We start from the raw sequence: 57671 nt of genomic DNA, 5'->3' as shown, positions 1-57671 counted from the left end.
TGCGAGATGAACGAACTGCCGAAGGGACGTGGATTGGCGTCACCCTCCCGCAGTGCGGGCACGAATTCCATCGACCAGTTGCTCCCACCCCACGGCGCGACGTGACCCGCGGTGAGCACCAGGTTCGGACCGACGAGCACACCGCTACCGACCCACGTGCCGAGCGAACTGCTCGTGATGATCCTGCCGACGCAGCACCACGGATAGGCCAGCCGCTCCGCCTCCGCCGCTCTCGGCTCCAGGAACAAGCGAGCCGCCCGCGACCCCGTCTCGCGCGCGGAGAGGCGGAAGGGTGCCAGCCTGGGGAGGAACTGCTGTTCCATCCAGGCTGGGCGGTGACTGTCCGTGCCGGCTTCCTCGGCACGCGCCGACTCGGCGGTCTCGAGCTGGAGCTCGGTCTGCTCCAGCCCGGGGATCGTCGTCCGGAGCTCCCCGCTGGTCGCATCGACGTGCCACACGTCGGCCGCCGCACGAACACGCGCGGACCCGAAGTCCAGCGAGGGCTTGTCGTCGGAGAGCACGTACACGCCCGAATGCGGCTCGAGCAGTTCCGCGATGTCCGCGGGCATGCTCTCGGTGGCCGGGATCGGCGCTGCGTTCGCCAGCTCGTCGAGACCCAGGGAGGGCGGCACCGCGCCTGTAGACCCGCCGGTTCCCGCAGCTCTCCGGTCCTTCCCCGGATTTCCCTCGGGAAGATTCACATCGGACATGGGTCCACTCCATTCCGGCATACACAGTGAGAAGTGCCGCCCCGTCATCCGGGAGCTCTCGCACTATGCAATCGAGAACGTCACCGGAACGTCACCGGCCGCGTGACCACGCCATCGGGCGGAACCCACGTGGACACCACCGTGCTCTGCATCCCCCGGCCCTCCGCGGGCCGACCCTGGGGGTCGATGCCGGCGATCAAGGGCGTCGCCGTGGTCATCCCGGGAAACCTGGGTGGGTCAGTACTCCGGCAGCCCGGGTTCGTCGGCGGCCCGGTAGGCCGCGGCGGATCGACGGGAAGTCCGTGCGCTGGCGCGGTCACCGGCCGCTGCCGACCGGTCGGCAGCGGCCGCGGCCCGGTCCGCGGACGCTGCTCTGCGGTCATCGGCTGCGCTGGCCAGGTACTGGTCGGCGTGCTGCAGGTCGACGCGGAGACGGGAACGCTGGATGCCGGCGGCGATCACGTCGGCGAACTGCACGTCCAGCAGCTTGAGGACCTCGCGCAGCAGGCGCACCAGCGGCTCGTCGGCACCGGAGTCGATCGCCGCCTGGATCGCCTCGGCCGCCCATTCCAGATGGACGCGCTGGTGAGCCTCGCCGGCGTCCAGGGCGTTGAGCCGCCGTGTCACCTCCCGGATCCGCCGGTACGCCAGATCCTCGCGTGCTTGCGCGTCCTGCAACCGACGATCGGCGGCGTCGTCGCGGGCACGGGCGGCGCCGTCCCGGTCCTGCGCGTGCCGGTCGGCGGCGTCGGCGCGGGTGTCACGCTCGTGCGGGTCCACCCACCACGACCTGACCTGGCGCTCGCTCTCCCACGGGCCGGCCTGCGCTGCCCCGTCGGCGGGCGGCCGGCCATCCTCGTCTGCGGGGTCGTGCACGGTTTCCTCCGCTGGTCGGTTGCGGATGGCGGTGTCAGGTCCAGCGCTGCTGGATGTCGCCGGTGTTGACGAGCTGCTCGGCCACCTCGCGCAGCTTGATGTTGCTGCGCTGGCTCAGGTCGCGTAGTCGGTCGAAGGCCTGTTCCTCGGTGAGCCGGTACCGCTCCATGAGGATCCCCATCGCCATGCCGATCCGCCGGTTGGAGACCAGAGCGCGCTGCAGTCCCTCGGCGCGGGCGGTGGCGGCAGCCAGGTCGCTGCGGGCATCCGCCAGCTGCTCCGCGAGATCCCCACCCGCCACGCACGGCACCCTACGACGGGGAGCCGTCCTGCACCCGCCGTCGACCCCGCGGACGGGGACAGCGCCCGAGCGCCCCGGCGTTGCGGATCGTCACACGGCGGCGCGCCTTCGGCGCCGCGCGGGAGTGCGCGCCGACGACCGCGCCCCTGGGGCTCAGCCCTGCCCTCACCGGCCTGGGCGAGGAGTTGCACGGATCAGATTCGTCGTTCCCCCCAACGGACCTCGATGGTGGTCACGCAGTGCCGTCTTCGGCCTCGGGCACCGTCGGGCGCATGAGCGCCCAGCGGACGGTGTGGCCAGCCCCCTGGTGGCGGGGAGCCCTGGCCAGCGGGCTGCTGACTCTGGCGCTGTGCGCCTTCGGTGTGACGCAGGCGTTCACCGGACTGGAAGTGGGAGAGACCTGCACGCTCGTCGTAGAGCAGGACTTCGACCCGGAGTACTCGGCTGCCCATGGGCGAGACTCGCCGTTGCCGCCGTACTCCTCGCCCTGCAACGCCGAGTACGACATGGTGCCGGGCTGGGTGACCCCGGCCATTGCCGTCACCGCGGCGTTGTGCGCGGTGTCCCTCGCCGGTCTGGTGGTCGTTCGGGGTGCACGGGGGGCTCGGACGCGACGATGATCGCCGCGCTGTCCGGTCGCGCCGGAAGGAGGCCGACCGGACGGGAGGTGTCGCTCGGAGGACCGGGGAGCCGGAGCGTCGCTCACCGGCAGCCCGAGACTTCGCTCGGATCCCACGCCGCAACGGCAGTCGGGCCCCGCGCGGGGGCTCTCGACCTCGGGTCGGAAGGTCGCCGCCCAGCCGATGCCGACGTCGGGGCGACACGCCAGGTCGACAACGGCACCAGGTCCGACCGGACCACCACGGCGAACCACCGCCTGGACTGCTCGTGGCTCCGGATGTCGCGAGGCGCCGGGAGCCGGGACACCTCACCACGCACGCAGCGTCTCCATGTCCCGTAGCACCTGCGCTGCCTCCTCGCGATCGGCCTCGTCGGCCGCCAGCTCGGCCGCCTGCGCCCGCCGTCGCTCCCCCGCCACAACGCGGGCCGCCCGGATGAGCGCGCTGCGCACGGCCGCCGAGACCGGGTTGCCGTCCTGGGTCAGCAGCGCCAGGGCGCACGAGGCGTCCTCGTCGGGGCGGAAGCTGGTGGTGTCCGGCCGAGCGGGGACCGGACCGGCGTCCGTCGCCGTGGCCGAGGACCGGGGTGGCGACCGGTGGCGGACCCGTACGGTGACGCGGGACACATCACATCGAGGAGGGAGACGTCATGGGCAGGCTCGAGGGCAAGGTCGCCTTCGTCACCGGCGCGGCCCAGGGACAGGGGCGCAGCCACGCGGTCGAGCTCGCCCGGGAGGGCGCCGACATCATCGCGGTCGACATCTGCGAGCAGATCCCGGGAATGCCCTACCCGACAGGCACCTGGGAGAAGCTGCAGGAGACCGTCCGCGAGGTCGAGGCGCTGGACCGCCGGATCGTGGCGGCCAAGGCCGACGTCCGGGACTACGACGCCCTCGCCGGCGCGGTCGACGACGGGGTGACCCAACTGGGCCGGCTGGACATCGTGGCCGCCAACGCCGGGATCGGGTCGCTGCCGCACGCCTCCCACGAGCTGCCGCTCGACGTCTGGCAGCAGATGATCGACATCAACCTCACCGGCGTGTGGCAGACCTGCAAGGCCGCGATCCCGCACATCCTCGCCGGCGGCCAGGGCGGCGCCATCGTGCTGACCAGCTCCGCGGCCGGGCTGCAGGCCTACTCGCACATCTCGCACTACGTGTCCGCCAAGCACGGCGTGGTCGGCCTGATGCGGACCCTCGCGGTGGAGTACGGGCCGGAGCGGATCCGGGTGAACAGCATCCACCCGACTCAGGTCGAGACCGACATGATCATGAACGACGAGACGATGAAGATCTTCGTCCCCGACATCCCGAACCCCGCCCGGGCGGACTTCGAGCCGAGGTCCCAGGCCATGCACACCCTGCCGATCCCGTGGGTCCAGCCGATCGACATCAGCCGCGCGCTGGTGTTCCTGGTGTCCGACGACGCCCGCTACATCACGGGCGTGCCGCTGCCGGTCGACGCCGGAGCCCTGGTCAAGTGACGTCTCGCCGGCCGGCCCTGCACCCGGGGCCGGCCCGCGGGAGATGAGGTGTCGCAGCGTGGCGCGGGCGGAAGGGCCGACCCGCCGGAGCCCCGCGCTGACCAGCCGTCACCGCGTTTGACCGTCAAACGCATGTGCTGCCTGTCGCCCCAGATCGTGATCAGCGAGAGTCGAGAAGCGGCCCATGACGGCCGGCCTCGGTCTGACGTGGTTCACCGGGCCGGCTGAGTGCCCTGGGAGGACTGGACTGTCGGCGCCGACGCGGTCACCCCGGCCCTGGGAGCAGGACCGGGTGGACTGCCGGCCGGACGCCTGCACGCGGTCAGCGGCGACGGGCTCGTCGCCGGCCGCGCGGTCTGCCCCGCGCCGGTGCCGCTGCTCGACCCTGCCGACCACTCATCCGCAGCGAGCCGCACTCGTTCCCGCCGGGCGCGCCCGGCCTTCTACCTGGGGTCACCGCGATGCCGTCGGGATCGCGCGGAGTGCGCCACCTGTCATCAGTGCCCGACCCGACTGCCGACAGAACTCGCGGCTCCGGCCGTTGATGCTCTTGCCGGGCTGAGAGCGCAGAGGCCGATGGCCGTCCAATGCTGTCGGCGGGCTTCCGTGACGGCGAGGTGACGACGCCGTGACGCCTGGCGCGAAGGCTGGTGGGGCCCGCTTGCATCTCACAGCAAGGAAGGCGTCATGACCGACCTCGACCGGACAGGGCAAATCCGGAACCAGCTGGTCGCCGCAACCGCGGACAACAAATTGTGGGTGCGCGACCCCAAGGAGTCGAACATCAACTGGGAGGAGATCGGCCACGCCAACTTCGTGACAGGGCTGGCATTCCTGTCACGCAAGCTGTGGGCGGCGACGAGTGAGAACAAGCTCTGGATCCGCGACCCGGTCGAATCCAACATCAACTGGCGCGAGATCGGCCACGCCAACAACGTGACGGCCATGACAGCGATCAACCGCAAACTCTGGGCCACGACGAGGGACAACAAGCTCTGGGTCCGCGACCCGGTCGAATCCAACATCAACTGGCGCGAGATCGGCCACGCCAACAACGTGACCGCGATGACCGCGCTCAACCGCAAACTCTGGGCCACGACGAGGGACAACAAGCTCTGGGTCCGCGACCCGGTCGAATCCAACATCAACTGGCGCGAGATCGGCCACGCCAACAACGTGACCGCGATGACCGCGCTCAACCGCAAACTCTGGGCCACGACGAGGGACAACAAGCTCTGGGTCCGCGACCCGGTCGAATCCAACATCAACTGGCGCGAGATCGGCCACGCCAACAACGTGACCGCGATGACGGCAATCCCGTAAAGACCTCCCACACAAGTGGGCAACACCTGGGGTACCCGCAGAAAGGGGCCAGCGGGACGCGGCGAGGGCGCTCCGCCGCCCCGGGCCCCTTTCGCAGCCAGGGGAACCGACTGATCGCGCCACTTGCCCGAGAAGGGGCGAGTCGATGATCGACGTCGTCGGCTCTGTCGTCGCTGCTGCTGGCGCCGCGCAGGTCGCGGGATCACTGGTGCCGCATTGTGGTGGACTCTGCGGGAGGGAGGTCGGCATGACACCGGAACAGCAGGAGGGCAGTGAAGCCGCATACGACCGTGTCTGCGAGAGCTACCAGGCAATCGATGACTTCCGCATGAAGCTGCTGGGTCTACTGCCGATCGCCACGGGCACCGGCGTCTTCTTCTTGCTGAACGACCACGTTCCCGATCTCGGCGCCGAGGCGCCATCGGATGGGTCGGAGCCGCTTGCCCAAGTCCTCCCGGTCATTGGCGCGATCGGGGCCGTTTTCACCCTCGGCCTGTTCTCGTACGAGCTCTTCGGGATCAAGAAGTGTCATTACCTGATACGAGCGGGACAGCGCCTCGAGGTCCACCTCGGAGTCCGAGGACAATTCCGTAATCGACCGCGCAGCTTGATGGGCTTTGTCAACGAGCCATTCGCCTCGGCCTTGATCTATCCGGCGAGCATGGCGGCGTGGGTCTTCCTCGTAGTGGCCTTTCAACCTCCGCCCTGGAGGTGGGGCTTCCCGGTCGCGGTGTTCGTGGTCGGCTTCGTCCTCACAATCCTTCTGGCTGAGGGAATCAAACGCCGGGATCTGCGCGACTTCCTGGCGGAGTTGATCCACCATGTCGACGGCCATCCCACGGCGACGGTCGAAGGCATGTCGGGCGACTTGGACGCTGAGGACGAGATGATCCGTCGAGCCCTGGCGAAGATCAGCACGGCGGCAAGCGGGAGTGACCCGCCGAAGAACCTCTTCCGCAGGATCCAGGCCTTCTACTGTCGAACCTGCCTCCGAGTGCTGGAGCACCTCGACCCCCAGGAAAGGCCAGCGACCGTACGCGTCGACGACACTGCGGAGGTGGCCTTCGCAAACGTGCCCCACGCGGACGAGCCCCACGCGGACGAGGCTCACGCGGACGAGCCCCACGAAAACGAGCCCAAGAAGACACTCGAGTGGGTGACGGTGATCGACGCCGACCGGTCTCGTCCTGGTTCGAACTCCAGGTGGCGGTGCAGGGATCATCCCGATTGGCAGGAGGTCGCCGGAACCTTGGAGAAAGCGGTTCTCGCCGAGGAAGCCCAGCGGCGTCGCCCGAGAGAAGTTCGCGATCTGATGGCGTCAGCCGCCCCGCATCACGCACTCAATCCGCGAGTGGGCTGATACCGCAACAACCAGATGGACCCAGCGCTCCCATGAGTCAGGCACATCCGATGAAGCCACCACCCTCGGATAGCGAGACGGTGTCTACAGCGGACAACGCACCCTCGCCTTCACCACCCAGCACGCCACCATCGCGGCATGATCAACATTCCCAGGGTCAACTAATCCTGCAGCAGTCCCGAACGAGGGCGGGACCCGCCGTCGGCGCCGCCGCGGATAGGCACCCAGCCGGGCATGCTCGAACACCTGGCACCGGCGCCCGACGCTTGGCTGGCCACACGGACATCACCCTGCGCGCACCAGTGATCCATGGGCGACTGACAATGCCCGGCCTTACCGGCTCCCATCAGTTGGTCACTGTCGACGTGGCAGAGGCCACGGCCATCGCTCAACCTGCCGTGCCGCCTGTGCGACCGTTCGCGCATCCGGCCCCATCGTGGTGGGCCGAGGCGGCGCTGCCCGGCCGCCAGCATCGGCACCGTCCACGACGCCGCCGGGGTCCCGCCGAACAAGGCCTCCACTGCCCGCTGTCACCGCGGACCGGCAGCTGCTGGCTGCCGGCCTGGCAATGCCGCCCTCCGAGGCGGCGGGCTTTCCGTAGCGCTGCCCGTTCTTCCGGCGACGGCTCACGGCCCTTGCCCGGCTCGGTACCGATAGCGTCGGGGCGTTGCACGGCCGGTGGGTGCCTGTGCGGGGGAACGGGAGGACGGCGGCCCGGTGGACGAAGACATCGAACTCTCGGAGTACATCGAGGCCCTGCGCTCGGAACTCCGCGCGGCCGAGCTCGCCGGCAAGAACCGAACACCGCGCTTCGCCGTGGGGCCGGTCGAGCTGGAACTCGAGGTCGCCGGCACCCGCGAGGCCGGAGCCAAGGGCGACATCAAGTTCTGGGTGGTCTCGCTCGGCGGCTCGGCCAAGGCGTCGGTGCAGCGGACGCAGCGCCTGAAGGTCACCCTGACCCCACTGGACGACCACGGCCAGCCTCTGGTGGTGAACGCCCGGCCCGACGCGCGGCCCGACTGAGATGCCGCCGCGGCCGGAAGGACTCCGTGCCGAGCAGGTGACCGAGATCCTGGTCGGCCGGCACGACGGAACGCTGAGTTACGGCACCGGCTACCAGCTCTCCCCGCACCTCGTCCTGACCGCGCGGCACGTGCTCGACGACGCCGCCACCGTCGACGTCCGCTTCTTCCCCGGGGCCACCCGCGGCGAGGAGATCCGCGGCGAGGTCGCCTGGGCAGGCGCGACCGCCGACCTGGCGCTGGTGCGGCTCACCCGCCCCTTCGGCACCGAGGATCTGAGCTCGCCCGAGCTGGGCGACCTCCCCGCCCTCGTGGCGCGGGCCGTGCCCTTTCAGGCCCTGGGCTTTCCGACCTTCTCGACCAAGCCCGGCGCCACCACGACCGTGCGCGACACCGCGTCGGTCACCGGCGAGATCCCGCCGCTGGCCAACGCGAAGACCGGGCGGCTCCAGCTCCGCGCCGACGTGCCCGAGGGCATCCGCGGTGAGGACTGGACCGGCTTCTCCGGCGCCGCGATCTTCGCCCACGACCGGCTGGTCGGCCTGGTCGCCGAGGTCGAGCCCGGTGGCTTCCTCACCGCGGTGCGGCTCGCCGCGGTCTTCGAGGAGCACGACACCGCGTTCGCACGCGACCGCGAGGCCGGCGAGAACGTCGCCGTGCTCCGGCAGTTGCTGGCCGACGACGGTCTCGCCGTCCGCTTCGTTCCCGCCCGCCGGCCCACCACGCAGACCGACTTCGTCCGCTGGCTCGACGCCCGCAGCCCCCGGCTGGAGGGGCGCGACACGGAGATCGAGGAGCTGCGCGCCTTCACCCTGTCCGATCGCCCGTTCGCCTGGTGGACGGCCGATCCGTGGTCCGGCAAGACCACGCTCGCGGCCCACACCGCCGCGCATCCGGTCGACGGCGTCGACGTCGTCTCCTTCTTCTTCTCCCGCGCCCGGGCGACGACCGAGATCCGCCGCTTCCTCGAGTCGGTCTGCGAGCAACTGGCCGCGCTGCTCGACCGGGAGGCGCCGCGCGAGCAGGGGCACGAGGCGTTCGTCAGCCTCTGGCAGCAGGCGCAGGCCCATCAGCAACGCCTCGGCCGGCACCTCGTCCTGCTCGTCGACGGCGCCGACGAGGCAGAGGATCCCGGGCGGCTGCTCGGGCTGCTCCCGCCCGACCGCCTGCCGTCTACGCACGTGCTCGTCTTCAGCCGGCGCAACGTCCACCTCCCCGCCCGTCGCTCCGAGCACCCCCTCCTCGACGAGCGCCGCACGCCGCGGCGCCCACTGCGCGCGAGCCCGTTCGCGACCGGGCGGCAACAGGCGGCCGAGGACGACCTCGAGGAATACCTCGACGACCCGGCGGCGCGCACAATGCTGTGCCTGCTGGCGGCGGCCGGCCCGCTCACCGTGAACGAGGCCGCCGCCCTCGCCAAGGAGGACTCGCCCGCGACCGGCGAGTACGAGGTCCGGCGGGTGTTCGAGCGCGTGGCGGCGCGGATCGTGGAGCCGATCCCGCTTGGCGGCGAGACGCGCTTCGCCTTCCAGCACAGCACCCTGCGGGAGGCCACCGCCGGCGCACTCGCCGACCGCATCCCCGCGCTGCGCACCCGCATCCACGAGTGGGCGGCCGGCTACGCCGCCGCGGGCTGGCCCGACAACACGCCCGACTACCTCGCCGACGGCTACCCCCAGTTGCTGCAGGAACTGCGCGAGGCGGAGCTCCTCACCCGGCTCGTGTCGGTGCCACGCATCCGCTTCCTCACCGCCCGGCAGGGCAGCACCCACGGCGCCCTTCGCGAGATCGATGCGGCGCTGGCCACCTGGTGCGCCGCTCCACGCGTTCGGCTCGACGCCGTGGCGGTCCTGGCCGTGGCCCGCGAGAAGCTGCGCACCCCCATCGGCCGGTGCCCCGTCGACGTCGCCCTCGGCTGGGTCCGCGCCGGGGACTGGCGGCGGGCGCACGAGCTCGCCGAGTGGCTGGAGGGGACGGCGAAGGCGCGGGCCCTCGCGGCGGTGGCGGTCGCCGCCTGGCGCGCGGGCAGCACCGACGAGGCCGTCGCCCTCGCCCGTGGCGTTCCCGATCCCGAGATCCGCTGCGACTGCTTCGCCGACCTGCTGGCCGCGGCGACCGGGGCGGAGCAGACCCGGCTAGCTCTGCTGCAGGACGCCGTGGTCGTGGCGAACGAGCTCTCCCATCCGCACGAGCGCGCGGTCCGCCTCGCGCGGATCGCGCTCACCGTGCGGACGTGGGCACCGGCGCCGGAGCTGGCGATGCTGCTGCGCGACTGCGCGTCCCTGGCGCGCAGCGGCGGGTCCCCGTGGCGGCAGGGCACCGCTCTCTCCGCCGCCGCCGAGGCGGCCGCCGCTCTGGGCGAGATCGGCCTGGCCGGCGACCTGGTCTCCGCCGTCCTCGACAAGCACCAGCAGGGCCAGGCAGCGCTGGCCGTGGCCGCGCAACTGGCTCCCGCCGGGCACGACGTGTCGCTCCTGCTGACCGTCGTCGAGCGGGCGGCCGACGACCAGCCCCCGGCAAAGGCCGCGACGCTGCTGGCCCGTGCAGCCGCCCTGCCCGGGACGCCGCAGGACCGGGCAACCGCCCTCCGCCGTCGGGCCGAGGAGTTGGCCTTCGGCGTTCCCGATCCACAGAGCCGGAACCTGCTCATCGCCACACTCGTCGAGTACGGCGCTGCCGATGTGCCGGCACTGGTCCGCGCGGTCACGGCGGCCGCGCGGGCGGAACAGCACGGCTCCTCGCGGGTCCGCGCGCTCAGCGCACTGGCCCTGGCCGTCGGTCGGCGCGACTCCGCCGTCCTCGCCGCCGACCTGCTCGAGTCGGCCGTCGAGGAACTGGACGGCGAAGGCGACCCCGCCCGGCGGGAGAAGGCCGCAGTGCTCGTCGGCGAGGCCGCCGCGAGCCTGGGCCGCGTCGAGGCGGTCACCGCGGCGCTCGGCCGCATCGCATCCGCGGCGCATCGGGCGCGGGTGCTCGCTCGACTGGCCGCCGTCCTGGCGGCTCGGAGCGACCGCGCCGCGGCCGAGACGGCGGCGCGGGCCCGCGCCGAGGCGCTGGCCGTGCCCCCCGGTGTCGATCGGCCCGTCACGCTGGCCCAGGTGGCCGTGGACGTGCCGGCCCACCGGCAGGAGCTGCTCGCCGCCGCGGAGGAGAGCGTCTCGCCCGAGGACGACGGGGTGTGGCGGTCGGCCGCCTTGGCGGCCGTCGCCCAGCACCGTGCCGCGGCAGGCGACCTCGGTTCGGCCGGGCTGGCCATCGCCGCCGTTCCCCTCGAAGAACACCGCCGGAACGCGCTGTCCGCCGTCCTCCTGACGTCCGCAGCCGAAGCGGACGTCGAGTGGTCCCTGGCGGTCGTCAGGTCCGAGAACTCATCGCCGGCGGCGCTGGCCGCGGTGGCGCGCGCCGCGCTGGCGTCCGGCCGCCGCGCTCCGGCTGCCGAGCTGGCCCGCCGGCTGCCGGACCGCGACGAGCGCCGGCGCTTGCTGGAGGCGGTGGTGCGCGCCATGCTCGAGGCCGGGGAGTGGGACGGCGCGATCGGGACCGTGGCGGCGGAGGAGGATCGGGCGTCGGGCGACCACCTGCGCCGGGTCGTCGCCATGCACGCCGCCTCGACCGGCCACGAGGACGAGGCCGTCGCGCTGGTTGGCCAGATCGACGACCTCGAGACCCGCGATGACGTGCTGGCCACCGTGGTCGCGGCCTACGCCGGGCGCGGGGACCTGGAGCGAGCCCTGCGGACGGCGGCCGGGTTGCAGACCCGGTCGACGTCAGCCCGGGCCCTGACCGAGCTCGCATGCCGCAGCGTCGAACTGGGCCGGGCAGAGGAGGCGACCGAGATCCTCCGCCGCGCCATGGAGACCCTCAAGGGCACACCGGACGCCGTTGCGCAGGAGACGGCCGCCCTGCTCCGGTTCTACGCCGCCGCCGGCCTCGAGCGGGCGCTGCCGATCGCCGACAGCTTCGGCCAGCCGGTCCGGGGCATTCTCGTCACCGCCCTCGCCGGCGCCGCGGTGGACCGGTCGGCCCTCGGCGACTGCGTCGCGATCATCCCCCGCCTGGACCGCGACGAGCAGCAGCGCCACCTGGCCCGCACGGCGCGGCTCGCGCTTCAGCTGGGCGACTACGTCCAGGCCGCGACGCTGACCGCGCGCTCGCTGCCGACCGTGCGCCGCCGGAACTTCCTCGACGTCCTCCAGGCCGCCGTCCATGCCGGTGACGACGCAGCCGCGCTGCGGGTCGCGAGATCGATCGAAGAGCACGAGGGGCCGGAGGCGGTCACGGAGGCCGCCCGCATCGTGCAGCGGGACCTGGACCGCTTCGACCTGGCCGAGCGCATCGCCCGGGCCATCGAGGAGCCCGGATGGCGGCAGCGAGCCCTGGCCGCCGTTGCCGTCGAGGCCTGCGGAGTGGGCAGGGTGGACGACGCCCTGGCCCTGCTCGCCGCCACGGGGATCGCCACGAGCCGGCCGGAGGTCCTGGTCGAGTGCGCCCGGCGGGTCGGGGATCGCGGATCGGCGCCGCTGGTGGCGGACCTCCGGCGGACCACGGCGTCGCCGGCGACGCGCGCCGCGATCAGCGAGGCGGCCGCGGAGGCGGCGCTGGATCGCGGGCACGACGTCGCCGCGCGCGAGATCGTCGAGGCCGCCCTTGCTGAACCCGCCGAGGAGCGGGACGTCGAACGCCTCGAGACGGTGCTGGTGCGCGTGTTGTTCGAGGCGAACTTCGCGAACGAGACGACGTCGGCGCCGCGCGCCGTCTCACCGGCCACGCCGGAGCCGCGCGCCGGCCTGCCGGCCGCAGCGCCGGAGCCGGAGGCGGAGGAGACGGGCGGCGCGCTACCGGCCGTCCTGGGGGCGCGGAGCGAGACGAGCGCCACCGTGCCGGCGCCTTCTCGCGGCAGCACACGGCTGTCGACCGAGGCTGACTTCTACGCCGCGGTGGTCGACCAGGCCCTATCCGACGACCGGGTGGGGCTGGCGCGGGCCGCGGCCCAGGCGCCCCGGGACCTCCAGGAGCGAAGCGCGCTGTACCGGGTGATCGTGGCCTGGCTGTGCGCCCACCACGACTACTCGGAGGCGGCGCGGACGGCGCGGCGGATCGAGCACGTGCAGGTGCAGGCCGACACCCTGGCCTCGGTGGCGGAGCAGGCCGCGCAGGCGGGGCTCTTCGCGGAGGCGGCCGAAGTGGCGCGCACCATCTCCGTCCGGAGCGTGCGCCGGCGCTCCCTCGACGTGGTCGCTCGCGCGGCCACGGCGCTCGGCGACTACGGCCTGGCGCTGCGCTGCGTGGGCAGCCCGACCGAGGCGTCGGACCACGTCGACCTTCTCGGCACCCTGCTGGCCGACACGATGGAGAAGCGCGACGACTGGCTGGCCGCCGAGACGGCGCGACGGGCGGCCGAACTGCTCGTGATCGGTACCGCGACGGCGGGCGCAGGCGGGATCGCCGGCGTCGTCGGCGACCTGCGAGTGCGCCGGCCCGGCGCCGAGGGCCGATTCGTGGCGCACCTGCTGCGGGCGCGCGTCACCCCCGAACTCTGCGCCGTCGCAACGGATGTGGATCCGGACGCCGCCCGGCCGCTGATCGCAGAGCTGACCGTCGGCGACCTCCGGCTGGCAAGCGTCGAGACATGAGTTGGGGCGGGCAGGTCGTTCGCCCTGGATCAGCGCGGTGAGCATCGCCCCGGCCGAGACGCTGGTCAGGTTGACCGCGACCGACGGCAGCTTGATCGAGGCATCTCCGAGAATCAGCTCCGGCCGCGTGACCTCGCGCGTTCGGTCGGCCATCAGCTGCACCCGGTAGCGGGTCAGCATCCGCGACCGGCCGATATCCGGCGGCGGAACCAGCGACGAACGCAGCAGCCCCCACTCCAGGGTCGAGAACGTCCGCGTCTCCGCGCGCCGGCCACTCCGGGGGCCGGGTGTGCGCTCGCAGACCGTCAGCGTCGCCTTGCCGATGTCGAGTCAGGCGACCCGCTCGTACAGAACTTCCATGAGGTTCCCCTGCTCCGGTCGATCGCCGATCAAGATCCCGAGGCATCAGACCTTCGTGCCGGCGGGCCGGGCGACGCCCACACGCGGGGGCTCGAGGTCGCGGCACCCTCGCCCACGGCTACGGGCCCTCACCCACCACCACGACCGGGGGCTGACCAGATGACGAGAAGTGGGGAAAACGGGGTGAGTCAGCCGCGCTAACGCCAGGACCGGCCGCTGACCTGCGGCTTTGCTCCCCCGATTGGACTCGAACCAATAACCCTGCGATTAACAGTCGCATGCTCTGCCAATTGAGCTACGGGGGACCGGCGGGACGGACCCGCACGCCTCGTCGAGGGTACCTCACACGCCCGAGGGCCCTGCGCAGGGTCCCTCGCGTCGCGCGTCACACCCGGTCACGGCTACCGTGATCACTCAATCTTCGAGTCCAGGAGGTCTCCCGTGGCGAAGCTGTCCTTCCTCGCCGGCTTCGGTGCCGGGTACGTGCTCGGCGCGAAGGCCGGGCGTGAGCGTTACGAGCAGATCCGCAGGTCGTGGGAGAACGCCAAGGACAACCCGCAGCTGCAGGGTGTGGCCGGCATGGCCCAGGCCCGGGCGGACGCGGTGGTGAACTCGGTCAAGGCGCGCATGGGCCGCGACACCTCCGACACCCGACCCACGCCGAGCCCGTCCCCCACGACCGGCGCCTCGGCGACCGGACCATCGACGACCGGCCCCGCGGGGACCCCGCCGATGCCCTGACCCTCCCCGGGGTCAGATCACCTGGTCGGCGGCGACCGCCTCGGCGAGCTTCTGCCGGGCGGCGTCCCGCGCCACCGGGTCGCTGCGGTCGGCGTCGTCGTCGAACACGACGGTCCACTCCCGCTCCGCCTGACCGGGCACCCGCCGGGCGACGAGCACGACCTCGCCGCGGCCGGGCAGCGGCGTACGCCGGCTGGCCACCACCGTCTGGTCCACCCGCCGGCGGACGACGGCCGGCAGGTCGCCCGCGTCGCTGAGCGCATGCCGCTCCACGGGCAGCCGGGCCTGCACGCCGGGCTCCACCTCGGTCAGCGGGGTCACCTCGAAGCGGCCGCCGCCGTCGCCGGTCGCCGTCCACCGGGCCGAGGCGACCTCGTGCCACGGCAGGACGCCGACGTCGCCCGCCTCGGTCAGCGACAGGTCGGCCGGCACCCGGCGCAGGCCGCGCGAGGTCGCGGCCAGCCAGCCCTGGTCACGGACGAGCGTCCCCCAGGCGAGGACCCGCTCGTCGGGGTCGGCCGACGCGACGACGACCGCGCGCACCAGCTCGGGCGGCCGGGCGAACCGCCGTCGCACCGCGTCGAGGAGGTTCACTGGGCCAGCCCGCCCATCGCCCGCTGCCGCAGCGAGATGGCCTGCTGCTCGAGCGCCATGAGCTGCCCGAACGCCTTCATGTACTCGTCAGCGGCCTCGACCGGGTTCATCCGCTGCAGCCGGCCCTTGAGCGCGGCCACCCGGCGGACGGTGTGCATCTCCTCCAGCCGCGCCAGCACCGCGCTGACGTACACCGCGTCCGCCTCGTGCGCCGAACGCAGCGGTTCCACGGCGAGCGCGGTGAGCTGGGCGCGGGCGGTGTCGCTCGGGCAGTGCGCGGCGACCTCGTCCAGCCACGCCGGACCGGTGACCCGGGCCGCCGCCGCTCCCCCGGTGCCGGCGACCGCCGCCGCCACCGCCGCGTAGTCCGGGTCGGTGTAGGCCTCGACCGGGATCGCGTCGAACGACGGACCGGCCAGCTCGGGCACCTGCAACGCCGTCTTCACCGCCTCCCGCTCCACCGCCACCGCGATGTCGTCCGGCGACCGCCGGGGCGTGCGGGCGCGGGACCGTTGCGGCGCGGCCCCCTCCCCCGTCAGCCGGCGCATCCGCTCGAGCACCTCGGCCTCGTCGATGTTCCCGATCATCCCGGCCAGCTGGCGGGCGTAGGCCGGCCGCAGCGCGTGGTCCTTGATCTGGGCGACCAGCGGAACGGTCTTCTCCAGCGCGGCGACCCGGCCCTCGACGGTGTCCAGGTCGTAGCCGGCGAGCGTCGTCTTCAGCACGAAGGCGATCAGCGGCGTCCGCCGGGCCACGAGGTCGCGGACCGCGGCGTCGCCGTGCGCCTGGCGCAGCTCGCAGGGGTCGCGGCCGTCCTGCTCGACGGCGACGAAGGTCTGGCCGACGAAGCGCTGGTCCTCGGCGAAGGTCTTCATCGCCGCGGCCTGTCCCGCGGCGTCGCCGTCGAAGGTGTAGATGACCTCGCCGCGGAACTCGTCCTGGTCCATGAGCAGCCGGCGCAGCACGCCGATGTGCTCGGCGCCGAATGCGGTGCCGCAGGACGCGACCGCCGTCGTCACCCCGGCCAGGTGGCAGGCCATGACGTCGGTGTAGCCCTCGACCACCACGGCCTGGTGCCGGCGGGCGATGTCCCGCTTGGCGCGGTCGACGCCGTACAGCACGGTGCTCTTCTTGTAGAGCGGCGTCTCGGGGGTGTTGAGGTACTTCGGGCCCTGGTCGTCGTCCATCAGCTTGCGGGCGCCGAAGCCGATGACGTCGCCGGTGATGTCGCGGATCGGCCACACCAGCCGGCGGTGGAACCGGTCGATGAGCGAGCCGCGGGAGGACTCCTTGGCCAGCCCGGCCGTGACCAGCTCCGGCTGGGTGAAGCCCTTGGCGCGCAGGTGGCGGGTCAGCGCGTCCCAGCCGCCGGGCGCGAAGCCGCAGCCGAAGTCGAGCGCCACTTGCCGGTCGAAACCACGGTCGGCGAGGAACTGCCGGGCCGGTGCCGCCTCCGGCGAACCGAGCTGCTCGGCGTAGAAGGCCGCGGCCGCGGTGTTGGCCGCGACCAGCCGGGCGCGCTGGCCGACCTGCGTCCGGTCGGGGCCACCCGTCGGACGGCCGCCGTCGTCCTCGTAGTGCAGTTCGAGATTGGCCCGCCCGGCCAGCAGTTCGACCGCTTCAGAGAAGGACAAGTGGTCGATCTGCTGGATGAAGGAAATGACGTCGCCACCGACTCCGCAACCGAAACAGTTCCCGGTGAGGATGTTGTCCTCGAGGGTGAAGGCGTGCGTGCCGGGCACCTCCGCGCAGTAGACCTCCTCGACGCGATCGGACCACTCGACCGATCGGACGACCCACCGCTTTCGCTCGTACGCCTTTCGGTTGGCGAGGATGCGCTCGCGATGGTGGGTCAACAGGAAGAACGAGTCGGGCAGCCCCTTGGTCATGAAGCGCACGTTGTGGATGTCGCTCATGACGCCGTCGATGCCCAGCCGGGTCTGTTTGGCCACCCCGTAGGTGCCGATGCCGAGCCGGGTGCACAGGGTGCGGACGTACTCCAGGTCGTCGACCCGCGCCGAGTTGAGGATCGCGTCCCCGTCTTCAGCCACGCAGCCGTCGGCTGCGAAGTAGCCGGCGAGCCAACCGAGGAGATACGCGGCGTCCTCATCGAGTGCCGGACGCTCGTCCTTGAAGTGAGCAGGAAGCCCGTAGTACTTGGTGACACCCTCTCCTACCCAGCTCCTGCAACCGGCGAAGTACTGCGCGAGCTCTGCGTCCTTGTCACCGAAGAGGTTCGCAATGGACCCGGCACCGTTTCGTGTGCCGTCGCCGTAGACCAGTCCGCGGGCGATCCCGAAGGGCGAAGGGCGCGTCGCCGGGTTGAGGACCCGGCTCATCGGGAAGGACGGCGACAGTTGGTCGCCGGGCCGCAGGTCCTTGGTGAGTTTCTCTCGGCGGTCCTGCCGGAGTCGGCCGGAGGGCACGAACCAGCGGTGCTCGTCGGTGGCGTGGACGACCTTGGTCCGTCCGTTGCGGGTCAGCGTGAGCTTCATGAGCCGGTGCACGCCGTACGACCTGAACGGCGCTTCGACCCAGCCCCCATCTCCGTTGAGAACGCGGACGGTCTTCCCGGCGAGCTCCCGGATCGGGACTGTGCCGTCCTCGGTGAGCACCCCTGTCTCGCCGGCGAGGCAGTGGTAGAGATTTCGTGCCGGTGTGACGTGGAAGGAAGGCGATTTCTCGTCGTGGAAAGGGCAGAGTCCCTTCAGGCTCCCGCCACCCGCGCGCTTGAGCTGCAGGTGCTCGCCCACGATCTCGTCGATCTTGCTCCGCTCGCGGACCAGCGCGATGTCCGCGGCCCGGATGCGTCCCCGCCCGGCCATCAGCTGCCTCCTGCCGCGGCGACCCCGCCGGCGATCGCGACCGTCGCCGCCGCCTGGTCGCGGCGGGTCATCACCAGCCCCAGCCACAGCAGGAACACCTGCTGGTCGAGCGGCAGCGACTCGTCGGCGGTCAGGGTCTGACGGGGCGACCACCCGCCCGTCGTCCCGGTCTCGGCGATCACCCGGCCGTCGACGAGGTAGCGGTGCCCGCCCTTCCAGCGCGACACCACCTCCGACCGCACCGGCGTCCCCGCCAGGTCGGCCTCCCAGGTGCCCTTCCAGAACGACGCCTGCCAGGCCCGCAGCCGGGCGGCGTCCTCCGGGTCGACCGACCAGCGGCCGACGAGCTCGCGCTTGCGCTTGGTGAGCACCCACTCGCGGTCGCCGACGACGGCCGTGGCCGCCTCCTTCCAGTTCGAGGCCCGCAGCGTGGCGACGACGGCGCCGTCGCGCAGCACGGGCAGCACGCCCTTCCCGGTGCCGGACGAGCCGGCCTTGCCCAGTTCCAGCACAGGTCCTCCTCGCTCAGCCGATCCCGGGTGCGCCGGCGACGCTCTCCCCGGTCACCCGGTAGAGCAGGTAGGCCGCCGTCTCGCGGAGGATGTACCGGAACTGCGTGGTGCGGGTCTGCACCGCCGGGCCCTGCCGGGTCGGCGAGCTGTCGGCGGCGATGCCGGCGTCCTCGGCCATCCGCTCCGCGCGCATGGCGTGCCACGGGTCGGTCACCAGCACCGCGGAGGCCCAGCCGCGCTCGTCGAACGCCGTGGCCACGGCGCGCATGCTCTCCAGCGTGTCCACGCCCTGCTCGACGGCCAGCAGCGACTCGGCCGGGACGCCGGACTCCTGCAGGTAGTCCCGCCCCGCCTCGGCCTCGGTGAACTGGTCGCCGGCGGCCTTGCCACCGACGGTCACGATCACCGGCGCGACGCCGTTCTCGTACAGCCGCAGCGCGTGCTCCAACCGGGCCTCGAAGATCGACGAGGGGACGCCGTTGTACTGCGCCGACCCGAGCACCACGATCGCGTCCGACGCCGGTCGGGAGTCATGCCGCGCCGTCCACCAGATCGCCGTCGCGGTCGAGACCACCAGCAGGAAGAACGCGAGCACGAGAGCTCCGACGACCCGGCCGACCAGGCTCCCTGCGCGCACCCCCACGCGTCATGGGTACCACGCCGCCCTGTCGGAACGGGGGCCCTGGGGACGGTGTGCCGGACCACGTCCTCCCGGTGCCCGCTGGCCCCCGCCGATCATCGGCGAGTGGCTGCCCGACACGCGGACGGGCACCGCCACCCGCCGATGATCACGCGGCCGGGGCGGCCGTGCTCAGGACCCGGCGCGATCGGCTCCCAGCGCGGCGCGGCCGGCCTCCAGCCGGGCCACCGGCACCCGGAACGGCGAGCAGGAGACGTAGTCCAGCCCGACCTCGTGGAAGAAGTGCACCGAGTCCGGGTCGCCGCCGTGCTCGCCGCAGACGCCCAGCTTGAGGTCGGGACGGACGCGCCGCCCGCCCTCGACGCCGATCTCGACCAGCCGGCCGACCCCCTCGCGGTCCAGCGACTCGAACGGCGAGACGCCGAAGATCCCCTTGTCCAGGTAGGCGTGGAAGAACGCCGCCTCGACGTCGTCCCGGGAGAAGCCCCACGTCATCTGGGTGAGGTCGTTGGTGCCGAAGGAGAAGAAGTCCGCCGACTGGGCGATCTCCTCCGCGGTCAGCGCGGCCCGCGGCACCTCGATCATCGTGCCGACCAGCGCGTGCAGGTCGACCCCGTGCCGGTCGCAGACGTCGGCGAGCACCCGGTCGGCCTCCTCGCGGATCGCCTCCAGCTCCTGCACGGCGCCGACCAGCGGGATCATCACCTCCGGCCGCGGATCGCCGCCGGCCTTCTTCCGCTCGCAGGCCGCCTCGGCGATCGCCTTCACCTGCATGGCGAACAGCCCGGGCACGACCAGCCCCAGCCGGACGCCGCGCAGCCCCAGCATCGGGTTCTGCTCGTGCAGCCGGCGGACGGCGGCCAGCAGCCGCAGCTGCCCCTCGTCGTGGTGACCCTCCGCCTCGGCCACCGCGACCCGCACCGAGAGCTCGGTGAGGTCGGGGAGGAACTCGTGCAGCGGCGGGTCGAGCAGCCGGACGGTCACCGGCAGCCCGTCCATCTCCTCGAAGATCTCCAGGAAGTCCTGCTTCTGCAGCGGCTCCAGCGCGTCGAGGGCGGCCTGCCGCTCGTCGTCCCCCTCCGCCAGGATCAGCTTCTCCACCAGCTGCCGTCGGTCGCCGAGGAACATGTGCTCGGTCCGGCACAGGCCGGTGCCGTGGGCGCCGAAGCGGCGCGCCCGGGCGGAGTCCTCCGGGGTGTCGGCGTTGGTGCGCACGTCCATCCGCCGCCGGGAGTCGGCGTGCGCGAGGATCCGGTGCACGCTGCGCACCAGGTCGTCGGCCTCGTCGGAGCCGGGGTCGATCTCGCCCTCGAAGTAGCGGACGACCGACGACGGCTCGACCGGCACCTCGCCCAGCCAGACCCGTCCGGTGGAGCCGTCGATGGAGATGACGTCGCCCTCGCCGACCACCGTCCCGCCCGGCGCGGTGAACTGCCGGGCCTTGGTGTCGACCTGCAGCTCCTCGGCGCCGCACACGCACGTCTTGCCCATGCCGCGGGCGACGACGGCGGCGTGCGAGGTCTTGCCGCCGCGGCTGGTCAGCACACCCTCGGCGGCGATCATGCCGGCCAGGTCGTCGGGGTTGGTCTCCCGCCGGACCAGCACCACCTTCTCGCCGCGCTGCGCCCACTCGACGGCGGTCTCGGACGCGAAGACCGCCCGGCCGACGGCGGCGCCCGGGGAGGCGTTCATGCCCTGGGTCAGCTGGGTGGCGTTCCCGCCGGAGACGAACCGCGGGAACATCAGCTGGGCCAGCTGATCGCCGGTCACCCGCCGGACCGCCTCGTCCATGTCGATGAGTCCCTCGTCGACCAGCTGGGTGGCGATCACGAACGCCGCCGCCGCCGTCCGCTTCCCGACGCGGGTCTGCAGCATCCAGAGCTTGTTGCGCTCGACGGTGAACTCGATGTCGCACAGGTCGCGGTAGTGCGACTCAAGCGTCGCCATCGTGTCGAGCAGCTCGCGGTAGGCGCCCTCGTCGATCCGCTCCAGGTCGGTGAGCGGCACGGTGTTGCGGATGCCGGCGACGACGTCCTCCCCCTGCGCGTTCTGCAGGTAGTCGCCGTACACGCCCTGCGCGCCGCTGCCGGGGTCCCGCGTGAACGCCACCCCGGTGCCGGAGTCGGCACCCAGGTTGCCGAACACCATCGCGACGACGTTCACCGCGGTGCCGGCGTCGCCGGGGATCCGCTCGCGGCGGCGGTAGATGATCGCGCGGTCGGCGTTCCAGGAGTCGAAGACGGCGTTGATCGCCATGTCCAGCTGCTCGCGCGGGTCCATCGGGAAGCCGCGGCCGCACGCCTCCTGGACGATCGCCTTGAACCGGCCGACGACGTCCTCCAGGTGCTCGGCGTCGAGGTCCAGGTCGAGGTCGGTGCCCTGTTCGCGCTTGACCTCGTCGAGGGCGTGCTCGAACAGCTCCCCGTCGATGCCGAGCACGGTCTTGCCGAACATCTGGATGAGCCGCCGGTAGGAGTCCCACGCGAAGCGCTCGCTGCCCGACTGCGCGGCCAGCCCCTGCACCGACTCGTCGTTGAGGCCGACGTTGAGGACGGTCTCCATCATCCCGGGCATGGACGCCGCGGCTCCCGACCGCACCGACACCAGCAGGGGGTCCGACGGGTCGCCGAGCGTCTTGCCCATCGCCTTCTCCAGCGCGGTCAGGTGCTCGGTCACCTGGTCGGCCAGCTCCGGCGGGGTGCTGCCGTGCTCGAGGTAGTGGCGGCAGGCGTCGGTCGTGATCGTGAAGCCGGGCGGCACCGGCAGCCCGAGGTTGGTCATCTCCGCCAGGTTGGCGCCCTTGCCGCCGAGCAGGTCCTTCTGCTCCTTGTTGCCCTGGCTGAAGTCGTAGACCCACGTCTGTCCACCGGTTCCGCCCACCGTGCACCTCCGCGCTCGTCAGCCGGCCGTCGTCCACGCGCCGGGAGCAGACGTCTCATACGTCCTGTTGAGCGCGATCCTGGCTCAGTCGGGCGGGGACGCGCCAGCCCGCCGGCCCCGTTGACGGCACTGGACACCGGGTCCGGCGAACGCGGGGGGCTCTGATGGCCCGCCCGCTCAGCCCGCCGTGGTGCCGCAGACCCGCGGGCCGTCCTCGCTGACCACGGTCAGGACCGAGGTGCTGCCGTCGGACCAGGCGACCTCCACCCGCTGCACCGGCTCGCCGCCGGCCTCGGCGGCGGCGGTACCGGCGACCTCGCCGTCCCCGCCGGCGGCGTACTCGCCGGGCACCTGCTGGGCCTCGATGCGTCCCCGCTCCTCCTCGCAGAGCAGCTGGTGGGCGGTGTCGACGTCGTCCTGCGCCAGCGCCTGGAGGAACACGCCGGTGACCTGGCGGGCCTGCTCCTCGGGGGTGCCCTTCACCAGCGGCAGCCCCACGGCCATCCCCACGGCGACCGCGACCGTGCCGCCGAGGATTGCGAGGATGAGCCCGCGGGCTGCCCGCGGGGTGCCGGTGTGCAGCGGCGCCGGGTCGTCGTCGTAGAGGTAGGGCCCTTGCGTCCCGCCGCTCACCCGCCGCTCACACTCAGCTCGGCCCCGGCCGGCGGCCGGGGGTCGTCGCGGTCGGCCAGCCAGCCCTCGGGCAGCGCAACCGGCCGCGGCGGCGAGGTGCGGCCGCGCGGGCCGCCGAGCACCGCCGTCGGGTACGGCTGGTCGGGGATGCCGGCCAGCAGGCCGGCGAGCTCGTCGAGCGAGCTGACCATCGCCAGCGCGCGGCGGACGTCGGAGCCGACCGAGAAGCCCTTGAGGTACCAGGCGACGTGCTTGCGGAAGTCGGTGCAGCCGTGCCGCTCGCCCTGCTCCTCCGACAGCAGCGCGGCGTGCCGGTGCATCACCGCGGCGACCTCGCGGAGGGTCGGCAGCGCGCGCCGCGGCTCCCCGGCGAAGGCGGCGGCGAGGTCGCCGAACAGCCACGGCCGGCCCAGGCAGCCGCGGCCGATGACGACGCCGGCGCACCCGGTCTCGGCGACCATGCGCAGGGCGTCGTCGGCCTCCCAGACGTCGCCGTTGCCCAGCACCGGGATGTCCACGGCCTCCACCAGCCGGGCGATCGGCGCCCAGTCCGCGGTGCCGCTGTACAGCTGGTCGGCGGTGCGCCCGTGCAGGGTGATGGCCGCGGCGCCCTCGTCCTGGGCGATCCGCCCGGCGTCGAGGTAGGTGACGTGGTCGGCGTCGATGCCGATCCGCGTCTTGACGGTGATCGGCACGTCGCGGGCGGCGGCGACGGCGGCCCGCACGATGTCGCGGAAGAGGACCCGCCGCCACGGCAGCGCCGATCCCCCGCCCTTGCGGGTCACCTTGGGCACCGGGCACCCGAAGTTCAGGTCGACGTGCGCCGGCCGGGTGCCGGCGACGCCCTCGTCGACCAGCATCTCCACGGCCCGCCCGACGGTGGCCGGGTCGACGCCGTAGAGCTGGACGGAGAACGCGTCCTTCTCGTCGGGGGTGGCCCGCACCATCTGCAGCGTCTTCTCGCTGCGCTCCACCAGCGCCCGCGTGGTGATCATCTCGCAGACGTAGAGCCCGGCCCCGAACTCCCGGCACAGCGTGCGGAACGCGGGGTTGGTGATGCCGGCCATCGGGGCGAGGACGACGGCGGGGTCGACGGTCAGCTCTCCGAGCCGCAGCGGAGCGGGGCCCGTCCCGGTGGACGGACCCCGCTCCAGCACGCTGCTGCTCACTCTGCCCAGGGTAGGCGGCGACGTGGATCACCCCGCGAACCGGACTTCCCGCGCCGGGAGTCCGGGAGGAGCGCCGTCAGTCTCCGCGGATGACGACGGACTGCTCAGCAGACGGGGAGGCGGGTCTTCAGGTAGGTCTCGACCTGGTCCAGGCCGATCCGCTCCTGGCTCATCGAGTCGCGCTCCCGCACGGTGACCGCGTCATCGGTGAGCGTGTCGAAGTCGACGGTGAGGCAGAACGGCGTCCCGATCTCGTCCTGCCGCCGGTAGCGGCGGCCGATGGCGCCGGCGTCGTCGAAGTCGACGTTCCAGCTCTGCCGCAGCGTGGCCGCCAGGTCCCGCGCCTTGGGCGAGAGGTCGGCGTTGCGCGACAGTGGCAGGACGGCGGCCTTCACCGGCGCCAGCCGCGGGTCCAGCCGCAGCACCGTGCGGGTGTCGACGCCGCCCTTGGCGTTGGGCGCCTCGTCCTCGGTGTAGGCCTCGACCAGGAACGCCATCAGCGAGCGGGTCAGCCCGGCGGCCGGCTCGATGACGTACGGCGTCCAGCGGGTGTTGCTGCCCTGGTCGAAGTAGGTGAGGTCGGCGCCGGAGTGCTCCGAGTGCGTCTTGAGGTCGAAGTCGGTGCGGTTGGCGATGCCCTCGAGCTCACCCCACTCCGAGCCCTGGAAGCCGAAGCGGTACTCGATGTCGACGGTGCGCGTCGAGTAGTGCGACAGCTTCTCCTTCGGGTGCTCGAAGTGCCGCAGGTTGTCCCGGGAGATGCCGAGGTCGGTGTACCAGCGGGTGCGCTCGTCGATCCAGTACTGGTGCCACTCCTCGTCGGTGCCGGGCTCGACGAAGAACTCCATCTCCATCTGCTCGAACTCGCGGGTCCGGAAGATGAAGTTGCCGGGGGTGATCTCGTTGCGGAACGACTTGCCGATCTGGCCGATGCCGAACGGCGGCTTCTTCCGCGCCGCGCCCATGACCTGGGCGAAGTTCACGAAGATGCCCTGCGCGGTCTCCGGGCGCAGGTAGTGCAGCCCGGACTCGTCCTCGACCGGGCCCAGGTACGTCTTGAGCATCATGTTGAAGTCGCGCGGCTCGGTCCACGCGCCCTTCGTGCCGCAGTTCGGGCAGCTGATGTCGGCCAGGCCGTTCTCGGGCAGCCGGCCCTTGCGGGCCTCGAAGTCCTCCTCGAGGTGGTCGGCGCGGAACCGCTTGTGGCAGCTCTGGCACTCCGTCAGCGGGTCGGTGAAGACGCCGACGTGACCGGAGGCGACCCAGGTCTGGCGGGGCAGGATGACCGAGGAGTCCAGGCCGACGATGTCGTCCCGGCTCTGGACGACGGTCCGCCACCACTGCCGCTTGATGTTCTCCTTGAGCTCGACGCCCAGGGGGCCGTAGTCCCAGGCGGAGCGGGTGCCGCCGTAGATCTCCCCCGACGGGAACACGAAGCCCCGTCGCTTGCAGAGGTTGACCACCTTGTCGAGGCGGGCGGGGTCGTGCTTGGCGGTGCTCTCGCTCACGGCGGGGGGCTCCATCCGGCTGGCGGTCGGCGGTTGACCCGTCCACGGTAGTTGCGCCCCCGCGGAGCCCTTCGGTCAGCCGCCGGGTTCGTCCTCCGGCCCGGGGGCGAACAGCAGGGCCAGCGCCGCCCCGACCTCCGCGTGGCGGACCAGGAAGGCGCGTTCGTCGAGCCGCTTGCGCCGCAGCCAGCCGGTCACCTCGTCGTTGCACTTGCTGGCGTTGCAGGAACTGCACGCCGGCGCGATGTTGTCGAGGGTGTAGCGACCGCCGCGGGAGATCGGCAGGACGCAGTCGCGCTGCAGCGGCGTGCCGGTCGCACCGCAGTACGCGCAGCCACCCCAGGCCGCCTGGAGCGCCGTCCACTGCGCGGGGCTGAGGTCGTGCTCGACGCGCGCCATCCGGCGCTTCCGCTTGCGCGCGCTCCTCGCCCTGCGTGTCTGTCCGACCACGCGGGCAGCGTATGGCCGGCCGGCCGTCCGGCCGGCGTGACACCCGCGTCGTCCCGTTCAGTCGGTGAGGTAGGCGCCCGGCTCGTCGAGCGCGTGCACCCAGACCGGCGCTCCGGCGATCTTCACCTCGGCGGCCGAGAGCGCGCGGCGGTAGGCGCCGACGCCGTCCCAGCGGGTGACCAGCGCCCACAGCGCCGGGTCGTCCGCGGACCGGCCCAGCTCGCCGTCGCGGAAGCCCGGCCGCGCGGCGAGGGCGGCCAGCAGCGCCGCGACGTCGGTGGCCAGGGTGCCGGCGTCCTGCTCCGGCACGCGCAGGCGGGTCACCGCGAACACGGGGGCCTCCCCGTCCTCGCGCTCACGCGAAACCGCAGACGGTCAGTGCCTGGTCGACGCCGACGAGCACCTCGGCGGGGGTCCCGCCGGTCGTCGTGACGTCGAAGCTGACGACGTCCAGACCGCTGCCGGGGTCGTGGACGATGCCGGTGCTCTGCCCGCCGGAGATCGTCTCGCCGGCGAGGACGCGGTCGTAGAAGAACGCGGTCAGGTACTCCTCCGGCGTCTGCCCGGTGCCGGCCGAGGCCGAGACCGCCTCGTCCTGGAGCGTGGCGCAGGAGAGTGCGAAGACGGTGCCGACGTCGAACTCCAGGATGCCGTTCATGAACGTCACGGCGACGTCGCCCGAGCCGGGGTACCGCCCCTCGTCGGCACCGGCCTGCGACCGGGGCTCGACGGCCCCGCCGGTGCCGCCGCCGGGGTTCCCGGCCGGCGGCACGCTCGCCCCGCCGGGGATCGACGGGGGCGCGGCACCCTCGGTGTCCATCCCCGTCTCGATCGCGGGCGACGACGTGGACGCCGACGTGGAGCCGCCGGCGGTGCCGGCCCCCTCGTCGCCGCCGCCGAGCCGGACGAACAGCAGCACGCCGATCCCCGCGAGCACGACCACGAGCGCGGCCACCAGCCACGGCAGCGCGCCCCGCTTCTCCGGCGGCTGCCCGGACCCGCCGGGGCCCGGGCCGAAGGGGCCCGGGCCGAAGGGGCCGGAGGGGCCTCCGGGGCCGGGTTGCCCGTACGGGCCCGGCTGGCCGTACGTGCCCGGCTGCCCGTAGGGAGCGGGCGGCCCCGGCCGGCCGTAGGAACCTGGAGGCTGGCTCATGGTGCGTCTCGTCCGATCGTCTGCGGAGGCGCGAGGCGCCCGGAAGGACCCTGGCCGGGTCCGGAGCACGTGCAAGGTAGTGACGGGCGGGCCGGACGCCTACCGGTTCGGCCGCCGCGCGCGGTCACAGCTGCGTCACGAAGCGCGGCGGCCGGCACGCCCCGGACGCCGTCCGGCAGGCCGGCACCCGGCTGCGGCCGGGCCGCTGGTCGCCGGACCGATACGTCCCTAGACTCCGCCGACGTCCGCGCGGGCACCGGCAGCGACGAGCGCCTCCGCGGCGGCACACGGAGGGGCTCGGAGACGGTGGATCTGCAACAGTTCGGCGCCTATCGGATCGAGGCCCTGCTGGGTCGCGGCGGCATGGGCGAGGTCTACCGCGCGTTCGACACCGAGCACGACCGCGTGGTGGCGCTCAAGGTCCTCTCCGAGCACCTCGCCGCCGACGCGGGCTACCGCGAGCGGTTCCGCCGCGAGGCGCACCTGGCCGCCCGGCTGAACGAGCCGCACATCGTCCCCATTCACCGCTTCGGCGAGATCGACGGCCGGCTGTTCCTCGACATGCGCCTGGTGCCGGGCCGCGACGTCGCCGCCGTGCTGGCCGAGGAGGGGCCGATGGACCCCGCCCGCGCCGTGTCGGTGATCAGCCAGACCGCCCGGGCGCTGGACGCCGCGCACGCCGACGGCCTCGTGCACCGCGACGTCAAGCCGTCGAACATCCTGCTCAGCGGGCAGGGCGAGGACGAGTTCGTCCACCTCGTCGACTTCGGCATCGCCCGCTCCACGAACGACTCCTCCGGCCCCTCCCTGACCCGGACCGGCGCGGCGCTCGGCTCGTTCGACTACATGGCGCCCGAGCGCTTCCTGGAGCAGCCGATCGACCAGCGGGTCGACGTCTACGCGCTGGCCTGCGTGCTGTTCGAGTGCCTCACCGGCCGCCGGCCGTTCACCGGCGACGGCCTGGCCACGCTCATGTTCGCGCACCTCAACAACGAGCCCGAGGCGCCGTCCGCCGTCCGCCCCGGCCTCCCTCCGGCGCTGGACGCCGTGGTGCGGAAGGGCCTGGCGAAGGACCGCGATCAGCGGTACGGCAGCTGTGGCGAGCTCGCCGCCGCCGCCCGCGCCGCCCTCAAGGAGTCCGGGGTGACGCCGCAGCACGTGCCCTCCGCTCCCCCGACCTCGATCACCCCGATGCCGTTCACCCCGCAGACGATCGGCTTCTCCCACCCCGGTGGCTACGGCCCGCCGTCCGACCCCGGCGGCTACGGGCCGCCGTCCCATCCCGGTGGCTACGGGCCGCCGTCGGACCCCGGCGGGTACGGGCCGCCGTCCGACCCCGGTCCACGCACCGGCTTCCCAGCGCCCGGCTACCCGCCGCCCGCCGGTCCCGGCGGCTACCCGGTCCCCGGCTCGCCCGCCCCGGGCGGCCGCACGCCCAACCGGCTGCCGCTGATCCTGGGCGCGGTCGCCGTGGCCGTCGTCGCCGTGGTCGTCGGGATCATCGCGCTGGCCCGCGGTGGCGACGAGCCGACCACCCCGGCGAGCAGCGACACCTCCACGTCGTCCTCCGCGGCCTCCTCGACCTCGACCTCGGCGTCGACGACGCCGGCGACCGATCCGCAGGACGAGCTGCTGGCGATCCTGCCCGGCGGCTTCGACCCGGCCGCCTGCCGGCCCGACACCGCGGGGGACGGCGAGCTGGCGGGTCTCGGCTGCGGCCCGGCCACCGCGCAGCCCGGCCCGACCGACTCGGCCTTCTACCTGTACGAGGACGCCGCGAAGCTCGACGAGGTCTTCCTGGCCGACATGGAGCGCAACGGGGTGACCCGGCTCGGGCAGGACCAGAACTGCCCGGACACCCAGGGCTACCAGCCGTACACGATCAACCAGCAGGACGCGGGCCAGGTCGCCTGCTACGTCGACGCGGACAACAACTCGTTCCTGATCTGGACCCAGGACGAGTACGGCGCCGAGGGCATCGTGGTGATCGCGAACGGCGGTCCCGAGGGGCTGCGCACGCTGGTCACGTGGTGGCTGGAGAACGCCAACAGCGACTTCGGCTGACCGGGTTCTCCTCAGGCATAGGAACCAATACCCACGTCACGGGGGCGAGGACGTGGGTATTGCTTCCTATGCCTCGTCAGCCCGCACGGCGGCGGGCGCCCCTCACGAGCCCGCCGGTCAGGCAGGAGCGGCCAGGGCGGCGCGGGCCAGCGCGTCGATCCGCTCGGCCACCTGCAGCGCCGTCGCCGGGCGGGTGCCGACCGGCGCGAGGCACTGGCGCACGAGCGCCTCCTCCTCCGCCGTCATGCCCGGCTGGATCCGCGGCTCGGCGCTCATCACCGTGCGGATGGCCTGCAGCGGCTCGCTGTCGGGCAGCTCGCCGTAGAGGCCGTTCCCGGTCAGCGCGCGGTGCAGGGTCGCACCGAGGGCGAACACCTCGGTGGCGCGGGACGGCCGCTCCCCCCGCAGCAGCGCGGGGTCGAGGAACTCCACCGACGCGGCGCTGGCCATGCCGGTCAGCGTCACGCCCGGGGTGAGGAACCGGGCCAGGCCGAGGTCGGAGAGCTTGCCGCCGTCCTCGGTGAGCAGGATGTTGCCGGGCTTGACGTCGCCGTGGGTCAGCCCCGCCTCGTGCAGGGCGTGCAGCGCCGACGCGGCGTGCGCGACGGCCCGCAGCACCTCTCCGCGCCGCAGCGGGCGGGCCGGCGCGGCCAGCGAGCCCAGCGGGCAGTACTCCATCGCGTACAGGAAGCTGTCCTGCAGGACGGCGTCGTAGACCCGCACCAGGTACGGCGAGCTGACCTGCGCGAAGGCCCGCAGCTCACGGACGCCGCGCTCGTAGGCCTGCTCGCTGTGGGTACCGGTGAACACCTTGACCGCGACGTACTCGTCGGGCAGCCCGAGCCGCGCCGGCGGGCGGGCCAGGTAGAACCGGCCGTTGTTGCCCTCGCCGAGCACCCGGATCACCTGGTAGTCCGCGATGGTTGCGGGCGCCGCGCCCACCAGGCCGACGGCATCCATCCGAAGTCCTCCCGGAACGTGTCTACCCCGTGGCAGCCGCGGCGACCGGACGGCGGCGGCAGCGGCCCAGTCTGCCGGGGCGTGGCCGGACCCGGAAGGGCGTCCACGGCCGCGTCGTCGCACCCCCCGGGGGCCGTCGAGGCCACGATGGCCCCTCGGCGGGTCAGTGACCGCCGTGCGGGAACTCGAAGACGAACTGTCGGCTGCCCATCCGCACGGCCATGCCGGGCAGCAGGTGGATCGGCTGCCCCGGGACCAGCGACGACCACGCGGGGGCCCCGCGCGGCGCGACCAGCGTGCCGTTGGCCGAGCCGGTGTCGACCAGGACGACGTCCCAGCCCTCGAGCCGGATCTCGGCGTGCCGCCGGCTCACCCCGCCGGTCTGGTCGACCACCAGCAGCGGCCGCAACTGGCCGGAGCGCACCCGGTCGTCGATCTCCGGCTCGCGGCCGAGCAGGTAGTCGGCATCCAGGCTGACCGTGGCGCCGTTGTCGAACAGGAGCAGGCCCAGCGGCGGGCGGACGCCCTCGACGAGAACCCCGCTCTGCTGCACCACCCGGACGCCGCACAGGGCACAGAAGGGCAGGCGCGGGTCGTTGAGGTGCCCGTTCTCGCAGAGGAAGCCCTTCGCCCGGGGCCGGGTGTCCTCGGGTTCCCGTACCAGGGCGGCCGGTGGCTGCTCGGTCGAGACGATGGGCAGCGGCGGCCGCGGCGGCTCGGCCTCGGAGGGAGCCGACAGGGAGACCGCGCGCAGCGGCGGCGGCAGCGCCACCGGCGGCGGGACGACGACGTCCGGTCCGGACGCGGCGTGCGGCCCGCGGGCCTGTGCGGCGGGGCCCTGCTCGTGCGGCGCGGACGCGGCGAGGGACGCCGGCGGCACCGGCGGGACGCCCGTGCCCGCCACCGGCGGCATCGCCGTCCCGGCAGCCGCGGGGTCCGGACCGGCGGGCACCGCCGCCGGGGACGGGAGCCGGACGGAGGCCGGGTGCGACGGCGCGTCCGGCGCGGGCGAGGGTGCCGGGGTAAGCACCGCCGCGGCCCCGGGGACCGTGCCCGCCATCAGGTCGGCCAGCGGGTGGGGGGCCATCTCCAGCGGTGCCCCGGCGGTGAGCCGCAGCGGAGCGGGAGGCCAGTCCACCAGGCGGTCGAGGAACGCGGTGCCGTCGGGCAGCCGTTCGCCGTCCTGCGGGGTCAGCCGAAGGCCGAGGTCGGGCACCTCGGCCACGCCCCGGCCGGCCAGCCCGATGGCGAGACCGTCCTCGGTGGCCCCGGCCACCGCGAAGGAGGGCGGCTCGCTGTGGGACGCCAGCCAGCCGCGCAGCTCCTCGTGCAGCCGCCGTCCTGGCGCGCGGCTGCCGGCGGCCGAGACGCGCCGGCACAGGTCGACCAGCTCGCCGACCCGCCGGTCACCGACCGGAACCGCAGGCGGAGGAGCCACCGGCGCGGCAGCCCAGCCGCCCAGGCGGACGGCGGGTGCCGGTGTCGCCGTCGCCTCGACGGCGACCACGAGCACGATGCCCGGCACCCGGACGACGAGGTCCGTCCCCGGGGCGATCGCGACCCCGACCTGGTCGAACGGCGGCACGGTGGCTCCGCTCGAGACGCTCACCAGACCAGCCACCCCGCCGTCGATGCGCCGTCGGTCCACGGGTCGGTCGCGGGCGACTGCTCAGGGAGGTCCGCGGGTGGAGCGGGTCGCGGGTCCTGGGCGTGCGGAGACGCGATGGTGCAGTCGCTCACGGGGATGGTCCGTCCTAGTCCGGGAGCCGCCACTGTCGAGCGAGGGACCGCCCGTGTCAACGGACCCGACGACCGCCGGCCGGCCGCGCGTCAGGCTGTGCCCCCCGGCCTGACTCCGCGCCCCGGTCCGCGCCTCGCTGCGATGCTCCCGGGGCTGTCGTCAGGCTGTGCCCCCCGGCCTGACTCCGCGCCCCGGTCCGCGCCTCGCTCGTTCCTCGCTGCGATGCTCCCGGGGCTGTGGTCAGGCTGTGCCGAAGCGGCGCTGCCGCGACGCATACTCCTCGCACGCGGCCCACAGGTGCCGCCGGTCGAAGTCCGGCCAGAGCGTGTCGAGGAAGACGAACTCGGCGTACGCCGACTGCCACAGCAGGAAGTTGCTGGTGCGGTTCTCCCCGGAGCTGCGGACGAACAGGTCGACGTCGGGCATGTCCGGCTCGTCGAGGAACCGGGCGACGGTCTCCTCGGTGACCTTGTCCGGCTTGAGCCGGCCGGCGGCCACCTCGCGGGCGATCGCGGCGGCGGCGTCGGCGATCTCGGCCCGCCCCCCGTAGTTGACGCACATGGTGAGCGTCAGGACGTCGTTGTCGCGGGTGAGCTCCTCGGCGACCTCGAGCTCCTTGATGACGCTGCGCCACAGCCGCGGACGGCGGCCGGCCCAGCGCACCCGCACGCCCAGCTCGTGCATCTCGTCCCGGCGCCGGCGGATGACGTCGCGGTTGAAGCCCATGAGGAAGCGGACCTCCTCCGGGCTGCGCCGCCAGTTCTCCGTGGAGAAGGCGTAGGCGCTGATCGCCGAGATGCCCAGCTCGATGGCGCCCTCGACGCAGTCGAACAGCGAGGACTCCCCCGCCTCGTGCCCGGCGGTGCGGGGCAGTCCGCGCTGCTTGGCCCACCGCCCGTTACCGTCCATCACGATCGCCACGTGGCCGGGGACCTTGTCGGCCGGGATCGCCGGCGGCCGCGCACCGGAGGGGTGCGGGTCGGGCGCCTTCACCTCACGCCTCACTCAGCAGGCCCGCTTCCCGGCGCGGGGCCGACGGATCGGAACGGTCGACCAGCGGCAGCGAGCGCAGCCCGCGCTCGAGGTGCCACTGCAGCAACGCGGCGACCAGGCCGCTGCCCTCCCGGCGGTTGACCCCCTGGCTGGCCTCGGCGGTCGCCCAGTCGCCGGTCAGCAGCGCGTCGAGCAGCTCGATGGTGACCGGATTGGGCATCGCCGACCCGGCCGGGCGGCAGGGCGGGCACACCGTGCCGCCGGCCGGCACGGAGAAGTGCCGGTGCGGGCCCTCCTCGCCGCAGCGGGCGCACCCGGCCAGCGCCGGTTCCCAGCCGGCCACCGACATGGCCCGCAGCAGGAAGGCGTCGAGCACCAGGCCGGCCGGGTGGGTCCGCTCGGCCAGTGAGCGCAGCGCCCCGATGACGAGGAGGAACAGCCGCAGCGAGGGCTCCTTCTCCTCGGCGGTGAGCCGGTCGGCGGTCTCGAGCACGGCGGTGCCGGCGGTGTAGGCCGGGTAGTCGCCGGCGATCGGCTGGCCGTAGGCGCGGATGGACTCCGCCTGGTTGACGATGTCGAGGTTGCGGCCCGTGTAGAACTGCAGGTCGACGTGGCTGAAGGGTTCCAGCCGGGCGCCGAACTTGCTCTTGGTGCGGCGGACGCCCTTCGCGACGGCGCGCACCTTGCCGTGCCGCCGGGTCAGCACCGTGACGATCCGGTCGGCCTCGCCCAGCTTCTGGGTCCGCAGCACGACCCCCTCGTCGCGGTAGAGCGACTTCGGTGTGGTGCTCATCAGTAGCCCAGCCGGTTCAGCTTCTTGGGGTCGTCCTGCCACTCGCCCAGCACCGTGACGTGCAGGTCGAGGTGCACCCGGGCGCCGAGCAGCGTCTCCATCCCCTGGCGCGCCTCGGTGCCGATGGCCTTGATGATCTCCCCGCCGCGGCCCAGCAGCATCGGCTTCTGGCTCGGGCGCTCGCAGTGCAGCAGCGCGTGCACCGCGACCAGCTCGCCGCCGGCCCGCTTGGGGTCGGGGCTGCGGGTCATCTCCTCGATGGTGACGGCGAGGGAGTGCGGCACCTCCTGGCGCACCTTCTCCAGGGCGGCCTCGCGCACCAGCTCGGCGATCTGCCGCTCGACGTCCTCGTCGGTGGTCTGCTCCTCCGGGTACAGCGGCGGCCCCTCGGGCAGCAGGCCGACCAGGAGGTCCTCCAGCAGCTCGACCTGGTCGCCGGCCACGGCGCTGACCGGGACGACCTCGGCCGCCTCCACCAGCTGGCTGGCGGCCACGAGTTGCTCGGCGACCTGCTTCTTCGACGCGGCGTCGGTCTTGGTCACGACCACGACGACCGGCACCCGCACCTCGCGCAGCTGCCGGGCGATGAACCGGTCGCCGGTGCCGACGGGCTGGTCGGCGGGCACGCAGAAGACGACGACGTCGACCTCGGACAGCGTGTCGCGGACGACGTCGTTGAGCCGGCGGCCGAGCAGGCTCTTGGGCTTGTGCAGGCCGGGGGTGTCGACGAGCACCAGCTGACCGCCGGGCCGGTGGACGACGCCGCGGATGGCGTGCCGCGTGGTCTGCGGGCGGTTGCTGACGATGCCGACCTTCTCGCCGACCAGCGCGTTGGTGAGCGTGGTCTTGCCGGCGTTGGGGCGGCCCACCAGACAGGCGAAGCCGCTGCGGTACGGCTGGTCCGGCGAGGTCACCGCACCAGTCTCCCACCGCCGTCCGACACCCCCGGTGCGCCACCGGGTGAGCTCCCGGACATTCCGCGCCGGGAGTCCGGGGCGGGTCCCGGACTCCCGGCGCGGGGAGTCCGGAGGAGGCCGCCTGGGAGGATCGGGACGTGGCTGGGCGGAGACGGCGGGAGCAGGACGAGCCCCTGGCGGTACGGGTGCTGCGGGAGCAGGAGCGGCACACCACGCAGGTCGGGGCCTACGGCTTCTTCCCCCGCCGCGGCCCGCGGCGCTCGGCGACGGTGACGCCGGCACCGCTGCGCTACTGGCAGTTCAACCCCGCGCGCCCGTGGCTCGTGCTCACCGCGCTGCTCTGCGTCGCGGCCTGGCTGGGCCTGTTCGCCTGGCAGCGCGGCACCGCCGGACTGGTGGACGAGCTGCCGCTGGCGGTGCTGCTCGGCGTGGCCGTGCTGGTGCTGTCGACCGCGCGCACGACCGTGTCCGACGCCGGGCTCTCCTTCGACATCGCCGGGCTGCGGCGGACGTCGACGCTGCACGTGGTCGCCCGCAGCCTGGTCCGCGAGGTGCGCCGGGGGAACCCGCCGGACGGGTGGCCCCGGGCGAGGTCGCGCGGTGGCTGGTGGCCGGGTCGCACGCGGGTCGCCGTCCGGCACCTGGCCGCCGACGGCGACGGCGAGCGGGCCTTCACCGTCTGGGTGCGCGACCCGGAGGCGTTCGCCGAGGCCCTCGGACGGCCGACCGCCGGGGACCGGCACTAGCCTCCTCCGCCGTGGAGCCCCTCGATCAGTACCTGGCGGGCGTGGACGCCGCCGCGGCGGAGACGCTCCGCGAGCTCGACGCCGCCGTCCGGGCCGCGGCTCCCGAGCTGGAGCTCGCCATCAAGTACCGGATGCCGGTCTACGCGCTGGACGCCCGCTGGCGGCAGTGGGTGGTCGCCCTGAGCGTCACCAAGGACGCCGTCAACCTGCGCTTCCTGTGGGGGGTGCTCCTCGACGACCCGCTGGGCGTGCTGCGGCCCGGGTCGTCCACGCTCACCACCTGGGACTTCCCGCGCGGGGCCGCCGTCGACGCGGCGGCCGTGGGCGACTACGTGCGGAACGCGCTGGCCACCCGCGAGCACTTCCTGGCCCACGCCGAGGAGATCAGCGAGCAGGCGAGAGCCCGGGCCCGCGGCCGTTGACTCAGGCGCTGGTGCGCACCGCGCCGTCCGGGCCGGCGAGGAACACCGGGGCGGACGGCGTGAGGTCGCGGACCGCGGCCAGCCCGGCCTCCTCGACCGCGTCGGCGGCGGAGACGATCGCGGCGGCCTCCAGCCCCTCGACGCCGCTGGAGACGGCGGCGGCGACCGCGGCCTGCAGCGCCGACAGCGTCAGCGACGGCAGGGCGACCGACGCGGCGACGTAGGTGCGCCCGTCGGTGTCGCGCACGGCGGCGCCCTCCGGTGCGCCGGTGCGGCCGCGGGCGGAGCGGGCGAGGGTGACGAGCTTGGCGTCCTCGGGCTGGAGTTCAGACACGGCCGGTCAGCTTTCCACGGCCGCGGGCACGTCCGCTCGGGTGGCCCCCGGCTCCTCGTCGTCCTCGGCCACCGGCTCCGGCACCCGGCAGACCAGGATGGTGTCGATCCGGTTGCGCCGCCCGCCGGTGCTCTCCGCGACCAGCCGCAGACCGGCGACCTCGGCGACCGAGCCCTCGATCGGGACCAGGCCGAGCTCGCGGGCCAGCAGGCCGCCGACGGTCTCCACGTCGTCGTCCTCCGGCAGCTCGACGTCGAACAGCTCGGCGAGGTCCTCCACCGGCAACCGGGCGGTGATCCGCACCGAGCCGTCGGCCAGCCGCTCGACCGGGGGCCGCTGGAACGCGTCGTGCTCGTCGGCGATCTCGCCGACGATCTCCTCGAGGATGTCCTCGATGGTCACCAGCCCCGCGAAGCCGCCGTACTCGTCGACGACGATCGCGATGTGGATGCGCTGCGCCTGCATGTCGCGCAGCAGCTCGTCGACCGGCTTGGACTCCGGCACGAACGTCGGCGGCCGCATGAGCTCCTCGACCCGCAGCCCGTTCTTCGGGTCGTGCACGCCCTGGGTCCGGCGGATGAGGTCCTTGAGGTAGACGACGCCGACGACGTCGTCGACGTTCTCCCCGATGACCGGCAGCCGGCTGAACCCGCTGCGCATCGCCAGCGCGAGGGCCTGCCGCACGGTCTTGGTGCGCTCGATCCACACGACGTCGGTGCGCGGCACCATCACCTCGCGGGCGATCGTGTCGCCGAGCTCGAACACCGAGTGGATCATGTTGCGCTCGCCGGACTCGACGACGCCGCGCTCCTCGGCCATGTCGACCAGCTCGCGCAGCTCCACCTCGGAGGAGAACGGCCCGTCGCGGTAGCCACGGCCGGGGGTCAGCGCGTTGCCGACCAGGATCAGCAGCGTCGCCACCGGCCCGAGCACCCGGCCGAGCAGCCGCACCAGGCCGGCCGTGGCCAGCGCGAACCCGTAGGCGTGCTGGCGGCCGAGCGTGCGCGGGCCGACGCCGACGAGCACATAGCTGACGACGGTCATGACGCCGGCCGTGGCGAGCACGGTCTGCCAGCCACCGCCCCACAGCCGGTACACGACGACGGCGCCCATGACCGCGGCGACCATCTCGCAGGCGATCCGCAGCAGGAGGAGCAGCGACACGTGCCGCGCCCGCTCGGCCACGACGTCGACGAGGACGGCGGACCGCTTGACGCCGTCGCGCCGCATCTCCTCCACCCGGGCCATGGAGACGCGCTGGAGGGCGGCGTCCATCGCACCGAAGACGCCGGCGAGGGGGATGAGGCAGACGGCGATCACCAGGAGGGTGATCTCGCCGGAGGTCATCGCTGCCCCGGCCCCCGCTCGACGGCCTCACCGGTCATCGGTGCCCGCGGTGCGGAGCGCCAGCCGTCCAGCAGCTTGGACTGCAGGCCGAACATCTCCTTCTCCTCCTCGGGCTCCATGTGGTCGTAGCCCAGGATGTGCAGCACGCCGTGCGTGGCCAGCAGGATCAGCTCGTCGTCCATCGTGTGGCCGGCGGCGCGGGCCTGGCGGATGGCGACCGACGGGCAGAGGACGACGTCGCCGAGCAGGGCCGGCCCCGGGTCCGGCTCGTCGGGACGGCCGGTGTCCAGCTCGTCCATGGGGAAGGCGAGGACGTCGGTCGGCCCCTTCTCCCCCATCCAGCGTTCGTGCAGCGTGCTCATGTAGTCCGGGTCGACGCACAGCACCGACAGCTCGGCCATCGGGTTGACGCCCAGCTCGGCGAGCACGTAGGTGCAGATCGCGGCGAGCGAGGACTCGTCGACGGCGATCTCGGACTCGTTGGCCACCTCGACCGGCATGCCGTTCAGCCCCCCTGGCGCCGCGGCCGCTGCCCGCGCACCGGCGGCGGCGCGGCCGGCCGGCTCTGCTGCTGGGTGGCGTCCCAGCGTTCGTAGGCGTCGACGATGTCGCCGACCAGCCGGTGCCGGACGACGTCGGCGCTGGTCAGGTTGGCGAAGTGGACGTCCTCGATGCCGTCGAGGATCTCGCGGACGATCCTCAGCCCGCTCTGCGCGCCGCCGGGGAGGTCCACCTGGGTGATGTCACCGGTGACGACGATCTTGGAGCCGAAGCCGAGCCGGGTGAGGAACATCTTCATCTGCTCGGCAGTGGTGTTCTGCGCCTCGTCGAGAATGACGAATGCATCATTGAGCGTGCGACCACGCATATACGCCAATGGCGCGACTTCAATTGTCCCGGACTGCATCAACCGCGGGATGGACTCCGGGTCGACCATGTCGTGCAGCGCGTCGTACAGCGGCCGCAGGTAGGGGTCGATCTTCTCCGACAGTGTGCCGGGCAGGTAGCCCAGCCGCTCGCCGGCCTCCACCGCGGGGCGGGTGAGGATGATCCGGTTGACCTGCTTGGTCTGCAGCGCCTGCACGGCCTTCGCCATCGCCAGGTAGGTCTTGCCGGTGCCGGCCGGCCCGATGCCGAAGACGATCGTGTGCTCGTCGATCGCGTCGACGTACCGCTTCTGGTTCAGCGTCTTGGGCCGGATCGTGCGCCCGCGACGGCTGAGGATGTCGAGGCTGAGCACCTCGGCCGGCCGCTCGGAGCCGCCGGCGCGGAGCATGCCGATGACCCGGCGCACCGAGTCCGGCCGCAGCGCCTGGCCGGTGCCGAGCAGCGCGATGAGCTCGTCGAACACCGCGACGGCGAAGGCGTTGTCGGCCGGCTGCCCGGTCACGGCGATCTCGTTGCCGCGCACGTGGACGTCGGTGTCGACCTCGTTCTCCACCAGGCGGAGCAGCTCGTCGCCCGAGCCGAGGAGGGCGACCATGGAGACGTCGTCGGGGACGGTGATGGTGGTCCGGACCGGGGCGGGGACGGGACGCCCCATGCCGGCGGTGGACGGGGCGGGCGAGCCGAGGTGGCCGTCCGCCGCGGCGGCCTGTGCGGAGGCCTCACGCGACGTGGGGGCGCCCGGCACAGGGACGTTCGGGGAGGAGTCGGGCAAGAACCCTCGACCCTGCCTTCCTGCTGGGGATTTGGCGGACCCCGTCGAGTCTACCCGCGCCGCACCCCGCGAACCGCCGTCCGAGGCGCAGGTCACCCGCCCGGGCCGGGCCCGGAGGGGCAGAAATGGCCATTTCTGCCCCCTCCGGGCACGTCAGCCGGGGGGCCAGTTCAGGTGCCGGCCGCCCAGGAGGTGCAGGTGCACGTGGTGCACCGTCTGCCCGGCCTGCGGGCCGGTGTTGGTCACCACCCGGTAACCGGGCTCGACGCCGTCCTCGCCGACCAGGCCCTCCTGGACGGCGACCGCCTGCGCCGCCCCGACCACCGCGCCGAGGAGCCCTGGGTCGGCGGCGGCCAGCGCGGCCACGGTCGGGTGGTGCTCCTTCGGGATCACCAGGACGTGCGTCGGGGCCTGGGGGTTGATGTCCCGGAACGCGAACACGCGGTCGGTCTCGTGGACGACGTCGGCGGGGATCTCACCGGCGACCATGCGGCAGAACAGGCAGTCGGACACGGCACCGACCCTAATCGGCCCGCCGACCCTGATCGGCCGGACCGCTCCGCCGCCCCGAGGTGCCGTCGACCCCGAGATAGGCCTCCACGATCCGCTCGTCGGCGAGCAGCTCCGCGGCCGGGCCGGAGTGGACGATCTCACCGCTCTGCAACACGTAACCGTGGTCGGCCACCCGCAGGGCCCGGCGGGCGTTCTGTTCGACCAGCACGACCGTGGTGCCCGACGCGCGGATCTCCCCGATGACGCGGAACACCTCGTCGACGATCCGCGGAGCGAGGCCCATCGACGGCTCGTCCATCAGCATGACGGTCGGGGCGGCCACGAGTGCGCGGGCGATGGCGAGCATCTGCTGCTCACCGCCGGAGAGCGCCCCGGCCGGCAGCGCCCGGCGCTCGGCCAGCACCGGGAACCGGTCGTAGACGGCGTCGATGGCGCGCTGGGACGCGCCGCCGGTGTGCCACGCACCCATCTGGAGGTTCTCCTCGATGGTGAGGGTGGCCAGGATCTGCCGCCCCTCGGGCACCTGGACGACGCCGCGGCCCACCAGCTTGTGCGCCGGGGTGCGGGTGATGTCCCGACCCTCGAAGGTGATCCGGCCGCCCGCCGGGCGCAGCATCCCGGAGACGGCGTTGATCACCGAGGACTTGCCGGCACCGTTCGCCCCGACCAGCGTCACGAGGGATCCCGGGTCGGCCCGGAAGGACACGCCGCGGACGGCCTCGACCCGTCCGTAGCTCACCCGGAGGTCGTCCACCGAGAGGATCGGATCGCTCACGGCGCGTTCCTCGGGGTGGTGTCCGGCGGGTCGAGCGTGCCGGCCGCGCCCGGTCGCACGTTGGTGACCGCCCCGGCCGCCGTCCCGTCGGTGCCGCCCCCGGTCGGGTCGGGCAGGGTCCCCTCGGCGATCGACCCGGTGACCGGCTCGTCGTGCTCGGTCCCGAGGTAGGCCTCGATGACGGCCGGGTCCGCGGCGATCTGCTGCGGTGAGCCGCTGGCGATGACCTCGCCGAAGTCGAGCACCACCACCCGGGTGCAGGTCTCCAGGACCATGCCGACGTTGTGCTCGATGAAGAGGATGGTCAGCCCCTCCTCGGCCAGCGACCGGATCAGCGCCGACAGCCTCGCCGCCTCGACGTGGTTCATGCCGGCGGCCGGCTCGTCGAGGATCAGCAGCGACGGGTCCGAGGCGAGGGCCCGGGCGATCTCCAGCCGGCGCTGGTCACCGTAGGACAGGGCCGACGCCCGGGACCCCGCCAGGTCGGCCAGCCCGACCCGCTGCAGGCACCGGGCCGCGTGCTGGAGCGCGGCCCGCTCGTCGCGGCGGGCCGAGGGCAGCCACAGCAACCGGCGCAGGAAGGTCGGGCGGCTGACGAGGTGGGCTCCCACCAGGACGTTCTCCATCGCCGAGAGGCGGTTGAACAGCTTGGAGTGCTGGAAGGTGCGACTCACCCCGGCCCCCGCCAGCTTGTGCACGGGCGTGCGCCCCAGTGGTGCGCCCAGCACCGCGCCGCGGCCCGAACTCGGCGGCACCAGCCCGCTGATCATGTTCACCAGGGTCGTCTTCCCGGCCCCGTTGGGACCGATCAGGCCGAGGACCTCGCCGCCGCGGACCTCGAGGTCGACGTCCCTGACGGCATGGACCCCGCCGTACTCCTTGCCCAGGCCGGTGACGCTGACCACCGTGTCGCCCGCGGCCGGGTGGCGTCGCGCGGTGAGGTGCGGCCCGCCGTCGGCTCCCTGGCCCCGCGACGCCGGCATGCGGGTGCGCCGGGGGATGAGGCTGGCCAGGCCACCCGGCAGGAAGAGGATCACCACGAGCAGCAGGAGCCCGGCCAGGAACGGCCGGATCCAGCCGGCCTCCACACCGACGGCGCGCTGGACCTCCGGGACCACGGTCTGGAAGCCGCTGCCCAGCAGCGGGCCGAGGAACATCGTCGAGCCGCCGACCACCGCGGTGACCAGGCCGTCGACGGCGGCGGTGAAGTCGAAGTCACCCGGCGCGATGAGCCGCACGTAATAAGCGAACAGGACGCCGTACAGGCCGGCGACCGCACCGGCGGTGACGAACGCGGTGAGCCGGTGGCGTCCCACGTCGATGCCCATCGACCGGGCGGCCAGCTCGTCCTCCCGGATCGCCTCGAGGGCCCGGCCGTAGCGGGAGCGCCCCATCCGCCAGAACCAGTAGGCGACGAGGGCGAGCGCCGCCCACGCCGTCCCCACGGTGAGGATCCGGGGCACGGCCAGCCCCTGGGCACCCCCGGTCCACTCCTGGTTGAGGAGCACGACGCGCACCGCCTCGGCGAACCCGAGGGTGGCGATGGCGAGGAAGACCCCCCGCAGGTGCATCGTCGGCAGGCCCAGGACGACCGCAGCGATTGCGCCGACGGCCATGCCGATCAGGACGGCGACCAGCAGGGCCGGCAACTCGCCCACCCGCTCCCTGTCCGGGGCGAGGCCGGCCGCGGTGAACGCGGCCAGGGAGGCGAACCCGGCCTGGCCCAGGCTCAGCTGACCGGCGATGAGGACGGCGTAGAACGAGTAGGCGAAGATCGCGCCCAGGGCGATGAACGTCAGCGTCGTGGCGTACTCGAGCAGCATCAGACCTCCCGGACCTTCCGGGCACCGAGCAGGCCCTGCGGGCGCACGAGCAGGATGACGAACAACAGCCCGAAGGCGATCACGTCGCGCCAGGACGACCCGATGTACTGCACGGCGAAGACCTCGGCCAGCCCGAGCACCAGCCCGCCGATCATCGCCCCGGGCAGGGACCCCATCCCGCCGACGATGATCACCGCCAGGCCCTTGAGCTCGATCGCCGAGCCCATGCCCAGCTGGGCGGTGTTCACGTTGATGGCGAACAGCACGCCGGCGACCGCGCCGAGGGCGGAGGAGATCGCGAAGGTGACGGCGGTGATCCGGTCGACGTTCACACCCAGCACGCGGGCCGCCGTCGGGTTCTCCGCGACGGCTCGCATGCCGCGTCCGAGCCGGGACCGGGTGACCAGGAAGGTCAGGCCGACCATCAGGGCCAGGGAGACGCCCAGGATCACGACCTGCACCAGCGTGACCTGGGCCCCGGCCACCTCGAGTCGGGTGTCGGGGAACGACCCCGCCGGGAAGCGCCGGGTGTCGGGCCCGTACCGCCACTGCAGGAGGGCGATGAGCATCCCGGCCAGGGCGATGGAGGAGATCAGCCCGGCGAAGTGGGCGTCGGCCCGGCCCTTGAGCGGCCGGAACGCCAGCCGCTCGATGACCAGACCGAGGACCGCGCCGAAGACGAACACGATCGGCAGGGCCGCCCACAGGGACAGCCCGGCCCGCTCGACGAGCTCGATCCCCACGAACGCCGAGGCGGCGAACACCGCGGGGTGCGCCAGGTTCAGCCGGTCCAGGATGCCGAAGACCAGGGTGAACCCGATGGCGAACAGCGCGTAGATCGAGCCGATGAAGATGCCGTTGACCAGCTGTTGCACAGGGGTCCCCCACTCGTCGCCGGGCGACCGGATCACTCCAGGACGGCGAACTGGCCGTTCTGGACGACCTGCACGACGGCCGGGTGGACGGCGTCACGGTTCTCGTCGATGGAGAAGTCCCCGAGGACGGTCGGGACGTTCTCCAGCTGGCCGAGCGCCTCCTTGAGGCTCTCCCGGTCGGCGGCGCAGGTGGCGCGGACCGCGGTGTCGACGAGCATCAACCCGGCGTAGGCCTGGGCGGCGAACTGGTCGGGCTGGGTACCGAACTCCGCCTCGAAGTCCTGGAGGAAGGCGGTGTTCTCCGGGTTGTCGGAGGACGAGTTCCACGCGGCGCCCACGACGACGCCCTCGGCAGCGGCACCGGCGTCGGCCATCAGCTGGGGGTTGTTGAACCCGTTGCCACCGATGATCGGGACGTCGATGCCGAGCTCGCGGGCCTGGGTCACCAACGGGATCGCCGCCTCGATCAGCGCCGAGACGACCAGCGCGTCCGGGGTGCTCTGCTGCGCCTGGGTCAGCAGCGCGCGGAAGTCGGTGTCGGCCTTGGAGAAGGTCAGGGTCTCGCTCACCTCGACGCCCTCCTCCTCCAGCGCGGCCGCGAAGGCGTCGTAGCCGGACTCGGTGAACGCGTCGTCGTTGCTGTACAGGACGACCACCTGGGAGAGGCCGAACCGCTCGGTCGCCTCGGCGATGGTCTGCGGGATGACCGCCTGCTCGGTCAGCGAGTTCCGGAAGATGTAGTCCCCGATGTCGGTGACGCCGGCGGCGGTGTTGGAGATGCCGAGCACCGGCACGCCGGCCTCCTGCGCGATGGGGTCGGCCTGCAGGGCCGCGTTGGACAGGGTGGGACCGATGATCAGGCTGACGTCCTGCGAGACGAACTGGTCGAAGAGCGTGATGCCCTGCCGTGGGTCGGTCTGGTCGTCCTCGATCACGAGGTCGTAGGTGACGCCACCCTTCTCGGCCAGCTGCGCGGCGGCCAGCTCCAGCCCGCGCTGCTGGGACTCGCCGTAGCTGGCGGCGGCGCCGGTGAGGCTCAGCACCGCCCCGATCGGCACCTCGCCGTCGATGGTGCAGGAGTCGCCGGTGCCCTCACCGGTCAGGTTCCCCGAGGCGGCCGAGCCGCCGCCGTCCGCGTCGTCCGAGGCGCAGGAGGCGAGGACGACGACCGCGGCGGTGGCCGCGGCCACGGTGCTGAGCTGAACGCGCATGTCTCTCCTGTCGTCGCGGCGGCGGCGCCGGAGACGACGGGCCACCTGGCGGACGCGGCTGGAGCAGCGGGCCGCCGTCCGCCCCACGGCGGTCGCCCTGCGGCCGGACCAGGGCTCCCCGGCCGGTCGCAGGCGTCAGTTGAGCACATGTGCGGCCGTCCCGGGCAGGGCCGCAGAGCCGTTTCCCAGACCGTTACCGGACGGGCGGACCGAGATGCTGTGGCCTCGGCCCGGCCGTGACCTGCGGCGTGGGTCAGGATGAGGACGACCGTCCCCGTCTCCCCCGGAGGTGTCACGTGCCCGTTCCCCGCCCCCGCTCGAGGACGTAGTGAGCACCCGTCGCGTCGCCCGGTCGGGTGTCCTCGAGTCCCAGTCCCTCCTCCCCCCGCTGTCCCGCCGCACCCTGCTCGCCGGTGCGGGCGCCGCCCTCGCCGCGGCGGTCACCGGCTGCGGCCGCTCCTCCCCGCTCTCGCAGGCCGCCTCCGGCCCGACCGGCTCGTCGGGCCCGCTGAGCATCGGCGCCATCCCCGACCAGGACCCCGAGGTCCTCCAGCGCCTGTACGGCACCGTCGCCGACTCGATGGCGGCCGCGCTGGACCTCGACGTCGAGTACCGCCCGGTCACCGACTACGGCGCCGCCGTCTCGCTGTTCCGCACCGGCGACCTCGACCTCGTCTGGTTCGGCGGGCTCACCGGCGTCCAGGCACGGCTGCAGACCCCCGGCGCCGAGCCGATCGCCCAGCGCGACATCGACGAGCGGTTCACCTCGGTGTTCGTGGTCAACGCCGACACCGGTCTGGCGCCGTCGGACGACCTCACCGCGCTGGCGCCGCTGCGCTTCACCTACGGCAGCGAGACCTCCACCTCCGGCCGGCTGATGCCCGCCTACTTCCTGCGCGAGGCCGGCGTCGACCCGCACGGGTTCCCGGGCGGGCCCGGCTTCTCCGGCTCGCACGACGCCACGCTGGCCCTGGTGGCGTCGGGCAGCTACCAGGCCGGCGTGCTGAACAGGCAGGTCTGGACCTCGCGGTCGGAGGAGGGCGCGGCCGACCCGGCCGTCGTCCTCTACACCGAGACAGCGCCCTACCACGACTACCACTGGCTGCTCGGCCCGCGCTCCGCCGAGCGGCTCGGCGTCGACGACCTCGGCGACCGGCTGCTCGACCACTTCACCGGCCTGGCGGCCGACGACCCGGCCGACGCCGAGGTGCTCGAGCTGTTCGGGGCGGGGGCGTTCGTGCCCACCGAGGCGTCCAACTACGACCAGATCGAGGAGATCGGCCGCGACCTGGGGCTGGTCAGCTGACCGCCGTCCTGCGGCTGGACGGCGTCGCGGTCCGGTTCGACAGGACGACGGCGCTGGCCGGGGTCGACCTCACCGTCGGCCCCGGCGAGCGCGTCGCCCTCGTCGGCGCCTCGGGCGCGGGCAAGTCGACGCTGATCGGCCTGGCCAACGGCTCGGTGACGCCGACCGCGGGAACGGTGCGGGTGCTGGGTGCCGACCCGGCCGCCCTGTCCGGGCGCGCGCTGCGCCGGCTGCGCTCCCGCGTGGGCACGGTGCACCAGCACCTGGAGCTGGTCGGCCAGCTGCGCGTGGTGCACAACGTCAACGCCGGCCGGCTGGCGGAGTGGTCGGCGGGCCGGGCGGCGTGGTCGCTGCTGCGGCCGCAGGGGGTGCCCGAGGCGCTCGCCGCGCTGGACCGCGTGGACCTCGCCGACCGGGTGTTCGACCGCACCGAGCGGCTCTCCGGTGGTCAGCGCCAGCGGGTGGCCATCGCCCGGCTGCTCGTGCAGCGACCCGACCTGGTGCTCGCCGACGAGCCGGCGTCCGCGCTGGACCCGGTCCTCGCCGACCGCGCGCTCGCGCTGCTCGCTGAGCTCGCCCGGGAGCGCGGCGGTGCGCTGGTCGCCGCGCTGCACGACCCCGGCCTGGTACGGCGGCACTGCGATCGGGTGGTCGGCCTGGCCGGCGGGCGGGTGGTGCTGGACCGCCCGGTCGCGGCGCTGTCGCCCGCCGACCTGGCCGGGTTCTACGGGGCGCCGGCATGACCGCCGTGCTGACCCGGCCGGTGGCGCCGGCCGCGCCGCCGCTGCGCCGCGACCGGCGGCGGTGGGCGTGGGGGCTGGGCGCGGTGGCGCTGCTGGGGTGGTCGCTGGCCGGGTCCGGCCTGTTCGCGGGCGAGGTGGTCAACGCCGGCGGGACGGCGCAGTTCGGCCGGTTCGCCGCGGGCGCGCTCTCCCCCGCGCTGGACGGCGAGTTCCTCGGCGTCCTCGCCGGGTCGGCGCTGGTCACCGTCGCCTACGCCGCGCTGGGGACGGCGCTCGCGCTGGTGCTCGGCGCCGCCGGTGCGGTGCTCGTCTCGCGCACCACGTGGGGACGGCGCCGGCTCGGCTGGCACTCCGCGCGGGCGTCTCTCGCCGTCCCCCGCGGACTGCACGAGGCGGTGTGGGGCCTGCTCCTGGTCAACGTGCTGGGACTGGACCCCTGGGTCGGGGTGCTCGCCATCGGGGTGCCCTACGGCGCGGTCACCGCCAAGGTCTTCGCCGACCTGGTCGACGAGGTGCCGCGCGGCAGCTACTCCGCGCTGCTCGCCGCCGGGTCGGGGCGGGTCCCCGCTGCGCTCTACGGGCTGCTGCCCCCGGCGGCGGGCGGGCTGCTCTCCTACTCCTTCTACCGGCTGGAGTGCGCGGTCCGCTCCGCCGTCGTCCTGGGGCTGATCGGCGCCGGCGGACTGGGGTACCAGCTGTCGCTGTCGTTCGCCTCGCTGCGGTGGGACCAGGTGTGGAGTGCGGTCTACGCGCTCGCGCTGCTGTGCGCGCTCGCCGAGGTCGCCGGGCGGGCGGTGCGCCGGCGGCTGGCCGCCCCGGCCGCGGGCCCGCGCCGCGACGCGGTGCTCACCGCCGCGGTCCTGGGCACGGTCGCGCTGGTCGCGTGGTCGTGGTGGTACCTGGCGCTCACCCCGGCGACCCTGGCCTCCGACCGGACCCGGGGGCAGCTGGCCTACGTGCTGGGCGCGGCCTGGCCGCCGGCGACCGACGGCGAACTGCTGCGCTCGATCGGCGCCCTCGCGGTGGAGACCGTGCAGATGTCGGTGGTCGCGATCGCCGTGGCCACGGCGGGTGCCGTGCTGGTCGCCGGGGTGGCCGCGCGGCCGGCCGGCCGGCTGCGGCCCGGACGGCGGGTCGCCGGCACGCTGGCGCGGATCGCGCTGCTGCTCCTGCGCGCGGTGCCGCCGCCGGTGTGGGCGCTCGTGCTGCTGTTCCTGCTGCTCCCCGGCGTGCTCCCCGGCGCGCTGGCGCTGGGCGTCTACACCCTCGGCGTGCTCGGCCGGCTGGCCGCGGAGGCGACCGAGGAGCTCGACCCGCGGCCACGGGCGGCGGTGACGGCGCTCGGCGCCCGCCCGGCCGGGGCCCGGCTGTACGGGGTGTTGCCGCGGGCGGCCGGGCCGGTGCTGGCCTACGCCCTGTACCGGTGGGAGGTGACGATCCGCGACACGGTCCTTGTCGGGCTGCTGGGCGCCGGCGGGCTGGGTGCGCTGCTGGCGTCGGAGATGGCCGCGTTCGACTGGGCGGCGGTGACCACGGTCCTCGCCGCGATCGTCGTCCTGACCTGGCTGGTCGACCTGGTCAGCGACCGGGCCCGCCGCGCCCTGCGCTGATCGCCGTCCTCACCCCGCGGCCGCCGACGTCGCCGTGCAGCGCGAGGTCGGCGACGACGACGCGGGTCCGGCGGCGCTGCTCAGGCCCAGCGGGTGCGGACGGAGAGGGCGGCGAGGGTGGCCGCACCCGCGGTCGACGTCCGCAGCACCTCCGGGCCCAGCCGGACCGGCCGGGCGCCGGCCGCGCTGAGCGCCACGACCTCGCCGTCGGTCAGCCCGCCCTCGGGGCCGACGACGACCGCGATGGCACCGGACGACGGCAGGTCCACCCGCGCCAGCGGGTGCCGCGCCTGCTCGTGCAGCACCAGCGCCAGGTCGACGTCGGCCAGCGCCCCGCACACCTGGCGGGTGGTCATGACGTCGGTGACCTCGGGGACCCGCGGACGGCGGGACTGCTTGCTCGCCGCGCGGGCCGCGGCCCGCCACTTGGCCACGCCCTTGGCCGCGCGGTCCTCCCGCCAGCGGGTGACGCAGCGCGCGGCGGCCCAGGGCACGATCCGGTCCACGCCGAGCTCGGTCGCCAGCTCCACGGCCAGCGGCCCGCGCTCGCCCTTGGGGAGAGCCTGCACGAGGACCAGCTCCAGCGCGGGCGGGGGCACCTCGTGCCGCACCGAGACCCGCACCCGCAGCCCCTCGGGACCGGCGGCGACCACCTCGCCGTCGGCGACGGTGCCGCGGCCGTCGCCCACGCGCACCCGCTCCCCCGGGGTCATCCGCAGCACGTCGACCGCGTGCCGGCCCTCGGGGCCGGGCACCAGGAGCTCCGCGGCGTCGGGCAGCTCGTCGAGCAGGAACAGCGGCGCCCCGTCGAGCTCGGGTACCCGGTCGTCGGCCGCCACGCTCACTTCAGCGCGTCCCGCAGCTTGGAGAACAGCCCGCCCTGCCCCTCCGAGGACGACGCCGGGCGGTCCTCACCGCGCAGCACGGCCAGCTCGCGGAGCAGCTTCTCCTGCTCGGCGTCCAGCCGGGTGGGCGTCTCGACCTCGACGTGGACGTGCAGGTTGCCCCGCCCGGTGGCCCGCAGCCGCGGGGCGCCCTTGGCCCGCAGCGTGAGCACGCTGCCGGACTGGGTGCCCGGGCGGATGTCGATCTCCTCGTCGCCGTCCAGGGTCTCCAGCGTGAGCGTGGTGCCCAGTGCCGCGGCGGTCATCGGCAGGGTGACCCGGCAGTGCAGGTCCTCCCCGTTGCGGGTGAACACCGGGTGCGCCCGCTCGACGATCTCCACGTACAGGTCGCCGGCCGGGCCGCCGCCGGGACCGACCTCGCCGTGCCCGGTCAGCCGGATCCGCATGCCGTCCTCGACGCCGGCGGGCACCTTGACCTGGATGGTCCGCCGGGCCCGCACCCGCCCGTCGCCACCGCACCTGGTGCACGGCTCGGGGATGACCTGGCCGGTGCCGGCGCAGGTCGGGCAGGTGCGGGAGGAGACGACCTGGCCCAGGAAGGACCGCTGCACGCTCTGCACCTCGCCGCGGCCGGCGCAGGTGGTGCAGGTGGTGGCGTGGGTGCCGGGGGCGGTGCCGGCACCGGTGCAGAGGTCGCAGAGGACGGCGGTGTCGACGGTGATGTCCTCGGTGGTGCCGAAGACCGTCTCGTCGAGGTCCAGCTCCAGCTGGATGAGCGCGTCCCCACCGGCACGGACCCGGCTGCGCGGCCCGCGCGTGGTGCCCCCGCCGCCGAAGAAGGCGTCCATGATGTCGCCGAGGCCGCCGAAGCCCGCGCCGCCGAACGGGCTGCCCGCCGTGCCGGCGCCGTTGTCGAACGGGTCGCCGCCGAGGTCGACGATCCGGCGCTTCTCCGGATCGGTCAGCGCCTGGTAGGCCCGGCTGATCTCCTGGAATCGCTCCTTGGCGCCCGGGTCGGGGTTGACGTCGGGGTGGAGGTCCCGGGCCAGCCGCCGGTAGGCCTTCTTGATGTCGCTGTCGCTGGCCCCGCGGGACAGCCCCAGGACGCCGTAGTAGTCGGTTGCCATCGAGAAGTCTCAGCCTCAGCTCTCGGCCAGGATCAGGCCGACGTAGCGGGCCACGGCTCGCACCGCGGCCATGTTCGTTGGGTAGTCCATGCGGGTGGGACCGACGATGCCCAGGCCACCCAGTGCGCGCTCGCCGGAGCCGTAGCCCACGGAGACGACCGACGCACCGGTGAGCGCCTCGTGCGCGTTCTCCTCGCCGATGCGCACGAGCACCGCGCCGCCGGTGTCCACCTCACTGATCAACCGCAGGACCACGACCTGTTCTTCCAGCGCCTCCAACAACGGGCGCAGGCTGCCGGGGTTGCGGGCCTCGCGGGCGAGGTTCGCCGTCCCGCCGATGACCAGGCGGTCCTCCCCCGGCTCGACGAGGGTCTCGATCAGCGCCGCGCTCACCGAGGCGACCAGCGGCCGCACGTGCAGCGGTGCGGTCTCCAGCAGCTCGGGCACCTTGCCGCCGGCCTCGGCCAGCCGGGCCCCGCTGAACGCGGCGTTCAGCAGCGCCCGCAGGTCGGCGACGTCGTCGGGTTCGACGTCGACCGCGCACTCGATCAGCCGCTGCTCGACCCGGCCGGTGTCGGTGATCAGCACCAGCAGCAGCCGGGAGCTGGTCACCGGCACCACCTCGAGGTGGCGCACCGCGCTGCGGGACAGCGTCGGGTACTGGACGACGGCGACCTGGTGGGTGAGCTGCGCCAGCAGCCGCACCGTCCGGTTGAGCACGTCGTGCAGGTCGAGGGCGCCGTCGAGGAACCGCTCGATCGCCCGGCGCTCGGCCGTCGACAGCGGCTTCACCGCCGAGAGCCGGTCGACGAAGAGCCGGTAGCCCTTGTCCGTGGGCACCCGGCCGGCGCTGGTGTGCGGCTGGGTGATGTAGCCCTGCTCCTCGAGGACGGCCATGTCGTTGCGGATGGTCGCCGGGGAGACCCCCAGGTCGTGCCGCTCGGCGAGGGCCTTGCTGCCCACCGGGTCGTTGGTCGAGACGTAGTCCTGGACGATGGCCCGCAGGACCTGCAGGCGGCGCTCGTCGTGCGCCACGGTGACACCTCCCCGTACCGGTCGACGCGTCGTGCGGCACCCTCGCGGAGACGCCCCGGGCGCTCCTCGGCGCCGGACACTCGTACGACTGGCACTCGCACGTTCAGAGTGCCAGACCAGCATACGTCGATCGGCTCCCGGCGTCGCGCGGCTCGCGCGGACGGGGGACCCGGCGGCGGCGGGGCCGGGACGGCGGTGGATAGGCTCGGACGTCGGTTCCGGTGCCCGCGCGGGGGCTCGCAGGGAAGAGGTCGGTGCCCTGATCTTCAAAGCGGTCCGTGACGGCAGGCCCTACCCCGATCACGGCCTCTCGACCCGGGACTGGGCGATGATCCCGCCCCGGCAGATCCGGCTGGACACGCTGGTCGCCACCAAGCGTGAGCTGGCGCTGGACACCCTGCTCGCCGACGACTCGACCTTCTACGGGGACCTCTTCCCGCACGCCGTCCAGTGGCAGGGCGAGCTCTACCTCGAGGACGGCCTGCACCGCGCGCTGCGGGCCGCGCTACAGCAGCGCAACGTCATCCACGTCCGGGTGCTGGACCTGGACACGCTCATGTCACCCGAGCCCTCCGGCCCGACGACCGCCGCCATGCAGATCCAGCCGCCGGTGCCCGGCCAGCGAGACTGAAGAAGGACCCCGTCCTCCCCGCCCCTCGCAGGCTCGCGGCGGGACCCGGGACGGGGCCGCCCCAACAGGAATCCGTCAGAGCCAGCCCTTCTCCTCCGCCACCCGCGCCGCCTCGACGCGGGTCCGGGCGCCGGTCTTGCCGATCGCCGAGGACAGGTAGTTGCGGACCGTCCCCTCGGAGAGGAACAGCCGCCGGGAGATGTCGGCGACCGTCGCCCCGTCGGCGGCCTCGCGCAGCACGTCGGCCTCCCGCGCCGACAGCGGGGTGGCCCCCAGCGCCAGCGCCGCCGCCGCGAGGTCCCGGTCGATGACCCGCTCCCCCGCCACCACCGCCCGGATGGCCCGCGCCAACTCGGCGACGGGGGCGTCCTTCACCAGGAACCCCGATGCGCCGACCTCCATGGCCCGGCGCAGGAAGCCCGGCCGGCCGAAGGTGGTGAGGACGACGGCCCGGCAGCCCGGCACCGCGTCGGCCAGCGCCCGCGCGGCCTCCAGCCCGTCGCAGCCGGGCATCTCGATGTCGAGCAGCGCGACGTCCGGCCGGTGCTCGCGGGCCGCGCCGACGACCAGGTCCCCCCGGCCGACCTCGGCGACCACCTCGAGGTCCTCCTCCAGCTCCAGCAGCGCGCGCAGCGCGCCGCGGACCATCGTCTGGTCCTCGGCGATGAGCACCCGGATCACGGCGCGCTCACCCGGGCGTGGGCGGGGACCCGCGCGGCGAGCCGGAAGCCGCCGCCGGGCGCCTCGCCCGTGTCCAGCCGGCCCCCGCGCGCGGCCAGCCGCTCCTCGAGTCCGGACAGCCCGGCCCCGGGCGCGCCACCGGCCGGGCCGCGACCGTCGTCGGTGACGGTGAGCGCGGCGTCCTCGTCGCCGACCGCGAGCGTCACGACGACGGTGCGCGCGCCGCTGTGCCGGAGCACGTTGGTCGTCGCCTCCCGCACCACCCAGCCGAGCACCGCGTCCACCGGCCCCGGGAGCTCGGGCACGCCCGACGGCGCCCGCAGGGTGATGCCCGCGGCCGACAGCGCGGCGCGGGCCTCGGCCAGCGCCAGCGCGACGCCGATCTGGCGGTAGCCGCTGACCGCCTCGCGCACCTCGGCCAGCGCGCGGCGGGCGGTGCTCTCGACGTCGGCCATCTCCGCCCGGGCCCGCGCCGGGTCGCGTTCGGCCAGCCGCCCGGCCAGTTCGCTCTTGAGCGCGATGAGCGACAGGCTGTGGCCGAGCAGGTCGTGCAGGTCGCGGGCGAAGCGCAGCCGCTCCTCGGCGACGGCGGCGCGGGCCAGCTCCTCCCGCGCCTCGGTCAGCTCGGCGTTGACCGAGACGAGGAAGCGGATGCCGCGCAGCGCGAACCCGGTCAGCACGCACATCAGCGGCAGGATGAACAGTTCGCCGAGCATGTCGTGGGCGGCCAGGACGGACGCGCAGACCGCGGCGGCACCGCCGACCGCCGGCCACACCCAGCGCTCGGGCAGCCCGACGGCTGCCGCCGCCGCCACGTAGATCATCAGCCCGGCCCACGCCGGCCCCAGCCAGACCGCCAGCCCGACACCCAGGACCGCGACGACGGCCAGCTGCCGCCACGGCACCCCGCAGCCGCGCACGGACATCCGGTTGAACACGGCCAGGTAGACGACGGTGAAGGCGACCAGTCCCAGGACGGCGACCACCCGGACCGCCGCCGGCCGCGGCGTGCTCACCAGCTCGGCGAGCGGGAACACCTGGAACAGCAGCCAGGGCAGCGTCCACACCAGGCGCTGCCAGCGGGTGCGCGGGTCCACGGCGGCGACGCTAGCCCGGCTCAGCCGGCGACGGCGTGCAGCGGACGGCGCCGCGCCACCGCCGTCGCCAGGACCGCGAAGGCGGCGGTGAACCCGGCCACCGCCAGCACCGTCAGGGGCGCCGGCCCGCCCAGGGCGACGACGTCGCGGCCCAGCTGGGCGTACCAGTAGGAGGGCAGGGTGTGCGCCAGCGCGCCGAGGAACGCGGGGAAGACCTGCACCGGCACCCACAGCCCGCCCAGCGCGGCCAGGACCACGCCGAGGATGCCGACGGCGCCGCCCGCGGCCTTCTCGTCCAGGGTGTGACCGACCAGCAGGCCGAGCGCGACGAACGCCCCGGACCCCAGCCACAGCACGGCGACCAGGCCGACCCAGGTCAGCGGCGCCAGCTCGACGCCGTTGACCAGCCCGCCGACCAGCGCGACGACGACCAGGCTGGGCAGGGTCAGCAGCATCCCGACGGCCACGTCGACGGTGACCACCGACGATGTCGGCACGGGCGTGATCCGCAGCTGGCGCAGCCAGCCCGAGGCCCGGTCGAAGGAGACCCGGATGGTCGCGCCCAGGGCGGCACCGAGGGCGCCGTAGGCCATCATCGAGACCATGTAGGTGGTCGCGTAGACCTGGTACTCCGCCGTGCTGCCGGCCTGCCCGCCGAGGATCTCGGTGAAGAACACGGTGAACAGCGCCGGCAGCAGCACGGTGAAGAAGAGGAACTGCCGGTTGCGGCCCACGCGCCGCAGCTGGAAGCGGAGCAGGGTGTTCATCGGTCGGCTCCGATCGGGATGGGTCGGACGGCGGTGAGGGACAGGACGGCCTCCTCGAGGCTCGCCCCGCGCACCTGCAGGTCGGGCAGCCGCCCGCCGGCGAGCAGCGTGCGCAGGGTCGCCTCGACGTCGTCGGTGCTGAGGGTGATCCGGTCGCCCTGCCGGGCGACGGCGGTGACGCCGGGCAGCCCGTCGATCGGGGTGCCCGGGGTGGCGGTGAACGCGACCGTGCGGCCGGAGGTGCCGGCCTTGACCTCCGCGGCGGTCCCGTCGGCGACCACCCGCCCGCCGGCGACCACGACCACGCGGTCGGCGACGGCGTCGGCCTCCTCGAGGTGGTGGGTGGCGAAGACGACGGTCGTGCCGCGGTCGGCCAGCCCGCGCATCGTCGTCCAGAAGGCGCGGCGGCCCTCGACGTCCATGGCGGAGGTCGGCTCGTCGAGCAGCAGCAGCGGCGGCTGCCCGGCCAGGGCCAGGGCGAGCAGGACCCGCTGGCGCTGCCCGCCGGAGAGGGCGTCGGTCGGCCGGTCGAGCAGGCCGTCGATGCCGGCGGTGACGACCAGGTCGGCCAGCGGCCAGGCGCGCGGGTAGCTGCGCCGGACCAGGTCGAGCACCTCGCCGACGCGGGTCTCCCCCGGGAGCCCGCCGTGCTGCAGCATCGCGCCGACGCAGCCGGCCCGGATGGCCGCCGCGGGTGGGCGGCCGAGCACCCGGACGGTCCCGGTCGAGGACACCAGGCCGAGGACGGCGTTGACGATGGTGGACTTGCCGGCGCCGTTGGGCCCCAGCAGCGCGACGGTCTCCCCCGCGCGCAGCTGCAGGTCCAGGCCGGCGACCGCGACCGCGTCGCCGTAGCGGACGGTGAGGTCGCGGATGTCGAGGGCGGTCTCTCCGGGCACGCGACCAGCCTGCTCAGCGCGGCGTCCGGCGAGTAGTGCGGGACGTCGCGACCCCGGCCTGACATCTGTCAGCCCGGGGTCGGGACGGTCAGCGGCGCTGCGAGCAGGCCACGCAGCCGGTGGCGAAGGGACGCAGCTCCAGCCGCTCCTCGGGGATGTCGGTGCCGCAGTGGACGCAACGCCCGTAGGTGCCCGCCGCCATGCGCTCCAGCGCCGCGTCGATGTCCTCGATCGTGCGCTGCAGCGAGGCCGCACGCGTGACGGCGACGTCGTCGGGCAGCGACTGCACGGTGTCGGCGAGTGCGAGTTCGCGCTCCCTCACGCACTCGGTGCGCTGGGCCGCCAGCCGGGCCCGGAAGTGCTCCCACTGCGAGTCGCCGGTGGCCGGGACGGGGGTGTCGACGGTGCTGGTCATGGCAGTGCTCCTCGAGGCAACGCAGAGAGAACGCGGGCACCGGGCGGTGCGCGTCAGATCGGGCGGTTGCGACTCCGGGCGGGAGTCAGGAGACCTGAGGCGGAGCCCGGTCCTGGCTGCGGCGGAGGACGTCGAGGCCGCGCAGCCCGCGGGCCCGGCGGTTCATCGCGAGGGCGAGGAGCATGCCCCCCGACAGCGGGGCCGGCGCGACGGCGGCGTGGTGGCCGGGCGGGGATCCGCCAGCCTGCCGGGACACGTGCACGCCCATGCTGACCACCCCCTCGACCTGCTCCGGCGCCGCTGCCGGAACGGGCACCATAGCCCCCGGGCGGGACAAACGGAACGGGTTCGTCGTCTCCCGGCCTAGTCGCTCAGCTCCCTGACCAGCGCGTCGGCCAGCAGCCGCCCGCGGTCGGTGAGGACGGCCCGGCCGCCGGCGTGGGCGGCGTCGTCGAGCAGCCCGCGGGCGACGGCGTCCGTGGCACGGAGCCGCCCGACCGGCGAGAGGGCGGTGAGCGGCAGCCCACTCCGGAGCCGGAGGCCCAGCATCACCGTCTCCAGCGTTCGGTCGTCGTCGTCGAGCAGCTCGGAGTCCTGCGCCGGGCTCTCCCCGCGCAGCAGCCGGCCGGCGTACGCGGCGGGGTGCTTGACGTTCCACCACCGGAGCCCGCCCACGTGGCTGTGCGCGCCGGGGCCGACGCCCCACCAGTTGGCGTTGGCCCAGTACAGCTCGTTGTGCCGGCAGCGGGCGGCGTCGTCGGTGGCCCAGTTGGACACCTCGTACCAGTCGAACCCGGCGCGGCGGAGGGTGACGTCGGCCTGCTCGTAGCGGTCGGCGAGGACGTCGTCGTCGGGCATCGGCAGCTCGCCCCGGCTGATCCGGCGGGCCAGCCGGGTGCCCTCCTCGACGATGAGCGCGTAGGCGCTGACGTGGTCGACCGGCGCGGCCAGGACGGCGTCGAGGGAGGTGGCCCAGTCGGCGTCGGTCTCGCCCGGCGTGCCGTAGATGAGGTCGAGGTTGACGTGCTCGAAGCCGGCCGCGCGGGCCTCCCGCGCGGCCTCGACGGCGCGGCCGGGGGTGTGCCGGCGGTCGAGGACGGCGAGCACGTGCTCGGCGGCCGACTGCATGCCGAGGCTGATCCGGGTGAAGCCGGCCTCCCGCAACCGGGCCAGGCTCGCCGGCGACACCGTCTCCGGATTGGCCTCGGTGGTGACCTCGACGTCGTCCGCGACCGGGAACAGCTCGCGGACCGCGGCGAGCACGGCGGCGAGGTCGTCGGCGGGCAGCAGGGTCGGGGTGCCGCCGCCGACGAACACCGTGGACACCGGAGGCCGGTCGGGGCCGAGCGTCTCGGCGGCCCGGCGCAGCTCGGCGATCGCGGTGCCGGCGTACTCGCTGCGGCTGGCGCCCGGACCGAGCTCCTCGGCGGTGTAGGTGTTGAAGTCGCAGTAGCCGCAGCGGGTGGCGCAGAACGGGACGTGCACGTAGAGCCCGAACGGCGTGGTCGCCAGACCCTCGCGGGCGCTGTCGGGCAGGTGCCAGGGGCGCGGCGGCGTCTCCAGGAGCGGCAGGACGGTGTTCATCTGCTCCCAGTGTGCCGCGCCGGCGGCGGTGCCCGGCGGGGCGCGGGGCGTGATCTGCGACCGCCCCGAGGCGACCGGGTACGTCCCGGCTCGCTCGTGCTCTGCCCACCGTGGTGCGCAGAGCACGAGCGTGCGCAGGGAGACCTGCGGCGGCGGCCCTACCGCAGCCGGCGGGTGGTGTCGGGCAGCCGCTCGGTGACCCCGCGGGCGTCGAGCCACTCCATCAGCGGGACGGCGACCCTGCGGGTGGTGCCCCAGGCCGACCGCGCCTGGCTGAGGGTGAAGGGCGCCGGCACGGCCGCCAGCCGGGCCCGCGCCACCTCCTCCACCCCGGGCGCGAGGTAGACGCCGTCGGCGACCCGCACCAGCTGGCCGTCGCGGACCGCCGCCGCCAGCTCCCGCGGGCCGAGCCCGGCGGCGGCGAGGTCGGGGGCCTCGGGCGCGGCGAACGGATCGGCGGCCAGCCGGGCGCGGATGGCGTCGACCGCCTGCTGGACGCGCGGCGGCAGCCCGGCGGCGGCGACCGCCACCCGTCCCTCGCGGAGCGTCAGCGGCGGCCGCACCACCGCCCGCAGGAGATCGTCGTCGGGCAGGCCGAGCTCCCGGCGGACGACGGCCACCGGCGGCCCCGCCTCCAGCGGGTGCTGCTGGCGGTACCGGCCGACGAGCGCAGGCAGCCGCGCGGCCAGCTCGTCGACCAGCCCGGGCGCGAGCAGCCACGGCCCCACCGCGGTTGCCTCCCCGGGCACCGGCCAGCCCATCGCGGTGAAGTCCGCGGTCCGGACGACGCGCCGCCGGGCCAGGTCGGCGGCGGCCCCGGCCTCACCGAGGGGCTGCGCGGCCAGCTCGGCGGCCCGCGCCCGGGCCGCGCCGCGGCGACGCAGCTCCGGCGGGTCGACGGCGCGCACGTCGGCGCCCACCACCCCGCGGGCCCCCGGGTCCCGCCCCAGCAGGCGGTCGCCCA

54 protein-coding genes and 1 tRNA gene (1 of these 55 running past the window's edge) are annotated in these 57671 nt (G+C 74.0%); 14 read left to right on the top strand and 41 right to left on the bottom strand.

Features of this window, described 5'->3' with window-relative positions:
• The 3 genes from MY526_RS07520 to MY526_RS07510 all read right to left on the bottom strand — a co-directional run.
• On the bottom strand, positions 1 to 710 hold the 5' portion of the coding sequence (locus MY526_RS07520) for a trypsin-like serine peptidase (RefSeq protein ID WP_436703600.1). 433 nt of this gene lie to the left of the window's left edge; the window shows 710 of its 1143 coding nt (coding positions 1-710); it begins with the start codon at positions 708 to 710; its stop codon lies beyond the left edge, outside the window.
• 237 nt (positions 711 to 947) lie between these two features.
• A complete protein-coding gene (locus tag MY526_RS07515; RefSeq protein WP_436703599.1) occupies positions 948 to 1586 on the bottom strand; it encodes a hypothetical protein in 639 nt (212 codons plus the stop codon).
• A 34-nt stretch (positions 1587 to 1620) separates the two neighbouring features.
• Positions 1621 to 1887, bottom strand: coding sequence for an ANTAR domain-containing protein (locus MY526_RS07510; RefSeq protein ID WP_436690742.1), 267 nt, complete (start codon positions 1885 to 1887; stop codon positions 1621 to 1623).
• A 272-nt stretch (positions 1888 to 2159) separates the two neighbouring features.
• On the opposite strand from MY526_RS07510, the gene MY526_RS07505 reads away from it, so the two are divergent.
• Positions 2160 to 2507 carry a hypothetical protein gene (locus tag MY526_RS07505; RefSeq protein WP_436690740.1) on the top strand — a complete coding sequence of 116 codons (348 nt, stop codon included), beginning with the start codon at positions 2160 to 2162 and terminating at the stop codon, positions 2505 to 2507.
• Positions 2508 to 2815: 308 nt separating this feature from the next.
• Here MY526_RS07505 and MY526_RS07500 read toward each other — a convergent pair whose 3' ends face one another.
• Positions 2816 to 3133, bottom strand: coding sequence for a hypothetical protein (locus MY526_RS07500; protein WP_436690738.1), 318 nt, complete (start codon positions 3131 to 3133; stop codon positions 2816 to 2818).
• A 23-nt stretch (positions 3134 to 3156) separates the two neighbouring features.
• On the opposite strand from MY526_RS07500, the gene MY526_RS07495 reads away from it, so the two are divergent.
• The 5 genes from MY526_RS07495 to MY526_RS07475 all read left to right on the top strand — a co-directional run bounded on the left by MY526_RS07495 (position 3157) and on the right by MY526_RS07475 (position 13328).
• On the top strand, positions 3157 to 3990 hold the full coding sequence (locus MY526_RS07495; RefSeq protein ID WP_436690736.1) for a mycofactocin-coupled SDR family oxidoreductase: 834 nt from the start codon (positions 3157 to 3159) through the stop codon (positions 3988 to 3990).
• Between the two features lie 687 nt (positions 3991 to 4677).
• Positions 4678 to 5313 carry a hypothetical protein gene (locus tag MY526_RS07490; RefSeq protein WP_436703598.1) on the top strand — a complete coding sequence of 212 codons (636 nt, stop codon included), beginning with the start codon at positions 4678 to 4680 and terminating at the stop codon, positions 5311 to 5313.
• Between the two features lie 145 nt (positions 5314 to 5458).
• A complete protein-coding gene (locus MY526_RS07485; RefSeq protein ID WP_436703597.1) occupies positions 5459 to 6673 on the top strand; it encodes a hypothetical protein in 1215 nt (404 codons plus the stop codon).
• 717 nt (positions 6674 to 7390) lie between these two features.
• Positions 7391 to 7696 (top strand): trypco2 family protein, encoded by a 306-nt coding sequence (locus tag MY526_RS07480; RefSeq protein WP_436690730.1) that lies wholly within the window; start codon positions 7391 to 7393, stop codon positions 7694 to 7696.
• A 37-nt stretch (positions 7697 to 7733) separates the two neighbouring features.
• Complete coding sequence (locus tag MY526_RS07475; protein ID WP_436703596.1) at positions 7734 to 13328, top strand: trypsin-like peptidase domain-containing protein; 5595 nt, start codon at positions 7734 to 7736, stop codon at positions 13326 to 13328.
• A gap of 592 nt (positions 13329 to 13920) precedes the next feature.
• Here MY526_RS07475 and MY526_RS07470 read toward each other — a convergent pair.
• Positions 13921 to 13993 (bottom strand) — tRNA-Asn (locus tag MY526_RS07470).
• A gap of 136 nt (positions 13994 to 14129) precedes the next feature.
• On the opposite strand from MY526_RS07470, the gene MY526_RS07465 reads away from it, so the two are divergent.
• Complete coding sequence (locus MY526_RS07465; protein ID WP_436690726.1) at positions 14130 to 14429, top strand: hypothetical protein; 300 nt, start codon at positions 14130 to 14132, stop codon at positions 14427 to 14429.
• Positions 14430 to 14441: 12 nt separating this feature from the next.
• Here MY526_RS07465 and MY526_RS07460 read toward each other — a convergent pair whose 3' ends face one another.
• From MY526_RS07460 to MY526_RS07410, 11 genes are all read right to left on the bottom strand, one after another.
• Positions 14442 to 15023, bottom strand: a complete 582-nt coding sequence (locus tag MY526_RS07460; protein ID WP_436703595.1) for a hypothetical protein — start codon at positions 15021 to 15023, stop codon at positions 14442 to 14444.
• Entirely contained in the window at positions 15020 to 17848 is a 2829-nt protein-coding gene (gene dnaG, locus MY526_RS07455) for a DNA primase (RefSeq protein WP_436703594.1), read from the bottom strand. The genes MY526_RS07460 and dnaG overlap by 4 nt, the downstream gene beginning before the upstream one ends.
• Positions 17848 to 18360, bottom strand: coding sequence for a hypothetical protein (locus MY526_RS07450; RefSeq protein ID WP_436690720.1), 513 nt, complete (start codon positions 18358 to 18360; stop codon positions 17848 to 17850). Before MY526_RS07450 ends, dnaG begins: the two co-directional genes overlap by 1 nt.
• Positions 18361 to 18373: 13 nt before the next feature.
• Positions 18374 to 19003: a YdcF family protein gene (locus MY526_RS07445; RefSeq protein ID WP_436690718.1), complete on the bottom strand. Its 630-nt coding sequence runs from the start codon at positions 19001 to 19003 to the stop codon at positions 18374 to 18376.
• Between the two features lie 168 nt (positions 19004 to 19171).
• A complete protein-coding gene (ppdK, locus tag MY526_RS07440; protein WP_436690716.1) occupies positions 19172 to 21880 on the bottom strand; it encodes a pyruvate, phosphate dikinase in 2709 nt (902 codons plus the stop codon).
• A gap of 177 nt (positions 21881 to 22057) precedes the next feature.
• Complete coding sequence (locus MY526_RS07435) at positions 22058 to 22513, bottom strand: hypothetical protein (RefSeq protein ID WP_436703593.1); 456 nt, start codon at positions 22511 to 22513, stop codon at positions 22058 to 22060.
• The gene (gene dusB, locus MY526_RS07430) at positions 22510 to 23682 is read right to left on the bottom strand and encodes a tRNA dihydrouridine synthase DusB (protein WP_436703592.1); all 1173 of its coding nucleotides are present in this window, start codon (positions 23680 to 23682) and stop codon (positions 22510 to 22512) included. The genes MY526_RS07435 and dusB overlap by 4 nt, the downstream gene beginning before the upstream one ends.
• A 104-nt stretch (positions 23683 to 23786) precedes the next feature.
• Positions 23787 to 25190 (bottom strand): glycine--tRNA ligase, encoded by a 1404-nt coding sequence (locus MY526_RS07425; protein ID WP_436690710.1) that lies wholly within the window; start codon positions 25188 to 25190, stop codon positions 23787 to 23789.
• 75 nt (positions 25191 to 25265) lie between these two features.
• Positions 25266 to 25640 (bottom strand): HNH endonuclease, encoded by a 375-nt coding sequence (locus MY526_RS07420; RefSeq protein ID WP_436690708.1) that lies wholly within the window; start codon positions 25638 to 25640, stop codon positions 25266 to 25268.
• 57 nt (positions 25641 to 25697) lie between these two features.
• Positions 25698 to 25973, bottom strand: coding sequence for an antibiotic biosynthesis monooxygenase family protein (locus MY526_RS07415; protein ID WP_436690706.1), 276 nt, complete (start codon positions 25971 to 25973; stop codon positions 25698 to 25700).
• Positions 25974 to 25995: 22 nt separating this feature from the next.
• The gene (locus MY526_RS07410; RefSeq protein WP_436690704.1) at positions 25996 to 26793 is read right to left on the bottom strand and encodes a hypothetical protein; all 798 of its coding nucleotides are present in this window, start codon (positions 26791 to 26793) and stop codon (positions 25996 to 25998) included.
• Positions 26794 to 27099: 306 nt separating this feature from the next.
• On the opposite strand from MY526_RS07410, the gene MY526_RS07405 reads away from it, so the two are divergent.
• Positions 27100 to 28857, top strand: coding sequence for a serine/threonine-protein kinase (locus MY526_RS07405; protein WP_436703591.1), 1758 nt, complete (start codon positions 27100 to 27102; stop codon positions 28855 to 28857).
• Positions 28858 to 28974: 117 nt separating this feature from the next.
• Here MY526_RS07405 and MY526_RS07400 read toward each other — a convergent pair whose 3' ends face one another.
• The 5 genes from MY526_RS07400 to era form a co-directional block, all read right to left on the bottom strand.
• The gene (locus MY526_RS07400) at positions 28975 to 29817 is read right to left on the bottom strand and encodes a serine/threonine-protein kinase (protein WP_436690700.1); all 843 of its coding nucleotides are present in this window, start codon (positions 29815 to 29817) and stop codon (positions 28975 to 28977) included.
• A gap of 163 nt (positions 29818 to 29980) precedes the next feature.
• On the bottom strand, positions 29981 to 31426 hold the full coding sequence (locus tag MY526_RS07395; protein WP_436703590.1) for an FHA domain-containing protein: 1446 nt from the start codon (positions 31424 to 31426) through the stop codon (positions 29981 to 29983).
• A gap of 372 nt (positions 31427 to 31798) precedes the next feature.
• Positions 31799 to 32551: an isoprenyl transferase gene (locus MY526_RS07390; protein WP_436690696.1), complete on the bottom strand. Its 753-nt coding sequence runs from the start codon at positions 32549 to 32551 to the stop codon at positions 31799 to 31801.
• Position 32552: 1 nt separating this feature from the next.
• Complete coding sequence (recO, locus tag MY526_RS07385) at positions 32553 to 33344, bottom strand: DNA repair protein RecO (RefSeq protein ID WP_436690694.1); 792 nt, start codon at positions 33342 to 33344, stop codon at positions 32553 to 32555.
• Positions 33344 to 34258: a GTPase Era gene (gene era / locus MY526_RS07380; RefSeq protein WP_436703589.1), complete on the bottom strand. Its 915-nt coding sequence runs from the start codon at positions 34256 to 34258 to the stop codon at positions 33344 to 33346. Before era ends, recO begins: the two co-directional genes overlap by 1 nt.
• Positions 34259 to 34398: 140 nt before the next feature.
• On the opposite strand from era, the gene MY526_RS07375 reads away from it, so the two are divergent.
• Together MY526_RS07375 and MY526_RS07370 are read left to right on the top strand one after the other, a co-directional pair.
• Positions 34399 to 35007 carry a hypothetical protein gene (locus tag MY526_RS07375; protein WP_436703588.1) on the top strand — a complete coding sequence of 203 codons (609 nt, stop codon included), beginning with the start codon at positions 34399 to 34401 and terminating at the stop codon, positions 35005 to 35007.
• Positions 35008 to 35018: 11 nt separating this feature from the next.
• Complete coding sequence (locus MY526_RS07370) at positions 35019 to 35429, top strand: DUF1801 domain-containing protein (RefSeq protein ID WP_436690689.1); 411 nt, start codon at positions 35019 to 35021, stop codon at positions 35427 to 35429.
• Between the two features lies 1 nt (position 35430).
• On the opposite strand, the gene MY526_RS07365 is transcribed toward MY526_RS07370, so the two are convergent.
• The 9 genes from MY526_RS07365 to MY526_RS07325 all read right to left on the bottom strand — a co-directional run bounded on the left by MY526_RS07365 (position 35431) and on the right by MY526_RS07325 (position 43967).
• On the bottom strand, positions 35431 to 35763 hold the full coding sequence (locus tag MY526_RS07365; RefSeq protein ID WP_436690687.1) for a cytidine deaminase: 333 nt from the start codon (positions 35761 to 35763) through the stop codon (positions 35431 to 35433).
• A 6-nt stretch (positions 35764 to 35769) separates the two neighbouring features.
• Positions 35770 to 37110, bottom strand: a complete 1341-nt coding sequence (locus MY526_RS07360) for a hemolysin family protein (RefSeq protein ID WP_436690685.1) — start codon at positions 37108 to 37110, stop codon at positions 35770 to 35772.
• Positions 37107 to 37610 (bottom strand): rRNA maturation RNase YbeY, encoded by a 504-nt coding sequence (gene ybeY, locus MY526_RS07355; protein ID WP_436690684.1) that lies wholly within the window; start codon positions 37608 to 37610, stop codon positions 37107 to 37109. Before ybeY ends, MY526_RS07360 begins: the two co-directional genes overlap by 4 nt.
• A gap of 5 nt (positions 37611 to 37615) precedes the next feature.
• Positions 37616 to 38653: a PhoH family protein gene (locus MY526_RS07350; protein WP_436690682.1), complete on the bottom strand. Its 1038-nt coding sequence runs from the start codon at positions 38651 to 38653 to the stop codon at positions 37616 to 37618.
• A 270-nt stretch (positions 38654 to 38923) separates the two neighbouring features.
• On the bottom strand, positions 38924 to 39283 hold the full coding sequence (locus MY526_RS07345) for a histidine triad nucleotide-binding protein (RefSeq protein WP_436690680.1): 360 nt from the start codon (positions 39281 to 39283) through the stop codon (positions 38924 to 38926).
• 10 nt (positions 39284 to 39293) lie between these two features.
• A complete protein-coding gene (locus tag MY526_RS07340) occupies positions 39294 to 40058 on the bottom strand; it encodes an ABC transporter ATP-binding protein (protein ID WP_436690678.1) in 765 nt (254 codons plus the stop codon).
• The gene (locus MY526_RS07335) at positions 40055 to 41881 is read right to left on the bottom strand and encodes a branched-chain amino acid ABC transporter ATP-binding protein/permease (RefSeq protein WP_436703587.1); all 1827 of its coding nucleotides are present in this window, start codon (positions 41879 to 41881) and stop codon (positions 40055 to 40057) included. The genes MY526_RS07340 and MY526_RS07335 overlap by 4 nt, the downstream gene beginning before the upstream one ends.
• Positions 41881 to 42756: a branched-chain amino acid ABC transporter permease gene (locus MY526_RS07330; protein WP_436690674.1), complete on the bottom strand. Its 876-nt coding sequence runs from the start codon at positions 42754 to 42756 to the stop codon at positions 41881 to 41883. The genes MY526_RS07335 and MY526_RS07330 overlap by 1 nt, the downstream gene beginning before the upstream one ends.
• Positions 42757 to 42788: 32 nt before the next feature.
• Complete coding sequence (locus MY526_RS07325; protein WP_436690673.1) at positions 42789 to 43967, bottom strand: ABC transporter substrate-binding protein; 1179 nt, start codon at positions 43965 to 43967, stop codon at positions 42789 to 42791.
• Between the two features lie 328 nt (positions 43968 to 44295).
• Between MY526_RS07325 and MY526_RS07320 the strand changes: the two genes are divergently transcribed.
• From MY526_RS07320 to MY526_RS07310, 3 genes are read left to right on the top strand one after another with little or no spacing between them, the layout of a single operon-like run.
• Positions 44296 to 45273 carry a putative selenate ABC transporter substrate-binding protein gene (locus MY526_RS07320; RefSeq protein WP_436703586.1) on the top strand — a complete coding sequence of 326 codons (978 nt, stop codon included), beginning with the start codon at positions 44296 to 44298 and terminating at the stop codon, positions 45271 to 45273.
• Positions 45270 to 46016: a phosphonate ABC transporter ATP-binding protein gene (locus MY526_RS07315; RefSeq protein WP_436703623.1), complete on the top strand. Its 747-nt coding sequence runs from the start codon at positions 45270 to 45272 to the stop codon at positions 46014 to 46016. The genes MY526_RS07320 and MY526_RS07315 overlap by 4 nt, the downstream gene beginning before the upstream one ends.
• Positions 46013 to 47626 carry a PhnE/PtxC family ABC transporter permease gene (locus tag MY526_RS07310; protein ID WP_436703585.1) on the top strand — a complete coding sequence of 538 codons (1614 nt, stop codon included), beginning with the start codon at positions 46013 to 46015 and terminating at the stop codon, positions 47624 to 47626. Before MY526_RS07315 ends, MY526_RS07310 begins: the two co-directional genes overlap by 4 nt.
• Positions 47627 to 47706: 80 nt before the next feature.
• On the opposite strand, the gene MY526_RS07305 is transcribed toward MY526_RS07310, so the two are convergent.
• From MY526_RS07305 to hrcA, 3 genes are read right to left on the bottom strand one after another with little or no spacing between them, the layout of a single operon-like run.
• Entirely contained in the window at positions 47707 to 48471 is a 765-nt protein-coding gene (locus MY526_RS07305; RefSeq protein WP_436690668.1) for a 16S rRNA (uracil(1498)-N(3))-methyltransferase, read from the bottom strand.
• The gene (gene dnaJ, locus MY526_RS07300) at positions 48468 to 49598 is read right to left on the bottom strand and encodes a molecular chaperone DnaJ (RefSeq protein WP_436703584.1); all 1131 of its coding nucleotides are present in this window, start codon (positions 49596 to 49598) and stop codon (positions 48468 to 48470) included. The genes MY526_RS07305 and dnaJ overlap by 4 nt, the downstream gene beginning before the upstream one ends.
• A gap of 15 nt (positions 49599 to 49613) precedes the next feature.
• Complete coding sequence (hrcA, locus tag MY526_RS07295) at positions 49614 to 50633, bottom strand: heat-inducible transcriptional repressor HrcA (RefSeq protein ID WP_436690664.1); 1020 nt, start codon at positions 50631 to 50633, stop codon at positions 49614 to 49616.
• Between hrcA and MY526_RS07290 the strand changes: the two genes are divergently transcribed.
• A complete protein-coding gene (locus tag MY526_RS07290; RefSeq protein ID WP_436690662.1) occupies positions 50593 to 51264 on the top strand; it encodes a type II toxin-antitoxin system VapB family antitoxin in 672 nt (223 codons plus the stop codon). The two genes, hrcA and MY526_RS07290, sit on opposite strands and share 41 nt — an antisense overlap.
• 75 nt (positions 51265 to 51339) lie before the next feature.
• On the opposite strand, the gene MY526_RS07285 is transcribed toward MY526_RS07290, so the two are convergent.
• The 8 genes from MY526_RS07285 to MY526_RS07250 all read right to left on the bottom strand — a co-directional run.
• Positions 51340 to 51945: a response regulator transcription factor gene (locus MY526_RS07285; protein WP_436690660.1), complete on the bottom strand. Its 606-nt coding sequence runs from the start codon at positions 51943 to 51945 to the stop codon at positions 51340 to 51342.
• On the bottom strand, positions 51942 to 53042 hold the full coding sequence (locus tag MY526_RS07280; protein WP_436703583.1) for a sensor histidine kinase: 1101 nt from the start codon (positions 53040 to 53042) through the stop codon (positions 51942 to 51944). Before MY526_RS07280 ends, MY526_RS07285 begins: the two co-directional genes overlap by 4 nt.
• 20 nt (positions 53043 to 53062) lie before the next feature.
• Positions 53063 to 53809: an ABC transporter permease gene (locus MY526_RS07275; protein ID WP_436690656.1), complete on the bottom strand. Its 747-nt coding sequence runs from the start codon at positions 53807 to 53809 to the stop codon at positions 53063 to 53065.
• A complete protein-coding gene (locus MY526_RS07270; protein ID WP_436690654.1) occupies positions 53806 to 54708 on the bottom strand; it encodes an ATP-binding cassette domain-containing protein in 903 nt (300 codons plus the stop codon). The genes MY526_RS07275 and MY526_RS07270 overlap by 4 nt, the downstream gene beginning before the upstream one ends.
• A gap of 88 nt (positions 54709 to 54796) precedes the next feature.
• On the bottom strand, positions 54797 to 55123 hold the full coding sequence (locus MY526_RS07265; protein ID WP_436690652.1) for a TraR/DksA family transcriptional regulator: 327 nt from the start codon (positions 55121 to 55123) through the stop codon (positions 54797 to 54799).
• 85 nt (positions 55124 to 55208) lie between these two features.
• Positions 55209 to 55439: a hypothetical protein gene (locus tag MY526_RS07260; RefSeq protein ID WP_436703582.1), complete on the bottom strand. Its 231-nt coding sequence runs from the start codon at positions 55437 to 55439 to the stop codon at positions 55209 to 55211.
• Positions 55440 to 55486: 47 nt separating this feature from the next.
• The gene (hemW, locus tag MY526_RS07255; RefSeq protein ID WP_436703581.1) at positions 55487 to 56707 is read right to left on the bottom strand and encodes a radical SAM family heme chaperone HemW; all 1221 of its coding nucleotides are present in this window, start codon (positions 56705 to 56707) and stop codon (positions 55487 to 55489) included.
• Between the two features lie 158 nt (positions 56708 to 56865).
• Positions 56866 to 57671, bottom strand: an 806-nt coding sequence (locus tag MY526_RS07250) for a SelB domain-containing protein (protein WP_436703580.1), incomplete at its 5' end; no start/stop codon positions are given.

Origin of the sequence: Geodermatophilus sp. CPCC 205761 (genome assembly GCF_051383655.1) — a bacterium.
Classification (GTDB): Bacteria; Actinomycetota; Actinomycetes; order Mycobacteriales; family Geodermatophilaceae; genus Geodermatophilus.
This window is presented reverse-complemented; position numbering and strand designations above follow the sequence as displayed.

What these genes read in the sequence shown, in the direction of transcription:
- hemW (WP_436703581.1), bottom strand. Translation starts at nt 56,707, where the DNA reads ATGAACACCGTCCTGCCGCTCCTGGAGACGCCGCCGCGCCCCTGGCAC.
- ybeY (WP_436690684.1), bottom strand. Translation starts at nt 37,610, where the DNA reads ATGCCGGTCGAGGTGGCCAACGAGTCCGAGATCGCCGTCGACGAGTCC.
- MY526_RS07325 (WP_436690673.1), bottom strand. Translation starts at nt 43,967, where the DNA reads ATGCGCGTTCAGCTCAGCACCGTGGCCGCGGCCACCGCCGCGGTCGTC.
- MY526_RS07265 (WP_436690652.1), bottom strand. Translation starts at nt 55,123, where the DNA reads ATGACCAGCACCGTCGACACCCCCGTCCCGGCCACCGGCGACTCGCAG.
- MY526_RS07350 (WP_436690682.1), bottom strand. Translation starts at nt 38,653, where the DNA reads ATGGGGCGTCCCGTCCCCGCCCCGGTCCGGACCACCATCACCGTCCCC.
- MY526_RS07505 (WP_436690740.1), top strand. Translation starts at nt 2,160, where the DNA reads ATGAGCGCCCAGCGGACGGTGTGGCCAGCCCCCTGGTGGCGGGGAGCC.
- dnaG (WP_436703594.1), bottom strand. Translation starts at nt 17,848, where the DNA reads ATGGCCGGGCGGGGACGCATCCGGGCCGCGGACATCGCGCTGGTCCGC.
- MY526_RS07400 (WP_436690700.1), bottom strand. Translation starts at nt 29,817, where the DNA reads ATGGATGCCGTCGGCCTGGTGGGCGCGGCGCCCGCAACCATCGCGGAC.
- dnaJ (WP_436703584.1), bottom strand. Translation starts at nt 49,598, where the DNA reads ATGGCAACCGACTACTACGGCGTCCTGGGGCTGTCCCGCGGGGCCAGC.
- MY526_RS07360 (WP_436690685.1), bottom strand. Translation starts at nt 37,110, where the DNA reads ATGACCTCCGGCGAGATCACCCTCCTGGTGATCGCCGTCTGCCTCATC.
- MY526_RS07485 (WP_436703597.1), top strand. Translation starts at nt 5,459, where the DNA reads ATGATCGACGTCGTCGGCTCTGTCGTCGCTGCTGCTGGCGCCGCGCAG.
- MY526_RS07335 (WP_436703587.1), bottom strand. Translation starts at nt 41,881, where the DNA reads ATGCTGCTCGAGTACGCCACGACGCTGACGTTCATCGCCCTGGGCGCG.
- MY526_RS07490 (WP_436703598.1), top strand. Translation starts at nt 4,678, where the DNA reads ATGACCGACCTCGACCGGACAGGGCAAATCCGGAACCAGCTGGTCGCC.
- MY526_RS07410 (WP_436690704.1), bottom strand. Translation starts at nt 26,793, where the DNA reads ATGAGCCAGCCTCCAGGTTCCTACGGCCGGCCGGGGCCGCCCGCTCCC.
- recO (WP_436690694.1), bottom strand. Translation starts at nt 33,344, where the DNA reads ATGAGCACCACACCGAAGTCGCTCTACCGCGACGAGGGGGTCGTGCTG.
- MY526_RS07310 (WP_436703585.1), top strand. Translation starts at nt 46,013, where the DNA reads ATGACCGCCGTGCTGACCCGGCCGGTGGCGCCGGCCGCGCCGCCGCTG.
- MY526_RS07275 (WP_436690656.1), bottom strand. Translation starts at nt 53,809, where the DNA reads ATGAACACCCTGCTCCGCTTCCAGCTGCGGCGCGTGGGCCGCAACCGG.
- MY526_RS07290 (WP_436690662.1), top strand. Translation starts at nt 50,593, where the DNA reads ATGGCCCGCAGGACCTGCAGGCGGCGCTCGTCGTGCGCCACGGTGACA.
- MY526_RS07495 (WP_436690736.1), top strand. Translation starts at nt 3,157, where the DNA reads ATGGGCAGGCTCGAGGGCAAGGTCGCCTTCGTCACCGGCGCGGCCCAG.